Below are 50,944 nucleotides of genomic sequence, written 5' to 3' on the forward strand. Positions count from 1 at the left end.
TGTAGCGACTGTCAAGACTGCGCATCGCTGCATTACGCCCGTCGGATGCGCTGTATTGATTGGTGTAGTAATACACTTTGGCGCGGAAAGTCTGCGTATCCGTATTAATAAAGTTATAGCCCGCCTCGGTGCCATCAATATACCAGGCCTGGCCGTTGTAACCGATATACGGCAGGGCCCAATAATCGGCATGACGGGTTTTATATGCCGTGCCGTATGAACCTCCCTGGACACCAAGAGAAAAATCCGCGCTGTGCGCCGTATCTATTGCAGACAGCAGAATAAACGGCACAAGTGCCAGGGATTTGCGCATGCAATTTCCTTTCCGGGTGAACGCCGCTTTATGCTGCATGAGGCGATTCATCATTGAGTTCTGTCCAGTTGTTGCTTCCAGCGCTGGAACCAGGAGTGCCTGACGGGATGAACTAAGGCGTGCAGCGCGCGCGCGTAATCCAGCATCAGGCCCGGCGTCCAGGCCATGGTGGTAGCGCGTTTGCGCAGCTGGGCGGCAATCCATAATTCGGGCATGAAAAAGAGTCTGATGAAGTGCAGCCACCCCAGTCGGTGGGAAAGCACGCCGTCCAGCGCCGCCTCGAGCCCGTAGGCCACGCTGCTGGAACAGTTGCGCCACGTCAGGTTGTACGTGTTGACTTCCCGATAGCGGGTCCAGAAGCGCTGCAATGCCTGAGCGTTGTAATGCTGAAAAACAATTTTCCGGTCGGAATCGCACCAGGCCGCCGCCTCGCTTTGGTAGCTCTTTTGAAATTCACCCTGCACATTGTTTTCCTGAATCGCTTTTAAGGTCTGAAAAAATTCTGATGGCGAACGGTCAATTTCGACGGCGGGATACAGGCTGATGTAGATGTCAGGCGACATTTCAAGCGCAGCGTGCCCGGTTGAAATCACGCCGTCGACGTCCACCGCGGCGATATAGCGATTAATGACCGGTCTTGGAATTGGCGAATTTTCAGAAGAGCCTTCCGGAGTCCAGATGTGAATAATCAGCGGCCCCGTGGCGTGAAGTGGATTTACTGACTCCGCAATTGGCGAATGCGCGTCGGACTCCATGATGTTGAAGAACGTCGAACCCTCACGTAAGCGCAAAGCACGGACAGCCAGCCGAACACACTGCACGCCACCGAGGATCATGATCACGCCGAGAAGCTGCGAAATGGTGCCGTGGTGGTGAGTGGGATAGGGCAAAAAGAGAAACAGCGCAAAAGCCAGCTGTGCCAGCCCTCCCATGAATACACGGCGCCAGCGGTGGTAGCGCACCACCCAGGCAGAGGCCATGACGAAAAGCCCGGTGATGAAAAATGCAAAACCAAACAAAATGGCCAGCAACAGATTGCTGCTTTCACGTCCGGAGAGAATGAGCACCGCGATGAAGAAAAATATGCCGCCTTTGAAATAAAAGACTGATTTCTGTGCGCCTTTGGCGCTGCCGGCGAAGAAAAGGGTGACAAGGCTTTCAATCAACAGCAGGAGGCCAAAAACATGAAAAGGGAAGTAGCGCATGCCTTCCACACCATCCAGGAAAATCGAGAAACCGAGCCCTGACCAAAGCACGCCTGTTACCCCGAGTATCGGGGCCGACTTGCGTACAAAAGCCACGCCCATCAATAAAAGTGCAATCTGCAACATGGATTACGCCCCCTTGATGACCCGAGCGGATTCGGTGCCCTGAAATTCACCGACCCAATAGCCTATGAGCGCCACGCCATTCGGCTGTTGCAGCGCAATCAGTTTTGTTTCCTGCAGATGTAATTTATTTGACGGAGAAAGCGTCAGTAAAAAACGAAAAGATCCCTTAATCGCCCGGCCGCTTTGCGCTAGCGCCCAGCGATCACGCATTTTTTGTTGATCGTCGGGAGACATGTAAGTGAACAGTTCATCAATATGGCGAATACTGGAGAGCTGTTGGGTCAACGCAGAAGGTGAATTGTCGTCCCAGGTCAGGCGTCCGCTGGTGAAATCCAGATAATACGATGACGCGGGAGTCGCCTCCTGATGATGCTTGAGCATATAGACAAAATTCAGCAGCAGCGCTGTGCCTGACAGATAACACTGGGCCAGCAAAAGGGGCTCGCCAGGGCGTAAACCCGGGACAAAAAGCGGGCCGTTACGCTGCCAGGAGTAATAAATAACGATGATGCAAAAGCTGAGAAATGAAATTGCGCCGAGCTGATTGCCGATTATTACGGGTATCAGGATCATGAGTACAACCGGAATACAGGCCAGGCCAAACAGGAATACCTCACCCTGGGATTCATCAACGGGCTGGTGGAAGACATACACTGCACTGATACATAACAGCACCCACAACACGCCGCCCGTGAGCCATTGGTGAGGTACGGCAGTCTTCTGTCGCCAAAACAACCCCATCACGATGGTCGTCAGCAAAATGGTGCCGACCACGTTGGCGGACCACCAAATCCACAACGTCGACACGAAATCAACGTCGTGACGCAGGACGACCCATCCCCCGCCCAGTGCGGCGGCAACGGCGCTAGTGAGCACGGTCGCCACCAGCCACACGATGAGGCTGTAGAGCATGTCGTGGGAGCGGGTGAAATGGCGGACGCACCAGGCAATCGCAAAATCGTTGGATAACGAAATCACCGAATGTACCAGGGAGGTTTCAAGCGAATGGCGCAGGGTCACATCAAGAAGCGTTCGCACCAGAAACAGCCCGAGGAATAACCAAAGCCAGTTGCGGCGTGACGTCAGCAGGAAAGCGCTGACCGCCAGGCCCGCAGGGAACCAGACAAACGAGACCCGGCTAGCCGGGTCATCGAGAAACAGCGATATATATCCGAGAAAATAATAGAGCACGCACCACAGCAATAACTGCATAATGAATTTGGGTGAAAGCACGATGACCTCGCAATGCATATCAGTGGCACTGGCGTGACACTTAACAGCATAGAACAAGTTTTTTTGTTGTAGGTGCCACTTTCTAACTTTTGCCCAGCGCATTTATGCCTATGAATTGAATAGCATTCACATCAGTGGCGCGGAAAGGGATATCAGTCTTTCATATGGCGATAAAAGATATCAGAAGATTTAGCATCAATTATTTTATGGTCGCTATTTCTGAGTAAGACATAGGTACCGTCCATATAGCTCCAGAATGTCCCTGGTTTCGGCGCGGGTAAATGCCTTATACGCCAGGAAGTGATGTTGTAGTCTTTAGTGAAATTGATGTCCGGCGCTTTGTCACCAATGCTGTATTCATGGTAATTCGATCTGAATGTATGCTCGTCGAAGTTATGGTCATTAGCAAAGGCAATGCAGGGTAAGGCGATCACAAAATACATCAAATACTTCAAAATAAACCTCGACATTAATAATGGAAAACAGGAAGGGTAAATATCAAATACACCCAAAAATAATGGAGGTATATTGCCTTTGCTAACGTAAACTCTTCATCAACCATCATCGGCTTTATTTCGGCAATACGTGCAGCGTGCTGAAAAATAGACAAATAACACCGAATTGCAGCAGCTTTCAGCCAGTAGGGGGAGAAATCCCCCAGGCCTTATGCGATGCTTACATGCAGAATTAAGCGCTCAACAAGAGAATATTCATGACGAGTAAAATCACGCTAGCCATGTTCGCATTCGCCGCGAACTCGATCCTGTGCCGGATTGCGCTCAAAGATGTGCATGTTGATCCCCTGACTTTTAGCAGCCTGCGCCTGCTGAGCGGTGCCATCGTGCTGTTTGTCCTGCTGCAGAAACCGTTCCTGAATCGCCGGATTGAGTGGAAAGTGAAAAATGCGCTTATGCTGGCCGTTTATGCCATCGCCTTTTCCATCGCTTATGTTCATCTCGGTACCGCCGAAGGAGCGCTGCTGCTGTTTGGCACGGTGCAGTTGGTGATGACGGGCTGGGGGATATATCGGGGTGAAAAGTTAACCTGGCTGAAAAGTGCCGGGATTGCGCTGGCAGCAGTGGGGATTTGCTGGCTGCTGCTGCCCGGGGCGAACAGTCCAGCGTACGTTCCGGCGGCAACTATGATGCTGGCCGGGGTTGGCTGGGCGGCCTATAGCATCGCAGGGAAAAGCGTTCATAACGCCACGGCGGCGACGGCGGGTAGCTTTATATTGGCCTTTCCCGTGGCCCTGTTGCTGTCGCTGACCCTCAATCCAGCGGTGCACGCGGACACGCATGGCGTGCTGCTGGCGCTGATATCAGGAGGAATGACGTCTGGCGCGGCCTATGCGCTGTGGTACGCCATCGTGCCGACGTTGACCTCTTCGACGGCCAGCACCGTTCAGCTGAGTGTGCCGTGCATTTCGGCCCTTGGCGGTGTGGCGTTTCTCGGCGAACACCTGACACTTCAGCTGGTGGTGTCAACGGTGACGGTGATTGCGGGGATTACGATGACGATTTATGCCGATAAACAGGTGCGGGGAAAAGTGGCCTCGCCGTAAGGCATACGGGTCAGGTAGTGTCGGTGTGATACGGTTTCAACGGGTTATGAATAATTAGGGGTATAATTGTTCAACTCAGTGATACGAAACCGGACAGCCATGAAAGACGACATCAATCAGGACATTACTTTTCGCAAGCTCAGCGTCTTTATGATGTTTATGAATAAAGGCAACATCGCCCGCACAGCGGAAGCGCTGGGGCTGAGCAGCGTCAGCGTGCACCGCGCGCTGCACACCCTTGAAGAGGGCGTTGGCTGTCCGCTGTTTGTCCATAAAGGCCGTAATCTGGTGCCGCTGCCAGCGGCATGGACGCTGCTGGAATACTGTCAGGACGTGATAAGCCTGATGAGCAAAGGGCTGGAGCAGACGCGGAAAGTGGCGGGCGTCGGTAGCGGACGTTTGCGTATCGGCACGCTCTATTCGCTGACCCTGGAAACGGTGCCGAAAATCATCATGGGCATGAAGCTGCGTCGTCCGTCGCTGGAACTGGATTTGACCATGGGCTCGAATCAGATGCTGCTGGATATGCTCGAAGATGACGCCCTCGACGCTATCCTGATTTCGACCAACGAAGGCGAATTCGCCGGGTCGAAATTCGATGTTATCCCGCTATTTCACGACGATATTTTTCTCGCCGCACCCGCCAGCGTCGCGCTGGACACCTCTCAGGATGCCGATCTGCGTGATTACGCCGACCGGAAATTCGTCTCGCTGGCGGAAGGATTCGCCACCTACGCCGGTTTTCAGGAAGCGTTCAGTATCGCCAGCTTTCAACCAGAAATTGTGACCCGGGTGAATGATATTTTCTCGATGATCAGTCTGGTGCAGGCAGGTGTGGGATTTGCCCTGATCCCAGGGCGAATGAAGAAAGTGTATGAGAACGATGTGCAGTTGCTGAAGTTGGCGGAACCGTATCAGATGCGCCAACTGATTTCGATTGTCTATTCGCATCATCGCGAGCGCGATAAGGACCTGCTGGCGCTGGCGGCGGAAGGGCGCATGTATGCCCGAAGCATCAGCGGCTAAGGCGTTTCAGCAGGTGCTGCGCAACCTCAATGCTGTTACGTTCCAGGCAAATCGCTTCACCTTGCCAGCCTGAAAGATGCGTCAGTCCGGTCAATACGCTGCCCGGCGGCATTTCAATGGCGAGTCGGGCGTCACGCTGATTGGCGGACACCATCGCGTCTTGCCACTGTACGGTTCGCGCCATGTTATAGGCCAAATCGTCGGCGATTTTCAGGGGCTCCCACAGCACGCGGCCCGTAGAGCCACTCAGATATGCACGCTGCGGGCGTGACAATGTCACGGATTCAAAGGCGTGAGCCAGCTTTTCAGCGGGTTTATCCAGTAGCGCGCAGTGCGACGGCACGCTGACTGCAAGGCGGGTTGCCTTACTGGCCCCGGCTTCCAGCGCGTTGTGCGCCACAATCGCCATCTCTTCATCACTTCCGGCAATCACAATCTGCGTTTCGGCATTCAGATTGGCGATGTACGTCTGTGTGCCCGCCATCAGCTTTTCGACGCGGGAAAGGGTCAGGCCGACAATCGCCGTCAGGCCGTAGCCGCGCGGATACGCCTGCTCCATCAAATCACCACGCAGCGCCACCAGGCGCAGCGCATCATCAAAGGCCAGCGCACCGGCCATCACCGCCGCAGGATAGGCCCCAATCGACAGGCCGCTGACGATATCGGGTTTGACGTCATGACGCATTAATTCACGCGCCCATGCCACGCCGACTATCAGTAAACACAGCTGCACCGCACGGGTGTGCTGTAACGCATCGGCGCTGTCCAGAGTGTCAGTTTCATCGCCGAGCACGTCACGCACTTCAGACAGAATGGCGTCGCCGTCGGGCAGATTTTGCAGCATACCGGGGCGCTGAGTGCCCTGGCCGGGGAAGGTAAAGAGGATTTTCATTATGGCTCCCTGTGCCACGGCGTCGCGGTCAGTTGCGGGCCGGAGGCGGTTTTGAGCAATACGCGTCCTTCGCGTAGCCATTCGTTTAACGCGAACGCGCCGAAGGGCGTTTCAACCTGGGTGTCAGCCCGGCACGGCAATTTTTCCACCTGCGCCTGCCACTGGCATAACTCATCGTGAGTCAGCGGTTGCGGCGCGCGGATGATCAAATCGAGATCGCTCTCGGCGTGCAGGACGGGAATTTCGGTGGCGAGCGCATAACCGGTGCTGCCGGTAATACCCCAGTGCCACGGCCACGCAAAGGTGGTCAGTAAAATAGCCGCCTGAACAGGCGGCTGAGAGACAAACGGGGAGTGCAGCAGACGTTCGCGATCGGCGAGCATTTCGGGCGTGACGACGCGCGAAACGGTCTCTGCTTTCACCCAACCGGCGGCGCGTTGTTCGCGCTTGATGCCGCGCACGCCCACCGGGATATCAGCGTCGTCATTCACATCGCGCCGGACCACCACCGGTAGGCCGGTGTGCCATTGGCTGGCGACCCACGCCTCCTGAATGTTCAGTAAAGCGTCGGTGTTGCTGAGCCACAGCAAATCGTGGGGGCGCGATGTGAAAGTCATATTACATGCCTGAAGTTAAGGTAATGAACAGTGGTAACGACAGGATACACAGAACGGAGCTCAACAGCAGCACGGCTTCTGCATCTGGAGACTGAACGCCAAAGCGGTTACCGAATACTACGCCGAAGAAGCCCGCAGACAGCGCGATCATCAGGATAGCGGTGATTGCCACGGAGCCGTGCAGACCGAACGCCAGAACGATACCCCAGGCGATGAACGGCTGAATCAGCAGTTTGGTGATAGTGGCAATACCCACGACCGCATTCAGTTTCAGTTTACGCGCAGACAGGATAACACCGGTCAGGAACAGGGCTGCGGCAGTCGCAGACAGGCCCAGTGGTTTAATCGCAGACAGAACCAGGTCCGGCATTTTGATGCCAATCGCCGACAGAATCACACCCAGCAGCGGGCCCATAACGATAGGTTTTTTCAGCGAACGCCACATCAACACGGGAAGCATTGCCAGGGTAGAACCGCTGTTTTCGCCCGCTGCCAGCGCTTTTTCGCGCTCAAGGATAAGCAGGCAGAACGGGGTCATCAGCACGGAACCGCAGGCGATAGAGACCGCAACGGACAGGGACGTGGCAGATCCTTCACCCAGAACGCTGCCCAGAATTGGCAGGCCCAGCGCCGCATAGTTCGGCAGGGCAACGGTCAGCGTCAGCACCGCAGCATCCTGCGGAGACTTTTTGAAGACCTTGGTTGCGAGGAAGTAGATAGCCGCGTAAGTAATCCACATTGCGCCAGTCAGGACCACAATCAGGGGAGACTGAGCGGCAATACCCGACCACGGCGTCTGCACGGTTGCGCTAAACAGCGCCGCAGGCAGGGCGAAATCCATAACAAAGATATTCAGCAGCGACACATTTTTGTTGTCGACCATTTTAGCTTTGCCGGCCCAGAAGCCCAGCAGCATGATAAGGAAGATCGGAGCAAGGGCATGAACAATTACGTAAGTCATAGAATTAACCACCTGTAGATAAAAAAAGAGTCTACGTGCCATCCTTCAGGCTGCCATTGCACAGCGTGAACGAAGGTGCGTATTGAACATTTGCGATGTTTATAATTTTCTAAAAACGGCTGTACCGTGGGCGCTATGTTGCGCCCGACGGCGACCGCTTTCGGCAGGTCTTTTTTTACGTACTTCTTACTACAACGGCTCGTTACCAGCTGGCGCGCATTCGTTCGCGTACCAGAGCCGAGCTACGGCGATTCTCCGCGCCGAGGCGGTTTTTCAAACTTGGATCCTGACGTGCGTCGCGAACAGACTGTTGCAGGATGATTAACACCTGCGCCAGGTCGGCATCGCTTGGCGCGTCCGGGTTGCTGATGTTCAGCAAATCAGACAGCAGACCCAGCGTCGCATAGTTGCTCACGTCGTAGGCCATTGGCGGAATGGTTGCCGCCAGTTTTTCCAGCGCTTCAACGGTGCGCAGGGTGATACGTGCGGCGGAGTCTTTACCCATCGCATGCACCAGAACGCCCTGGTCGTTAAAGGCAATCAGACGGTTGGCCTGATAACCGTGCGCCAGGAAAGCACCGGACATCGCTTTACCGACGATAAGGCCGATAACCGGATGGCCCGCCAGACGCGCTTTCGCATAAGCGCCTGCGGCACCGGCCAGCGCCTGGTGAATGCCGAAGGCTTCTTCACGGCGGCCATAGGCCTGGCTCGGCACGTCGATTACCGCAATAATCGGGCGCTTCACGTCGCTGTTGGCATCGGCATCAATGGTTTCGTTGACCACTTTTGCCAGCGTCCAGCCTTCCAGCAGACCCACTTCACCTTTTACGGCGCGCGGATAATGGTTGTTTGCATCCGGGACCACGGCGATAAAACGCACGTTTTCACCGTTGAGTTCACCGTCAGCCACCTGAACAGAAGGGCACAGGCCGCTCATACGTGGGGCATTAGGGGCCAGTTTTTCCAGCCAGACTGCACCCCGGCTATTGGACTGAGTCATCATTTCACCTCCTGGGCAAAGAGCTGTTTAATCTGGTCGGTATCGGCCTGCTGACGCGTATCAAACTGGGTCAGGCGAGCCAGATATTCGGCATATTTATCACTGCGGTTTTGGGCCGGAACGCCTTTGGCGATAGCGTCGTTCATCGCCGTTTTCACCGCGTTGATGCCGTCACCGACCAGCGCATCAACCAGACCGCTCTCGGCGCGAATTTCGCCGCCGGTCATGCTCCAGATAAATGGACGGTCGCGGGAGTCGTACTCGTCAATCCCGGCTTCCTGCTCGATAACCTGCGGGCCGTTCAGGCCGAGACGCGCTTCACGGGTCACAATCAGGTAGCTGCACAGCGCGGCGGCGATGGACATCCCGCCGAAGCAGCCGACGGTGCCAGCTATAATGCCGACGACCGGGGTATAGCGGCGAAGGTCAACGATCGCGGCGTGGATATCGGCGATAGCCGCCAGGCCAAGGTTGGCTTCCTGCAAACGAACGCCACCGGTTTCGAGGCACAGCACGGCCTGAGTCGGGATGCCGTTACGGTTATCTTCTGCTGCCAGTTCAAGTGCCGCGGCCATTTTGGCGCCGGACACTTCGCCCATGCTGCCGCCCTGGAAGGTGCCTTCGATGGCAATCACCACAGCAGACTGGCCATTGATGGTGCCGCGTGCGACGACCATGCCGTCATCAGACTGCGGTACCACGCCCTGCTGTGGGAGCCATGGCGACATAATGCCTTCGAACGGGTCGAGCAGTTCGCGGTAGCTGCCGTCGTCCAGCAGCGCATGGGCGCGTTCACGGGCCCGTAATTCAATAAAGCTGCGGTCGTTACGCATGGCTCACCTCTTCAAAAACCTGTTCGATACGAATACGCGCCACGCCGGGTGTCGCGCCGAAATCGTGGATCACCAGCTTGCCCGCAGGCAGACCGTTAATCAGGTTCAGACGGTCGAACAGCGCATTCCAGCGGCTGGTGCTGTTGTCCACTGAAGTAGTGATATCAATGCTGAGGGTTTCCCCGGCGGCTGCGGTGAACAGCACTTCCATATCACCGGAACCAACGACCCCTGCGAGAGCTTTGCCACTGAAGGTGCGGCTGGCAGGGAATGACAATGTAATGTGTTCCATAACATCCTCTTTAAATTGAGCAAGACGCGGGCTGGCTGACCCTGTCGAGAAACAGCGTGGCGGCGAGCAAATCGGCGGCACCACCGGGTGAGGCGTTGAGCGCCAGCATTTGCGCATCAAGACGGGCGAGAGCCTCGCGGCCGGCCTGTTGAGCGCAGCCCCCGGCGGTGAGTACCGCACGTGCGCCGTTTTGCATGGCGTTCAGGCCGGTCATTCCGGCGCGAGACAGCACGCAAGTGTCGCTAAGCGAGGTCATGACCGCCATCAGCGCATCGAGACGGGCTTCGCTTTCGCAGGCTCCGTTCGCGCGACTGCGTAACAGCTGCGGTAATGCCAGCGTCATCACGTGGGGGAAGGCCTGTTGCGCTTCTTCACGTGCGCCGGGCACCTGATAACGGTGCGTGGCCTTCAACCCTTTGCTGAAGACTTTCGGCGCGGCGCTGTCTGGTAGGCGGGCAAGTCCGGCGGCGGTATCCGCAATCTGCTGCGCGCTGGTACTTTCGCCCTGCATCGCGGCGGCGCTGACTAACAGGCCCAGTGCCCAGATAGCGCCGCGGTGGGTATTAACGCCATCGGTGGCGGCCATCATCTGCCGTTCGCCTTCGCGTCCCAGACGGCCGACGGTTTCGCGCAGGGCGATGTCGGCGGGGCGCAGCCAGCTTTGCTGGGCCAGTTGCAGAAACGTGGGGGTCAGGCTGTGCGCAGAGCGCTCCATCAACGCCAAAGACAAATCGTGATGGGCACCGTTACCCCGGCTGTCCACCAGACCCGGCTTCGGGCTTAATCGCGCTTCGTCGATCAGGCAGTCGCGGGCGAGTGTCGCTAGTCGCTGGGCCTGAACCTCTGCATGAGTCTGTGACAGCTGTTTCATTACCAGCTCCGGAATTTCGCAGGTGGGTTGTAAAGACCGTCAGACCATTCCACCAGATCCGCTACGCTGCCAGCAGCGAGCAGGGAACGGGAAGCATCACTACGGCGAATGCCCATGTCTTCCGGATACACCACTTTGCCGCTCTTACGCAGTTCGGCGACGCGTTTAGCGTCAACGCCGAGGCCGATATCGGTGATCCCGGCGACCGCTGCAACCATTGCCCGGCGCTCTTCCATGCTTTCGCCACGATAGAGATAGGCAATGCCTTCTTCGGTCAGCACGTGGGTCACGTCGTCGCCGTAAATCATCACCGGTGCCAGCGGCATGCCGGAGGATTGCGCCACGTCAACCGCATCGAGTTTTTCCACGAAGGAGGGTTTTGCACCCGCCTGGAAGGTTTCGACCATTTGCACGACCAGTTTTTTACCGCGCACCATCGGATCGGGATCGGTTTTCATGTTCATCCAGGCCGGTGTCGCATGACGGCGACCGTGCGGGTCATGGCCCATATTTGGTGCACCGCCAAAACCGGACAGACGACCGCGGGTAACGGTAGAGGAGTTCGCCAGACCATCAATCTGCAGGGTGGAGCCGATAAACATATCCACCGCGTACTGACCTGCCAGCTGACAGAAGGCACGGTTGGAGCGCATTGAGCCGTCGGCGCCGGTGAAGAACACGTCCGGACGGGCGCGGATATACTCTTCCATACCCAGTTCACCGCCAAAGCAGTGCACGCTTTCCACCCAGCCGCTTTCAATCGCCGGGATCAGCGTCGGATGCGGGTTGAGAGTCCAGTGCTTACAAATTTTGCCTTTCAGACCGAGCTGTTCGCCGTAGGTCGGCAGAAGTAGTTCGATAGCGGCGGTATTAAAGCCGATCCCGTGGTTCAGGGACTGCACCTGGTGTTCCGCATAGATGCCTTTAATCGCCATCATGCCCATCAGGATATGTTCCTGCTTGATGAGGCGCGGGTCGCGGGTAAACAACGGTTCGATAAAGAACGGCTTATCGGCGACGACAACGTAGTCAATCCATGAGCCTGGAATGTCGACGCGCGGCAGGTCACATTCGTCGTCGACCAGTTCGTTAACCTGGGCGATAACAATGCCGTCGCGGAAGGCCGCGGCTTCAACCAGCGCTGGCGTATCTTCGGTGCTTGGCCCGGTATAAAGGTTACCTTTACGATCAGCTTTAAAACCGGCGATCAGCGCAACGTTCGGGCACAGGTCGACGTAAAGACGGGAGTAGAGTTCGATGTACGTATGGATTGCGCCGATTTCGAGTTGACCATCCTGCAGCAACTGCGAAATGCGCAGGCTCTGAGGACCGGAGAAGGAGAAGTCGAGCTTGCGGGCGATGCCTTTTTCGAAGATATCAAGGTGTTCGCTACGTCCTACGCTCGGCATAATCATATGCAGGTCGTGGACTTTCGCCGGGTTAACTTCGGCGAGCATACGCGAGAGGAAATCGGCTTGCTTCTGGTTGTTACCTTCCAGCACTACACGGTCGCCGGGGGCAATCAGTTTTTCCAGCGCATCCACCAGACTCTCGGTGGGAATTACCTTGCCCTGCACCGGGAGGGACGCTACACGCCGTGCTTTTTCGCTACGACGCGTGCTCCAGTTCCGGGCCGGAGTTTGGCCAGTATTCATAATTAACCTCCTGATTCAGCAAATCATTTTTGCCTGGATTTATGCTGCAGTAAGTCTGCTCCGTTAGGAGTAGAGCATCAATTAAGCTGGACTGCGGATTGTTAGCCTAAGAGTAATAATTTCCTGGGTAATTATGTGATGACGATCGAAGCAGGAAGGTTGAGTGTAGACTACGGGGGAGAATGCAGGACGGGCCCCAATCAAAGCTGACAGGTGCCCGGTCTGGAAAAAAAAGAGGATAGGTGACTACAGAAAAAGCATGGACAGAGGAAAGATTATTTCTTTTTGCTGAGCATCGATTTCAAATCAGCAAACGGATTGTACGTCGCCGCATCGACATCGTTTTGCGCGTCTTCGCCTGCCACAACGCGGGTGCCGTACTGGTCCGCTTCGGTGTATTTTGAGTGCTCGTGGTCATGACAATACAGACACAACAACTCCCAGTTACTGCCGTCTGGCGGGTTATTGGTGTGGTCATGATCGATATGGTGGACCGTTAATTCGCGCAGGTTGGAATACACAAACTCCCGCGAGCAGCGTCCGCATACCCATGGATAGATTTTTAGCGCTTTCTCGCGGTAACCGCTTTCCAGTCGCGAGTAGTTTTTTGGGATAAGAGCCATGGCCGTTGTTACCTGTTAAAAATCGAAAATTTTACGTCAGTGCGCCCAATGTACCCGAAGGCGAAATGAAAAGGGAATGGATGTTTATTTTTAAGGATAATTCATTCCGCCCTGAGCCTGTTGAGGAAACTCAGTAGGGTTTGATTGAACAGCGCGGGTCGTTGCAAAGGCGCGAAATGGCTGACGCCGGGCAGAATCGTCAGCGTTGCGCCGGGAACAGTGTTCGCCAGATACACCGCGTGTTCGGGTTTAATAAATTCATCGTACTCGCCCAGCACAATCTCGACCGGCACGTGGATGGCGCGTAAATCATCGGCGGAATAGTTAGGCTGGGTGCGCATCATTTCACTGACCGAGGCCACAAAATCGTCGAATTCTTCCGGCGTGGCCGACAGCGCGGCGTAGTCCTGGCGGTGGCGGGAAAAACAACGGTCAATCACCAGGCCGGGCTGCATCTCTTTGGTTCCGGAAGGGTCCATATTACAGGCGAAGAAAAACACGCCAGCCGAGCGTGCGGGGTGCAAAGACGCCAGAACCAGCGCGGTGCAGGCACCGTCGCTCCAGCCTGCAAAATAAGCCTGTTTTAGCTTCAATGCGTCCATTACCGCCAGCACGTCCGACGCCATCAGATGATATGAATAGGGTTGGTTATCGCGGGTGCTGCGACCGTGCCCGCGGCTGTCGATAAGCACTGCCGTGTATCCTGCGTCAATCAGCGCCGGAACCTGATAGCCCCAATTCCCGGCATGGCCCAGACCGCCGTGCAGCAGAATAACCGCAGGGCCATCGCCGCAGGTGGCGTACCCGATTTGCGCCCCGTCATGCTCCAGCCAGCTTTCGACAGCGGTTGACGGCAGCGGCGGTGCGCCGGACGCGTGAAACTGGCTAAGATCGAGATCTTCAATCGACATGGCAATGACTCCAGCAACATTCTGTCGTCAAATTATAGCGATTTTCTTTTTCAGAATGGGCTGGGGTGATGGGCGTCGATCGGTTCTTCGGTGATGGGATGCACGAAATGCAGTTCGCTGGCGTGCAGCATCAGGCGCGGCGTTTGTTCGCAGCCTGGCGGCAGAAGCCCGCCGTACAGGTCACAACCCAGAATAGGGTGGCCTAGCAGCTGGCTGTGAATGCGCAGTTGATGGGTGCGCCCGGTTTCCGGCGTCAGCTGGACGCGCGTCACCGGCACAGAGGTCCCGTCTGCCTGCGCATAATGTAAACGCTCAATAACCCGATAGCGTGAACGCGCGGGCTTGCCAGTGATGGCGCAAATCGACATCAGCGGGAACAGCGCCGGATCTTTGGCAATCGCCGCGTCTATTACCCCTTCATCGTCGGGCAGATGTCCACACAGCAGGGCGCTGTACACTTTGGTCACGGCGCGCTGGCTGAACTGATGGCAAAGTGCGGCATTGATAGCCTTACTGCGCGCTACCACCATCAGGCCAGAGGTGCCGAAATCCAGGCGATGGACCAGAGTGCAGCCGGAAAAAAGCTGGACCAGCCGATGATGCACCGAATCGAGATTCTGCGGGTTTTTCCCCGACAGGCTGAGCAGTCCCGTGGGTTTATTGATAAGCACCAGATGCGCATCCTGCCAGAGGATTTCTATCTGGTCATGACACGGCGGAGCAATAAAAGTATCAATTATTGAAGACATCGGGCGGCCAGGATGAAGAGTGGAAGCGGATGATAGCGAATTTTCAGGCGACTGACGAATTTGGCCGTTGCCGGGCCAGACTCAGCGCCTTCCGTCTGGTATCGCCCGCGAAAATACGGGTATAATCACCTAAATTATTCAACCGGTTCAGATACGAAGATGACAAAACTCACCTTACAAGAGCAGATGTTAAAAGCGGGATTAGTGTCCAGCAAAAAAATGGCCAAGGTCCAGCGCACGGCTAAAAAATCACGCGTTCAGGCTCGTGAGGCAAGAGAGGCCGTAGAAGAGAATAAAAAAGCGCAGCTTGAGCGTGATAAAGAGCTCAGTGAGCAGCAAAAACAAGCAACGCTTTCGAAAGAATATAAAGCGCAGGTGAAGCAACTGATTGAAATGAATAAAATTACGATTGCCAGAGGCAATATTGATTTTAACTTCACCGATAACAATTTAATCAAGAAAGTTGTAGTGGATAAGCTGACGCAGTCACAGTTGATCAGCGGTCGTCTGGCGATTGCGCGTCTGGTTGTCGATAAAAACGGTGATAGCACTTACGCCATTATCCCCGCGAGCGTGGCCGATAAAATTGCACAGCGTGACGCTGACAGCATCGTTCTGAACAGTGCGTTGAGTCAGGAAGAGCAGGATGAAGACGATCCGTATGCTGATTTCAAAGTGCCTGATGATTTGATGTGGTAACGCACCGCTAACCGACTTTAACTCCCGAGGACGATTAATGAACACCGAGATTCCATTGAAATTTTATGACATCGTGGACGAGTATTCGACCGAAAGCGCCGAGCCGGTGAGCGACGCCGAACGTGATTCTCTGGCGCACTATTTCCAGCTGCTGGTCACCCGTTTAATGAATAACGAAGAAATCAGCGAAGAAGCGCAGCAGGATATGGCTCAGGAAGCCGGGATCAACGCCAAGCGTATTGATGATATCGCGACATTCCTGAATACATGGGGCAACGAGTAATTCCTGTCGGTAATTAGCCCAGGATGACCGGTGATATGTGACTAAAAACCACCAGTGGGGTTTTGACGTCACATATTCACTAACTGCATGTATTACACGCCTCTTTTCACGTTAATCAGCCCATCCGCATCTGCTATTTCTTACTCAAATCACTCAGCAGTACCGCAATATTTTGCCCGCCCTGGGTATTTTCCAGCCCGATTTTAACGATGATGGTCAGCGGCACTGAGAGCAGCATGCCGACCGGACCAAGCAGCCAGCCCCAGAATATCAACGACAGGAACACTACCAGCGTGGAAAGGCCCAGCCCACGGCCCATAATGCGTGGTTCAAGAATGTTGCCAAACACCATATTGATCGCCAGATAGCCCGCAAGCACCACCAGCGCATCGTAGATGTTGCCGAAAACCAGCACCTGCAATATCGGTGGGACGGCAGCCAACACCGAGCCGATGTTGGGAATATAGTTCAGCGCAAACGCCAGCATTCCCCAGATAAACGCAAAGCGCACGTCGAGGGCGGCGAGCATGCCCCAGGCGACCAGCCCGGTTACCAGACTGATAGCGGTTTTCAGCACCAGATAGTGGCTCACGCTGTCGATAGCTTTCTGAATCGCCGCCATGCCTTCCACCGGACGCATCATCATCTGCTGCAGTTTAGCCGGGAGCTGCGGCACTTCAAACAGCATAAACACCACCGTCAGAAGCAGCAGGAAAATGGAGGACATGGCGTTAGTGAGTTGCGTCAGCAGGCCGGTGACCAGCGTCATCGCCGCATTCGGGTCGATATATTTCCCCAACGCATTAACGGATACATCAATACCAAAGCGCTGTAGCCACGGTTGTAGGTTTTCCATCGGTACAACCAGAGACGAACGATATTGCGGCAGTGTGCGGGCAAGTTCGTTGAGCGACGTGCCCAGATAGGAGAGCAGCAAAACCGCTACCATAATGATGAAGGTGATGAGCAGGGTAACGGCCAGTCCACGGGGAACGCGCCAGCGGACCAGCAGCTGCACCACCGGATTGAGCACCACGGCGATAAACAGTGACAGAATAAAAGGCACCACAATATCAGCGGCGAAGCGAATACCAGCGAGGATAATCACCAGCATTCCGAGCATGATGACTATCTTTAATCCATTAAGTGTAATACCCGACTTTGCCATAACATTCCTTGATAAACGTGATAAAGAACATCATAAAGCGGCGTTAGGTAAGAATAAACTCATTAATACAGAATTTGCCGGGTAAAGAATTGAAAAGACTTTGAGTTTAATTTTTCACTATGCCAGAATTACGCTGTGTTTAACTACTGAGGACAATTTTCATCCGCAAAGACGAGAAGCAATCCCGCGGATAATTGTAATTTTATGGACATGTCGTTCAGAACCTGTACTTCCTTGCAATCTGTCATTATCCCCACGCTTTCCTTGCTTTCTGCCGAGCAGCACTGGCGCTCTGCGCTATAGTCTTTTCCTTCCTTTAAGCTAAAACTTAATCATTTTTACGGTTTGCACCTCTTTGCAAACTGCAACGGATTATATTCTCAGGCAGGAGAAGAACCATGTTTTACTGGATATTGTTAGGTCTGGCGATCGTTGCTGAAATTACAGGTACCTTGTCGATGAAATGGGCAAGCGTCAGCGATGGTCATGCCGGTTATATTTTAATGCTCGGCATGATTGCCCTTTCTTATATATTCCTTTCCTTCGCGGTTAAAAAAATCGCGCTCGGCGTGGCTTACGCCCTGTGGGAAGGCGTCGGTATTTTATTGATTACGCTGTTTAGCGTACTGTTATTTGATGAAAGCCTGACGCTGATGAAAGGCGCAGGGCTGGCCACGCTGGTGATGGGTATTGTGCTGATTAAGTCCGGTACCCGTAAAGTCAAAAACAACTCTGCGAAGGTGAACCATGCCGCAGTTTGAGTGGATACACGGCGGGTGGCTGGCAGGGGCGATTGTGTTGGAAATCATCGCCAATATATTCCTTAAGTTCTCGGACGGTTTCCGCCGAAAAATATACGGCATATTGTCGCTGGTGGCGGTACTGGCCGCATTTAGCGCATTGTCGCAGGCGGTTAAAGGCATCGATCTTTCGGTGGCGTACGCAATTTGGGGCGGATTTGGTGTGGTTGCCACGCTGGCAGCGGGCTGGATCCTGTTTGGACAGCGCCTTAATTACAAAGGATGGATAGGTTTGATCTTGTTAATCGCCGGAATGGTGATGATTAAACTCGCATGATGTTGGCAGGGTGCGAACAGTAACAGGGTATTTTGTTCAGTGAACTGATGCCGATAACGTCGCTGCTGCAGTTACGTCAGCAGCGACAGTGTTAGTTACTGGCCAGCCAGTGCTTCAAGTTTGTCCCGAAAGCCGGTCACTGAAATCGCGCGGTTATCTGCCCGCCAGCGGTCTTTCGCCGCCGGTGCTGAGCTTTGAACGCCAATCAGCTGCCAGCCGTCATCGGTTTTTAGCATCAGCGGTGAGCCGCTATCGCCAGGCAAGGTATCGCACTGATGCGACAGCACGGTGCTTTGCGCCCAACCGGTCACCAGACAGTTATTGTGCGTGTACAGCGAATCGAGATGATCGAGCGGATAACCAGATTGCGTCACCTGGCGGTTAGCGGATTTGAGCGCGGCGGTCAACGCATTCTTATCACCGGCGAACAGCGGCAACGGTGTGATACCCGAAGGCGGATAGCGCAGTACAATCAGGCCAAAATCCCAGGGCGCGGCAGACGACGGAACAATCCAGCCGTCACCATCCGGCTTCAGGCGTTTGCCGAGCGACGGCTCGACGCGGCCTTCAATCCCATGGATTTCATAACGCCAGAGACCTTTTTGCGATACAAAGCGCAGGGCGACGGGTTTATCGAGTTTACCTCGCGGCGGCGTCAACAGGCAGTGTCCTGCGGTCAGCGCCAGATGCGGAGAAATTAAGGTCGCGGTGCAAAGATTGCCGCTGGCAGTTTCCAGCTGGCCGATAGCATCCCACGGGGATTGCGTAGGATTGGTGACCTTGACGCGGTCATCATGACCAAAGAAAAGCGTCTTAAGATCGGAGGCACTGATGCCGGTGTCGTCGCTGTCATCGTCAGCGTGGGTCAGGGGAGAAAAAAGACAAACGGCTCCCAGTAAAACCACTATGGATCTGTGCATAACACTCTCTGAGGGGCGATTATGATTATAAAAAGGGTAACCCAATGAGATTACTATAGACGGGATGAATGAAAAGTGGGAGTAAAATCAGCGTGCTACACTCAGTACAAAAAAAACCGGGTGGCAACCAGGGCACAAACAATCAGTAATAAGAGGATGAGCTCGAATCGATAACGGCGCAGCATCATTGCTCTCCAGAAAAAAACGGCGCTGAAACAGCGCCGATTTAGTTTACAAGACCGTACGACCGGTTGCGAAATTACGCAGCTGGCTGTGCAGCTGGTTTAGCAGCCTGGTGCTTGGTGTGTTTCACGTGTTTTTTAGCAGCCTGCGCTTTCTGCGCTACAGCAGGTTTGGTTGCTGCTTTTTTGTGGTGTTTTTTAGCGGCCTGCGCTTTCTGCGCTACAGCGGGTTTGGTCGCTGCTTTTTTGTGGTGTTTTTTAGCGGCCTGCGCTTTCTGCGCTACAGCAGGTTTAGCTGCTGCTTTTTTGTGGTGCTTTTTAGCGGCCTGAGCTTTCTGCTCTGCAGCGGGTTTTGCAGCGGCTTTCTTGTGTTTCTTGTGGTGAGTGGTTTTAGCCGGAGCAGCATGAGTTGCAGCAGGCGCAGCAGCCGGAGCGGTAGCAGCGGTGTCAGCAGCGAAAGCAGCAGAAGACAGACCCATAGCAGCGGCAACAACCAGAGCTAATACTTTTTTCATTCTGAAATCCTCGAATTTGGTTTCTATGTTCAACCCCACTGCGGGGCCGTTGAATAGACTATATGCTTGTCTTTTCGAGGTTTCCGTGAGTGATTGGTATCGGCGTGTAACCATATGTACACTTCCAGTTGGTGCTTTATCACTCTTTAAAAATCAGTAAGATACGATGAAGGCTGTTCCCCGAGCCCTAGAAATTCCCGCAATGATGTAAATTTCCGGGTAGGTAGCGCTGCAGGAAACCTCTTAGGGCCGCCAAAACCCGCATTTAAAGTTCACCATTCACCATTTGGTACCCGTAACATAGCGGGCTAATTATTTTTTTGGAGTGAGTTGTGATTGGGAATTCTTCCGTCCTGTGGGGCGGTGTTCTACTTCTAGTGTTTGCGATGCTGTGGTTGCACTACGATAGCGGCAGGCTGAAGCGGGAAATGCGGCGCTCGCGTAAAGGGCGGGAGCAGCGCGAGGACGAACTTAAATTATTGCAGCAAGAGTGGGATGAGTTTCTTGTCGCAGAAAAAAATGAGCTTGATCAGCTGAGAATTGCAATGCACCCCAAATATGGGCGAGTGGTTCACACCAGGCTGAGCAGGCTAGCCGGAATGCTGACTCACTGACAAAAAAAGCGTGTGGCGGGCTGCGCCACACTCTCTCCCAGCAACTTACAAATAACGCGCGGTTAAATGCTCGCGGAAATAGCGGCTATTCAGGTCTTCGCCGGTGGCGTGGGTGATAAGCTCCGAGGTGCTGAAGCGGCTGCCGTGCTGCCAGACATTTTGCTGTAACCAACCGAACAGCGGGCTGAAGTTACCGTCATTCAGGTTCTGATCGACGTCCGGTAGCGCTTTGCGGGCGGCCTGGAACAGCTGCGCGGCGTACATGGCGCCCAGCGTATAAGACGGGAAGTAACCAAAACCGCCGTCGGTCCAGTGAATATCCTGCATACAGCCATTGCGGTAGTTGCCTTCAGTCGACAGCCCCAGATACTGCTGCATTTTTTCATCCCACAGCGCCGGAATGTCATCGACTTCAATCTGGCCATCAATCAGCGCCCGTTCGATTTCATAACGCAGGATCACATGCGCTGGATAGCTGACTTCATCGGCGTCCACACGAATGAATCCGCGTTCGACGGTCTGACTCCATGCAATGAAATTATCCAGACTGAACGCCGGCTGGCTGCCGAAATGCTGCTGGATTTTCGGCAGCAGATGCTTAAGGAACGCGGCACTACGGCCGAGTTGCATTTCAAAGAACAGGCTCTGTGATTCATGCACGCCCATTGATCGCGCATGAGCAATCGGTTGTCCGGCCCAATGACGCGGCAGGTTTTGTTCATAACGCGCATGCCCGGTTTCGTGAATAACGCCAAAAAGGGCGCTGAGCAGATCGTTTTCGTCGTAGCGGGTGGTGATGCGCACATCTTCCGGTACGCCGCCGCAGAACGGATGGGTACTGACATCAAGGCGACCGCCGTTAAAATCAAAACCGAGCAGGGTCATAGTTTCCAGCCCGAGCTGGCGCTGTGCTTCGGTCGGGAACGGGCCTTGTGGATTGATGAGTTTGCGGCTGGCCTGCTTGTCGACCACGGTTTGCAGTAAATCGGGCAGCCAGCTTTTCAGGTCAGCGAACAGCACATCGAGGCGGCTACTGGTCATGCCTGGTTCGTAGAGGTCAAGCAGGGCGTCGTAGCGCGAACCGCCACTGGCCTCAGCGCGGATGTTGGCCTCTTCACGACTCAGTCGTACCACTTCTTTCAGATTCGGGGCGAAGCCTTGCCAGTCATTGTTTTTACGCTGAGTACGCCAGGCGTGCTCGCAACGGTTGCCCGCCAGCGATTTCGCTTCGACCAGGCTTTCGGGTAACAGTGCAGCCTGATGGTAGGTGCGCGCCATTTCGTTCAGATTCGCGCGTTCGTCATCGCTGAGGTTTTCCTGCTGAGCAGCTTCCAGGTAGTTCGCCACATTTTTGTCGGTCAGGATCTGATGCTGCAACACGCCTAATTCAGCCAGCGCTTCGCCGCGAGCCTGGCTTCCGCCCGGTGGCATCATGGCGGCCATATCCCAGCCGGCTATAGAAGAAAGGTGCGAAAAACGCGATAAACGCTGGAAAACGCGGGTGAGCTGTTGGTAGTTATTGTTTGCCATTTTGCCTTAATTCCCATTGAGTGACGTCGAAATGCGCGTGAGGTCAAAAATACGACGAAAGTATGAGGCGGAATGTAAATTATACGCCAGGCAAATCAGTATCACAGGTCATCAGTGTGCGGCAAATCATGAATCCATTCATCTGGATTTTCATCGCACTGCTGTCAGTTGACGCAGTGCGAGACAGGGTAGGCTTAACCACCTTTTTAGGTCAGTGGTGAAGCTACCCACCCGCGGTGGGCGTTCAAATTAGTGCAGGCGTTTGTGCAGGCAACTGCCGGTTATCAGCGCCAGAACCAGCATTGCTGCGATAAATCCTCCCACGCCGTTCCATCCCCAGTTATGCCAGAACACCCCGCCGAGTGTCCCTGCGATGCTGGAACCCAGATAGTAGCTAAACAGATACAGCGACGAAGCCTGGCCGCGTGCGCGGCGGGCACGAGGCCCAATCCAGCTGCTGGCGACGGAGTGCGCGGCGAAGAAGCCCGCGGAGAACAGCAGCATACCGAAGAAGATAATCCACAGTGATGAGAACAGCGTCAGCAGCAGGCCGCACAGCATCACGCCGGTAAAGGCAATCATCACCGGGCCGCGCCCGAAGCGTTGCGTCATGGCGCCCGCTTTTGGGGAACTCCAGGTACCGGTGAGGTAAGCCACGGACAGCAAGCCAACAACCGCCTGGCTCAATGACCACGGCGACATCATCAGGCGATAGCCGATGTAGTTGAACAGTGTCACAAACGCCCCCATCAGCAGAAAGCCTTCCGCGAACAGTAGCGGCAGGCCCTTATCACGCCAGTGAATACGAAAGTTGATGAACAGTGATTTTGGGCGCAGCGATGCGGGTTTAAAGTGACGTGAATCAGGCAGAATGCGCCAGAACATCAGCGCCGCCGCGAGAGCGAAACAGCCGATCATCGCCACTGCTACTCGCCAGCCGAAGAAATCGGTTATCACCCCAGTCAGCAAACGTCCGCTCATGCCGCCAATCGAGTTTCCGCTGATGTACAGCCCCATCGAAAAGGCGACAAAACTCGGATGAATTTCTTCGCTCAAATAGGTCATGCCGACAGCCGCCACGCCGCTTAACGACAGGCCAATCAGCGCACGCATGATAAGGATCCCGTGCCAGCTGGTCATCATCGTTGACAATAGCGTACAGCAGGAGGCCAGCAGCAGAGCGGTGACCATAACCTGTTTACGACCGATGGCATCCGACAGCGGCCCGGTAAACAGCAGGCCGACGGCCAGTAAACCGGTCGACACCGACAGGGAAATACTGGCGCTGGCAGGCGATACGCCAAACTCATGCGACAACACCGGGAGAATAGGCTGAACGCAATAGAGCAGGGCGAACGTGGCGAGTCCAGCGGAGAAAAGCGCCAGCGTGACGCGAATGAATTGTGGGGTTCCACGTTGGATAAACTGGCCCGGCGCAGGAAGACGGATATCATTGACATCACGGGCCGGGGCGGTGTCAACGGTGGAGGTACGGCTCAAAGCAAGATCCTTGCGTGAAAGCACTTCATCCTTCGCGCTGCTTCTTTGTGGGCTTCACCCTCAGACCCTCGGTCACATAGTTCGCTTGTTCCCAGGGATCTTCGGACTTTCAGCCGCGATGCAGCACGAATGATTTTGTGCACTGAATTTGTCTCATTGGCACAGAGTAGGAAAATGTAAATATTCTGTCTAATATATTAATAATCTCAAATGATACTTTTAACATATGAATATAGAGCTGCGACACCTGCGCTACTTTGTAGCGGTAGCCGAAGAACTGCATTTTGGCCGCGCTGCCGCTCGGCTGAACATCTCCCAGCCACCGTTAAGCCAGCAAATTCAGATCCTTGAACAGCAGATTGGTGCCCGGTTGTTTGCCCGCACCAACCGCAGCGTGAGCCTGACGCCCGCCGGGAAGCTGTTTCTGGCTGACAGTCGGCAAATCCTGATTCAGGTTGAAGACGCCGCAGCCCGGGCCGCCCGCCTGCATCAGGGGGAAACCGGAGAGCTGCGCATTGGATTTACCTCATCGGCGCCGTTTATTAAGGCCGTGTCGGATACGCTGTCGCGTTTTCGGCGTCAGTATCCCGACGTTCATATCCAGACGCGGGAAAGTAATACCCGCGAGCAAATTGCGCCGCTGAGCGAAGGGGCGCTGGATTTGGGCCTGATGCGTAAAACGCAGCTGCCGGATACCCTCGAGTGGCAGGTTATTTTGCGAGAACCGCTAATGGCGATGTTTCACCGGGATCATCCGCTGGCAAGCCGCGAATCCGTATCACTGGCAGAACTGGTGCTGGAGCCGCTGGTGTTTTTCGATCCGCACGTCGGCACTGGCCTGTATGACGATATTCTCGGCCTGCTCAGGCGTTTCGGTACCCCCGCCATTACTCAGGAAGTGGGCGAGGCGATGACCATTATTGGGCTGGTCTCCGCCGGGCTGGGTGCGTCGATTCTTCCGGCCTCTTTTAAGAAGGTTCAGCTTAATGAGATGCGCTGGTTGCCGATAAGTGATGCGGACGCGGTGTCGGAAATGTGGCTGGTGTGGTCCAGGCATCATGACCAAACCCAGGCGGCGCTTCGCTTCCGCGAGCAGCTGCTGGCAGCCGCAATGGTCGACTTTTTTGCCGAAAATACACGAAAAAATGTGCGGTAAATCACAAGCCTAAGTAAAAATTTGACGATTCAGGTCGAAGTGCTTCAACATAGCAAAAGTTTATTTCGAAGCGCGAAAATAAGGGAGTCTTCGGTGGTAGCAGAAAGTCAGCCTGGGCATATTGATCAGATTAAGCAGACCAACGCAGGGGCGGTATACCGCCTGATTGATCAGCTCGGCCCGGTGTCGCGTATCGACCTTTCTCGACTTGCGCAACTTGCGCCTGCCAGTATCACTAAGATTGTTCGCGAAATGCTCGAAGCGCATCTGGTGCAGGAAACTGAAATTCAGGACCCGGGGAGCCGTGGGCGTCCGGCGGTAGGCCTGATGGTGGAAACCGAAGCCTGGCACTATCTGTCACTGCGTATCAGCCGGGGAGAAATTAACCTCGCCCTGCGTGATTTGAGCAGCAAGCTGGTGGTAGAAGAAGAACAAACGCTACCGCTGGTGGATGACAAACCGTTTCTCGACCGGGTTATCGAACATATCGATCACTTTTTCATTCGGCATCAGCAAAAGCTCGAGCGCTTAACCTCTATCGCGATAACCCTTCCCGGTATTATTGATACCGAAAATGGCATCATTCACCGGATGCCGTTTTACGATGACGTAAAAGACGTGGCACTCGGTGAAGCGCTTGAGTCTCGCACCGGCGTGCCGGTCTATTTGCAACACGATATCAGCGCGTGGACCATGGCGGAGGCGCTGTTCGGTGCGTCTCGCGGCGCGCGCGACGTTATTCAGGTGGTTATCGATCATAACGTCGGGGCGGGGGTTATCACCGACGGACGCTTACTGCACGCGGGCAGCAGCAGTCTGGTGGAAATAGGCCATACCCAGGTCGACCCGTACGGCAAGCTTTGTTATTGCGGAAATCACGGTTGTCTGGAAACCATCGCCAGTGTGGAAAGCGTGTTGGAACTGGCGCAAATTCGGATGAAACAGTCGATTAGTTCAATGCTGCATCAGCAGCCGCTGACTGTTGAATGGCTGTGTCAGGCAGCAGTGCAGGGTGATTTATTAGCTAAGGATATCATTAGCGGCGTAGGGACCCACGTCGGACGCATTCTCGCCATCATGGTGAATTTATTTAACCCGCAAAAAATTCTTATCGGTTCGCCGTTCAACCAGGCTTCCAGCATTCTGTTCCCCGCCATCAGCGCCTGCATCCATCAGCAGTCTCTGCCCGCTTACAGTCGACATATCAGCGTCGAGAGCACGCAGTTCCGCAACCGTGGAACCATGACCGGCGCCGCGCTGGTTAAAGACGCGCTTTATAACGGGTCTCTGCTGATCAGACTGTTACAAGGTTAACAAATTTTAATTGTTAAGCTAAAAATTGCGCTAACGCAAGCTGGCTTTTCGCCCAATCCCTTACACTCCCTCCGTTCTTGAATTATCACCCTGATTTATATTTTCACCGTCAAAGCTGTGGAGTGAAACATGCTTAAGCGTTTCTTTATTACTGGTACGGATACCTCTGTTGGAAAGACGGTGGTATCACGCGCGTTGCTGCAGGCGTTGACCGCCAATGGCAAAAGCGTGGCAGGGTACAAACCTGTCGCCAAAGGCAGCAAGGAAACGCCTGAAGGACTGCGCAACAAAGATGCGCTGGTACTACAAAGTGTTTCCACCCCGGAACTTCCCTATAGCGCTATTAATCCTATCGCCCTGAGCGAAGAGGAAAGCAGCGTGGCGCACAGTCGCCCGATCAACTACACCTTATTGTCCAAAGGTCTGGATGACCTGAGTCAGCGTGTCGATCACGTGGTGGTCGAAGGCACAGGTGGCTGGCGTAGTCTGATGAACGATTTGCGCCCGCTCTCTGAATGGGTCGTACAGGAACAATTACCGGTTGTTATGGTGGTAGGTATCCAGGAAGGCTGCATCAATCATGCATTGCTGACCGCCCAGGCAATTGCGAACGATGGTCTGCCGTTAATCGGTTGGGTCGCTAACCGCATCAACCCGGGGCTGGCACACTACGCCGAAATCATCGACGTGCTGAGCAAAAAACTGCCAGCGCCATTGGTGGCTGAGCTTCCGTATCTGCCACGCGCTGAACAGCGTGAACTGAGCCACTACGTCGATTTAACCCTGTTCGGCGACATGCTGGCGGTAGATAGAGTCCTGGCGTAACGTCCGCGACAGCACCGACGCCACCACGCAGGAAATCAGTAAGCCGGGCAGCAGTGCATACTGCCCGGTCATTTCACAGATCATCAATGTCGACATAATGGGTGCATGCGTTGTAGCCGCCAACAGTGTGGCCATTCCCGTCAACCCCATCAGCACCGCCATTTCATTGCCGTCCGGCAGCCATAGCCCCCAGAATCGGGCATACAACATGCCAATCGCCATACCGACAAACAGCGTTGGCGTGAATACGCCGCCCGGCGCACCGGAGCCGCTGCTCGACAGCACTGCCAGCAATTTACACAAAAACACGCCCGCCACTGCGCCAAATAGCGGCGGCGCCAGCAGATAGCTTTGCACCACACTGTAGCCATTGCCCCAGACCGCAGGCGTTAATAACGACAGCAACCCGACGATAAATCCGCCCAGCGCCAACTGCCATGGCGGAGACAGTTTGAGCCGTAAAAACAGCGAATGGGTGAAACCCATCAGCCAGATAAACACTGGCCCGCACAGCCCGGCGAGCAGCCCGGTCGCCAGCATCATGCCGTAAGTGCCCGCACTGTGTGGGGCGTCGACGTGAACCACATACAGCAACGCCGGGCCACCGCTCAGCAGATTGGTTATCAGCAGGGCAATCACCGCCGCGACCACTACCGGCCCGAGCGAGGCCAGCATTAACGTGCCGAACAAGATTTCTGCGATAAACAGGCTGCCCGCCAATGGCGCGTGATAAGCGCTGGCCATCCCGGCGGCGGCTCCGCAGGCAATCCACAGTTTCCATTCGTCTTTGGGCGTAAAACGTTTAGCAAAGAAAGAGGCGGCGAGAGCAGCGAGCAGGATCATCGCACCTTCGCGGCCAATGGCGCTGCCGCTAACCACAACCAGCAACGACGCAAGAGATTTCACCAGACTCGCGCCGTAATCGAACTGTCCGTCGCCGGTTTCCAGTGCTTCCATGTAATCCGTTGGGGCATGCGGTCGCTGGCGAGTGTAACGCTGCCAGCCCCACAGCAGTAGCCCGGCAGCGAGTCCACCGAGCGCAGGCGTCAACAGCCGTCGCCACCAGGGCAAGCTGCCAGCGGCGTACACCAGGCTTTTGCTGTCGTCGCTCAAAAACAGCCACTCGAGCAGATACATGGCGTGACGAAACAGCGCCACGGCAAGGGCGGCAAGAATGCCGACTATCGTCGCAATGAGCAGGCGGCGAAACATAGCCTGAATGTCAGGATAAGCATGAAGACGATGCATCTTTTTTCACGGTTGATCAGAGTGATACCGTATTGTGCGAGGAAATCGGGAGCTTGGCAAAAAACAAACGCAGAAATCCCCCTCGGGTGAGGGGGAAATCGGTTAATCTGCGGAATGGATATTCAGCGCACGGCGCGTACGGCCAGAGCTGAGATAGTCGGCAATGTAATCCTGGGAGATTTCACCGTTGTAGCGGCCGTCTTCATCGACGATAGGCATCCAGCTGGTGTTGCTTTCATATAGCTTAGAAAGCACCACGCGCAGGTTGTCCTCGGCTTTACCGGTGACGCGGAACGGGTGCAGCAGATCCGCGCAGCTGCCGGAGGCGTTACGCGCTTCCCGACGCTTCACAAAGCCCAGCGGTTTGCCGTCGTTATCCACCACCGTAATCGCACGAATGTCGTTGTCGTCCATGGTCGAGAAGGCTTCCGGCAGGGCGGTATCGCGTTTCACGGTGATGGTTGGCTGCTGGTCGGTAACGTCACCGGCTGATACTAACAGCAGGCGTTTCAACGTGCGGTCCTGACCGACAAACGAACCGACAAACTCATTCGCCGGTTTCGCCAGCAGTTCGTCGGGGCTGGCGCACTGTACGATGCGGCCCTGACGGAACACTGCAATACGGTCGCCGAGTTTCAGTGCTTCATCAATGTCGTGGCTGACCAGCATCACCGTTTTTTTCAGCTGGCGCTGCATCTCGAGGAACTGGTTCTGGATCACTTCACGGTTAATCGGGTCGACGGCGCCGAACGGTTCATCCATCAGTAGCACTGGTGGATCCGCTGCCAGCGCACGGATAACCCCGATACGCTGCTGCTGTCCGCCGGACATCTCTTTCGGATAGCGGCTCAGGAATTTTTTGGGGTCCATCGCCACCATATCCATCAGCTCTTCGGCGCGCGCTTTGTAGCGGGCTTTATCCCAACCCAGCATCCGCGGCACGACGGTGATGTTTTCCTCAATGGTCATGTTCGGGAACAGACCAATCTGCTGGATAACGTAGCCGATATTACGACGCAGGTTGACGGTGTCCATGTCGCTGGTGTCCTGGCCGTTAATCAGGATTTTCCCGCTGCTCGCCGGGATCAGGCGGTTAATCATTTTAAGCGTCGTGGTTTTCCCGCAGCCGGACGGCCCCAGCAGGACGCACATTTCACCTTCCGGCACGTTGAGGTTGACGTTATCGACGGCGTTAAAGCTCTGGCCGTTCTTTTGCGTAAATTGTTTGGTCAGATTTTCTAACTTTATCATTATCGAATCCCCTTTGGTGTCAGGACAATCTGCAGTCGGTGCAGCAACCAGTCGAGCACAATAGCCAGCAGGCAAATCATTAACGCCCCGGCAATTAACATACGAATATCGCTCCCGCCAATGCCGTTCAGCAGCAGCAGGCCGAGACCGCCCGCGCCGATGACCGCGGCTATCGCCATGACGCCGATGTTCATCACCACCGCAGTACGGATGCCGCCGAAAATCACTGGCAGCGCCATCGGGATTTCCACCCAGCGCAGACGTTGCCAGAAGGTCATGCCAATCCCTCGGCCAGCTTCACGCAGCCCCGGCGGCAGATTATCAAGCGCGGTATGGGTGTTACGTACAATCGGCAGCAGTGAGTAAAGGAATACCGCGGTGATGGCGGGCAGGGCACCAATACCCTGACCGATCAGCGAAAACAGCGGGATCATCAGACCAAACAGCGCAATCGACGGGATGGTGAGCAAAATGGTGGTCAGGCCCAGAATCGGCGTTGCCAGCCATTTGTGGCGCACAATCAGAATACCTAGCGGCACGCCGATGATGATTGCCAGCCCAACGGCGAGCAGAACCAGCCACAGATGCTGCCAGGTCAGCGTCGCCAGATAACTCCAGTTATCAATCATGTAGTGAATCGTATCCATGACGCCTCCTTATTCCAGGCCTTTGCTGTGCAGGAAGTCCCGCGCAACCTGTTGTGGCGACTGGTGATCGATATCTACGCGCTTGTTCAGCTCGGTGATCACCTCATTATTCAGCAGACCGGAAAGCGTGTTCATCGCTTCTTCAAGCCCCGGGTTGGCTTCCAGCGTGTCCTTACGCACCACCGGCGTCACGGCGTAGCTTGGGAAGAAACCTTTGTCATCCTTCAGCACTTTGAGATCGAAGCCTTTCACGCGGCCATCAGTGGTGTAAATCAGACCGGCATCGACGAACCCGTCGCGCACGGCGTTATACACCAGGCCTGGGTCCATCTGACGGATTTGCGGACGGTCGAGCGGCATGTTGTAGGCTTGCTGCAACGGTTTCATCCCATCGCTGCGCCCGGCGAACTCCAGATCCAGACCCAGCAGCCAGTTGTGTTTTGGGTCGGTCTGACGAATGTGTTCAATCTTCGCCACCATTTCCGACATGGTGTTGATGTTTTCCGCTTCGGCGCGTTTACGCTGCATCGCAAAGGCGTAGGTGTTGTTCATGTCTGCCGGTTTAAGCCAAATCAGGCCGAGCTTTTCATCGAGGCGTTTTACAGTGTTGTAAGACTCCTGGGGAGACATGCGCTTATTGATGTGGTTGAAGATGATGAGTGAGGTGCCGGTGTATTCCCAGGTCATGTCAATTTGCTTGTTGATCATGGCGTTGCGGGAAATTACGGTCGCAATGTTGGTTTGCGGCTGAACCTGGAAACCTTTCTTACGCAGATACTGCACGGTCATGGCGGACAAAATATGCTGTTCGGTAAAGCTTTTGGTCGCCAGAATGATCGGGGCCGCGTGGGCCTGCCCGGCAACCATCGCCAGCGCAGCGGCGGCGACAAACAGACGTTTCAATCGTCTCATGTAATGCTCCTGATTATTGTTATTCGGCGGTATGCGGGCTGAGTAAGCGTCCCAGACCCGCCAACAGCGTGTCGAGGATCAGGGCGAAAAGGGCCGTCGCGACCGCGCCGAGGATAAGCGTCGGGAAGTCGTTCAGGTAAATGCCCGGGAAGATAAGCTCGCCGTAGCTGCTGGCGCCAATCAGGAATGCCAGCGGCGCGGTACCGACGTTAATCGCGGTGGCAATGCGAATACCTGAGAGCATCACCGGCCAGGCGTTAGGAATTTCCACCTGCCACAAACGCTGCATTTTGGTCATGCCGATACCGTTCGCTGCTTCCAGCAGAGAGCCCGGCACTGAACACAAGCCTGCGTAGGTGTTACGCACAATCGGCAGCAGTGACGCCAGAAACAGCGCCACAATCGCGGGCTTATCGCCGATGCCGACAACCACCATCGCTAACGCCAGCACCGCGAGTGGCGGCAAGGTGTTACCGATGTTGAAAATCTGCATCACGTATTCGGCGATACCGCGTGCGGCAGGACGGCTCAGAAGAATTCCGCTGGGAATACCGACCAGGAGCGCGAAGAACATTGAGGAGAACACCAGGGTCAGGTGCTGTTGTCCGAGATAGACTAAATCAACCTGACGAGAGCGGATTGTCTCAAGGCCGATTCCCCACGTGAGTAATGCCAGGACCGCGATAATCGCGCCTATAAACAACAGCGCGCGGGTCAGTAAAGAGTTGTGCATTGCAGTGTGTCTCCCTGTGTGCATGCGTTATCGCAACGACGTTGCTTGTTGTTATGCCATGTTCCGGCAGGGTTTAAGACCTATAGCAAGTGCTTGGGAAGGATTCCAGAAGAGGGGCGAATTAAGTGACGGGGTCAGGTTTTGTAAACAAGGTGTTACGCCTTATGACATAAAGGCTGAGTGGCAAAAGACCAGAATAGTCTTAAAGCTTAGCGGCAAAAGTGACGTTGTCACAAGAGGTGGTTTTGCAGGTGACTGAAATTTAAGTTAAGTCACCCGCCGGGCGGCGGGTGATAGCGGATTAACGATAAAGTTTTTTATCGGCAACCGGCGACAGCAATTCGGTCTGCCAGAAGGCCAGCGTCTGCTGTGCCAGCTCGCCGAGCGAGCGGTAGAAAGGATGCCCGGCATGGGCAACAAACTCTTCAAGGAAACGACCTGACCACGGCAACAGGTGCCAGCTCAACAGCTGCTGCCACTCTTCGTCGCGGTTGTTCTCTTTGAGCCAGGCGGCCAGCATCAGCAGAGTACCGAAATGATCTTCCGGCTCATTCTGCTGCGCTTCAAAGGCGATTCCGTTTTCACGCATCCACTGGCGTAGAGCGAGGGTTGAGTCACCAAACAGGACGTTTTCGCGATCCAGCCAGACCGAACCCCACGGCGGTGCGGGTAGTGCGTAGGGGCCGACGAAAAGACGTTGAAATGCTTCGCTGAGTGGCTCCTCTGACTCGGCCTGAAAACTGTCGACCAGCTCTGGTTTGAAAGGAATCGATTCCGGCCACTGCTGCGCCCAGCTTCCGTCACGGAAGGCGGCGATCAGTGGGGCGATGTTTTCGCTCTGCGGGTCATAATAAAACAGTCCACCCAGCACGCGGCCAGTGATGGCGATGGCTTCAACGAAGCGCGGTTGATTCATAACATTTTCCTTGCTGCGGCGGGGAATGCTCCCCGCCGGTGGACTTCACTTATTAAACATATAACGGCGTTTTCCCACGCCGTCACGCAGAAGGACTATACCTTCTCGATCTGCACCAGATTAGTATGCTGCGGGTTGCCTTTCGCCAGAGGCGACGGACGATGTGTGGTCAGCGTGTTGATGCATGACCCATGATCGATTCGGTCCCCGTTCATACTGGCATCATGCCACGCGCCCTGGCCCATTGCGCTCACACCCGGCATGATGCGCGGGGTGACTTTCGCCTCAATACGCAACTCGCCACGATCGTTAAAGACCCGCACCATATCACCGCTACGAATGCCGCGTTTGGCTGCGTCCGCTGGGTTGAGCCACACTTCCTGACGACAGGCGGCTTTCAGCACGTCGACGTTACCATAGCTGGAGTGCGTGCGGGCTTTATAATGGAAGCCAAACAGCTGCAGCGGGAAGGTATCGCGCTGTGGGGCATCCCAGCCGTCAAACGTTGACGCGTACACCGGCAGCGGGCTGATAGTGTCGTCTTTTTCCAGCTCCCAGCTTTCGGCGATGCTGGCCAGCTGTGCAGAGTAAATTTCAATTTTACCCGACGGCGTTTTCAGCGGGTTGGCGTCCGGGTCTTTACGGAAATCCTTATAAGCCACGAAATGGCCGTTAGGGTCTTTGCGTTTGTAAATTCCCATCGCTTTCAGCGCTTCATAAGAAGGGAGTTCCGGGTCTTTGGCGAGCATTTTGGCGTACAGGAATTGCAGCCATTCCGCCTGCGTACGGCCTTCGGTAAATTTCTGATGCACGTCAGCGCCGAGGCGTTTTGCCACTTCGCTCATGATCCAGTAAATCGGTTTGCGTTCGAATTTCGCATTTGTAGCAGGCTGGATGAAAATCAGATAACCCATATTACCCGCGTAATCGTTAGGAATGATATCTTCCTGCTCCACGGTCATCAGGTCCGGCAGCAGCAGGTCAGCGTATTTTGCCGAGGCGGTCATAAAGTTTTCGATGACCACAATCATTTCGCATTTTTTATCATCCTGAAGAATGTCGTGGGTGCGATTAATCTGCGAATGCTGGTTGATTATTGTGTTACCAGCGTAGTTCCAGATGAACTTAATGGGCACATCCAGTTTATCTTTACCGCGCACCCCGTCACGGATGGCGGTCATTTCGGTGCCACGTTCAATGGCATCGGTCCAGGTGAAACAGGAGATTGCGGTTTTCACCGGGTTTTGCAGCACCGGCATACGTTCAATTGTGATGGTGTAGGTCGATTCACGCGCGCCACTGTTACCACCGTTAATGCCCACGTTGCCCGTCAGTATCGGCAGCATGGCGATAGCGCGCGCCGTCAGTTCACCATTGGCCTGGCGTTGTGGGCCCCAGCCCTGGCAGATATACGCAGGTTTGGCAGTGCCGATTTCACGCGCCAGTTTGATGATTTTATCCGCTGGGATCCCGGTAATACGTGAGGCCCATTCCGGTGTTTTAGCGGTAGCGTCGTCGCCTTGACCGAGAATATACGCCTTGTAATGCCCATTGGCGGGCGCGCCTTCCGGCAGCGTTTTTTCATCATAGCCGACGCAGTATTTGTCGAGGAACGGCTGGTCGACGAGATTTTCGGCAATCAACACCCAGGCGATGCCCGCCACTAGCGCGGCGTCTGTACCTGGGCGAATCGGCACCCATTCGTCTTCGCGCCCGGCGGCGGTGTCGGTATAACGCGGATCGATGACGATCATTCTGGCGTTAGAACGCTCGCGGGCCTGCTCCAGATACCAGGTAATGCCGCCGCCGCTCATGCGGGTTTCTGCCGGGTTGTTACCGAACATCACCACCAGCTGACTGTTCTCGATATCGGAGGTGCTGTTGCCCTCATTCGATCCATAGGTGTAGGGCATGGCACAGGCAATCTGTGCGGTACTGTATGTACCATAATGACTGAGAAAACCGCCGTAGCAGTTCATCAGACGTGCCACCAAAGAGGCATACGGCGAAGAGCGTGTGATATTGCCGCCAACAATCCCGGAGGTGTAGTTAATGTAAACGGCTTCGTTGCCGTACTCTTTCACTATCTGTTTTAGGCTGTCGGTCAACATATCGAGCGCTTCAGGCCAACTGATACGTTCGAACTTGCCTTCACCACGTTTGCCGACGCGCTTCATCGGGTAATTCAGGCGTTCCGGGTGATTGATACGGCGGCGAATAGAGCGCCCGCGCAGACAGGCGCGCACCTGATGATCACCGTAGATATCATGGCCGGTATTGTCGGTTTCGACCCAGTATACTTCATCGTCGCGCACGTGCAGACGCAGGGCGCAGCGACTACCGCAGTTTACCGAACAGGCGCCCCAGACTACTTTGTCATCAGGCTGTGTGGCCTGTTGAACGGCGGCGGCTGCATTTTTCAGGGTAAAGGGAAGTGAAATTCCACTGGCGGCGAGGGCCATAGAGCCAATAGCAGTGGATTTGATCAGGCTGCGGCGGCTGATCCCGCCGGGGTGTACATGCTGTTCACTATCAGACATCGCTCACTCCATTTTTTATTTATGCACCGGACGCGCAGGCCGACTTTTGATGGAGGGATGTTACTTACTTAGAGGTATAGAGATATTATCCCCGGTCAATCTAGGGATAATATCTTTCGTTTGAAGGCGAAGACTACTGCTGATCGTTGCCGTTGCGGGTGTAGAGAATTTTGAAGGTGTCGTTGGCGCAATGCCCGACCACCTGTGCATCCGGCCTGTCTGCCTGGTCGTTCGGCACAATATTCAGCGTAAACCCGGATTCCGGCACGCCGTTGGTCACTATTTTCTGCTGGATGTCATCCTTAACTCGCTCGCAGGACTCCGGGGCAGCAGCGAAAGCAGGCATCGCGCCAGCCAGTAACAGTGCAAATAGCCAGTGAGTCTTTTTCATACGCATCTCCTTGTCGCTATGGTGAGATAAAAGCATAGCACTCGTCGTGTAAGTAGCTGTCTTTGAAGTTAAGTTTCTGAAATTTCTGAGAGTAGGGAGAAATCACCAAAATCTCACCAATCCTGTTCCTCAATATCACACCACCAAACGGACCCAATCGTTACGCTGGCGGCTAGTTAAATTTAATAATAAACAAGTTAAATGATTTTCATTTAGATAATGGCACATAGGGTTTAATGTTTTATTAAGGTTTGCCTCACACTCAAAAAAATATATCCCAACAGGTTGCGATTTTTATGAGTATTAATATTAAACCTACTAACTCAACAATCTTATTGGCTTTTCTAAGTTGCCTGATACCTTTTACGCCAGAGATTGGTCTGTCTTTATTACATGGATATACCGTTCGAGTGATCGAGCACTCACAGGCCCTATTACTCTTACTGGGTGCCATGCTCACCTTCAGTTACATGAAACCTTTTCAACTCACCGAGGGGGCTCGGAAGTTCTGGTTGTGGACTGTGTTGTGGTGGGTTGTGCTATTGGGTAGAAGTACCAGTTGGGGGCGAGATTATTTCCCTGATTTACCAAAAGCAATATTTCGAAGCATTTCAGTGGTCCTCATTGCCGGTCTTGTCTTTTCATTCTTGCTTTCATCGCAATTACGTAAAGCGATCGCTGTTCGGCTTAAAACGTGGCGTATTCCCTTGTGGACCTGCTTGCTCGTCGTCACTCTGTTTTTACTGGCAGATACGGTAGAGCACCACCGTCTTTTATCACCGATTTTCCTACATGACTCAAACTACCAGGATCTTATTGAAGAGTTGTTTGAAACACCACTCATCTTTGGTTTGCTGTTGATTGCATTGGATTTTATGAGGCAGGATATGCGGTTAGGGATCTCAAAAAATACCCTTCTGTTAGGACTAAACACAACAGTCAGCTAATCATGTCATCTTTTCCTTCAAAATGTTCGTTTCGCCAGTTGACGTAATGTATTTTCCCTAACTTGAATTTGTTGGACTGAAAGATTGTAAGTGCATGAAATTCATTTGTTTTTCTTGTTGCGATGCTGCTGTAGTGTAAATCGCTGTATATTGCTAATATGATTGAGAAAATTCTACCGTGAAGGACAGTCTGTGAAGAAACTGCTGTTTATGGTGCCGCTTATCAGCGTGCTCACCGCCTGCGATGACGCCTCAACACCGGCTGCCTTTACGCCGGAAATGGCGAGTTTTTCCAATGAGTTTGATTTCGATCCGTTGCGGGGGCCAGTTAAAGACTTCAGCCAGACACTGATGAACGAGAAGGGCGAAGTAACTAAACGCGTCAGCGCCAGACTCTCGCAGGAAGGCTGTTTTGATTTGATTGAACTGCACGATCTGGAGAATAACTCCGGGGCGACGCTGGTACTCGACGCGAACTATTATGTCGACGGCACCACCCAGCAAAAACGTATTTTGCTGCAAGGGAAATGCCAGTTAGCGGGAATGCCTGCTGCCGGAATGAGCTGGGACACCGACGATAACGGTTTTGTGGTAGCTGCACACGGAAAAACATTAAGCGTGGATTATCACTACGATAGCGAAGGTTATCCGTTAGGGAAAACCTCAACCAGTGGCAATGAAACGCTGAAAATAGTGGCGACGCCACCGAAAGATGCCCGTAAGAAACTTGATTACACGGCGGTCAGCATACTGAATGACAAAACCATCGGCAATGTGGTGCAAACCTGTGATTACGACCGACACGACAACCCGCTGAGCTGCGAGTTGCAGATTGTAGATGACAGCGCAACGCCGCCAGTGACCCGGCGCTACACCATCAAAAATACCATCGAGTACTACTGAGCCGTCGGCTTAAGCAGTGTGTGCGTTTTGTGTTTTGGCAGATACTGATGCTGGAACAGACACATACGAATGGTATTGCGGTATTCGCCGTTAATGAAGAACTCATGGATGAGTTCGCCTTCCACCTGGAATCCGAGTTTGCGATAAATGTGGATTGCCTTTTCGTTTTCGGTATCGACAATCAAATACAGCTTGTACAGGTTCAGCACCATAAAGCCGTAGTCCATCGCCAGCATCGCTGCTTTTGACGCCAGCCCTTTGCCCTGATAGTCCGGGGAAATAATAATCTGAAATTCTGCGCGGCGGTGAACGTGGTTGATTTCCACTAATTCAACGAGGCCAGCCTTCTCTCCGTCGCATTCGATAACAAAGCGACGCTCGCTCTGATCGTGAATATGTTTGTCGTACAGGTCAGAAAGCTCAACGAAGGCTTCGTATGGCTCTTCGAACCAGTAACGCATAACGCTGGCGTTATTATCCAGCTGGTGAACAAAGCGCAGATCCTCGCGTTCCAGAGGGCGCAGCTTAACGGCATAAGCATCGGCCATGTGATTTCCTTGATTTGGGTAAGCGTGTCAAACGGGGAAGAAGGGCGCCTGCAGGCGCCCAACGGTGCTACGGAGTAAGCGGTCGACCGGTCGTTCTGTCGAGGCAACGCAGGGTGTTTGGTTCCCAGTACGCATTCAGATTGGCGCTTTTATCGCATTTATCACGCGTATCAAAAGCGACATCTGTTTTATCCCACTCTTTTTCAACGCGGGTGTTCACTTTCTGTCGAAGCGACCGGGTATCGTTCCATTGTTCCTTGTCCATCGCCGCATCTTGTTTGCTCTGCGCGCTGTCACCGGATTCAATGATGAGTTTGCTGGTTTGCGCAGATGCACTCGCGGTATAAACGATGGCACCCAGCGTCAGCATCGCCGTCAGGCACAGGCGTTTGCTAAAAGTCACTTTCATTGCTGTTTCCTTAAGGGTGTTAAAAACGGTAATCCCACACGCAAAGTTTACACCAACTCCCGCGCAGGGAATACCCGGCCTGGTTGTCGCTCAGGAAACGTTTCTCAGCAGGCGTCGCTAAGCGTGGTTTTATAAATGCGCACCGCCTCGTTCACATCCTGGGTTTTGACGGAATTGATTTTCAGTCCGTTGACATAGATGTCGTAGCCGTCCTGACTCAGGCGGAAAATAATGGTATCGCCGCGAAAGCGAATAACTTTGTCTTTCACGCCAATGCCCTGACGGCGCAACACCATCTTCGCCATTCTGTCGATACTCATTGTACTGCACCTCAATGGCCATAGGGCTTATTCGGAGAAAAGAGATTCTCCCTTTACTAAGGTTAATTTATCCTTAAGAACTTTGCTGACAACCATCAGGAATAATCGTTCATGTTAAAAACAAGTTTGCTGTTTTTTGCCACTGCGCTGTGTGAAATCATCGGCTGCTACTTACCCTGGCTGTGGCTGAAACGCGGGGCGACGATGTGGCTCTTGGTACCCGCAGGAATATCGCTGGCGCTGTTTGTCTGGCTTTTAACGCTGCATCCGGCGGCGAGCGGGCGAGTATACGCCGCCTATGGCGGAGTGTATGTCTGTACCGCGCTGCTGTGGTTACGCTACGTCGATGGCGTACGCCTGAGCGTATACGACTGGGTTGGAGCCGCCGTGGCGCTGGGCGGCATGTTAATCATTGTCGCGGGCTGGAGCCGTGCTTAATCCTGGTTGCAATGCCGATCGTCAGGTGATCCTCGTCTGGGTATTTTCCTGAATGTTTCTAAAATGTGATCGTTGTGAATTTTCTTGCTGACACTTCTTGTATGGTAGCTGCCGGATTTAACCTCTAACGGCCCGCGCCGGGTATCACGGCGCGGGCGGAAGACTGACCGGGAGTGTTTTATGGCAACTGAAATAGTGGAACAGGCGGCCCTGGCAAAGCCCGCAAGAATAAAAACGATTCAGACGGTAACGCTGGCGCTGCTGTTTATCGCCGGGATCGTCAACTTCCTCGATCGTTCCTCACTGAGTGTCGCGGGCGAAGCGATCCGCGGCGAACTGGGCCTGTCGGCCACCGAGTTTGGTGTTCTGCTCTCGGCGTTTTCCCTTTCTTATGGTTTATCGCAACTGCCTGCGGGCATTTTACTCGACCGGTTCGGGCCGCGACTGGTGCTGGGCGCGGGGCTGATTTTCTGGTCGGCGATGCAGGCGTTGACCGGAGTAGTGAACTCGTTCAGCCACTTTATCTTTCTGCGGATAGGCCTTGGGATTGGCGAAGCGCCGTTTATGCCTGCGGGCGTGAAATCGATAAGCGACTGGTACGTGCAGAAAGAACGCGGCACGGCGCTGGGGATTTTTAACTCATCCACGGTGATTGGTCAGGCCCTCGCACCGCCTGCACTGGTGGTAATGCAGCTCGCGTGGGGCTGGCGCACCATGTTTGTGGTGATTGGCCTGGCAGGGGTTCTGGTCGGAATTTGCTGGTACGCGTGGTATCGCAATCGCGCGCAGTTCGCCCTGAACAATACCGAACGCGAATATCTCTCTGCGCCGGTCACACCGCGGCCAAAACTGGCGTTCAGCGAATGGTTGGCGCTGTTTAAACGCCGCACCACGTGGGGCATGATCTTAGGTTTCTCCGGCGTGAACTATACCGGCTGGCTGTACATCGCCTGGTTGCCGGGTTATTTGCAGGCGCAGCAGGGCTTTAGTCTCGCGAAAACTGGCTGGGTGGCAGCGATCCCGTTTCTGGCCGCAGCGGTCGGGATGTGGACTAACGGCTTTGTGGTCGATGCGCTGGCGCGTCGTGGATACGATCTGGCGAAAACGCGTAAAACAGCCATTGTGCTAGGTCTTACTCTGTCGGCGCTCGGTACGCTGCTGGTGGTGCAATCCTCAACGCCGACTCAGGCGGTGGCGTTTATTTCGATGGCGTTGTTCTGCGTACACTTTGCCGGAACCTCTGCGTGGGGGTTGGTGCAGGTAATGGTGGCGGAAACCAAAGTCGCCTCCGTGGCCGCCATTCAAAACTTCGGCAGTTTCGTTTTTGCCTCGTTTGCCCCGATTGTCACCGGCTGGGTGGTCGACACCACGCACTCCTTTAACCTTGCGCTGGTGATTGCCGCCTGCGTTACCTTTACCGGAGCGCTGTGCTACTTCTTCATCGTAAAAGACCGCATCGAATAATCCCTTAATCTTGCCCGGCTGTGTAAAAACGCATCCGGGCTTTCTTGATTTATCCACGCCTTTTTTTGTGATCTGCTGAACTCTTTTTGATCAATATACTTGTATGGTAGTTGTTGTGAGCGCTAAATGACGCCATCAACGAGGAGCCGTAAGGATCAAAAATGAAGATTGTTGCCGCAGACGTATTTGTTACCTGCCCAGGGCGTAATTTTGTCACGTTAAAAATCACCACCGAAGAGGGCCTGACCGGGCTGGGCGATGCCACGCTGAATGGGCGCGAGCTGTCCGTGGTCTCGTACCTGAAAGATCATCTCTGCCCGCAGCTGATTGGCCGTGATGCCCACCGAATCGAAGACATCTGGCAGTTCTTTTATAAAGGCGCGTACTGGCGACGCGGCCCGGTCACAATGTCAGCCATTTCTGCGGTCGACATGGCGCTATGGGATATCAAAGCCAAGGCCGCCGATATGCCGCTGTATCAGCTGCTCGGCGGCGCGTCCCGCGAAGGGGTGATGGTTTACTGCCACACCACCGGACACACCATTGATGATGTCCTCGACGACTATGCGCGTCACAAAGAGATGGGCTTCAAAGCCATTCGCGTTCAGTGCGGCGTGCCGGGAATGAAAACCACCTACGGCATGGCGAAAGGCACAGGCCAGGCTTACGAGCCTGCCACCAAAGGCCAGTGGCCGGATGAACAGCTGTGGTCCACCGAAAAATACCTCGATTTCACCCCAAAACTGTTCGATGCGGTACGCGAGAAATTCGGCTTCAACGAACATTTGTTGCACGACATGCACCACCGTCTGACGCCGATTGAAGCCGCGCGCTTTGGCAAAAGCATTGAACAGTACCGCATGTTCTGGATGGAAGACCCGACACCTGCAGAAAACCAGGCGTGCTTCCGTCTGATTCGCCAGCACACCGTCACGCCGATTGCGGTAGGTGAAGTGTTTAACAGTATCTGGGACTGCAAACAGCTGATTGAAGAACAACTCATCGACTACATCCGCACCACCATTACCCACGCGGGTGGCATCACCGGTATGCGACGCATCGCTGATTTTGCCTCGCTGTATCAGGTGCGCACCGGTTCGCACGGTCCGTCCGATTTGTCGCCGATTTGCATGGCGGCGGCGCTGCATTTCGATCTGTGGGTGCCGAATTTTGGCGTTCAGGAATACATGGGATATTCCGAGCAAATGCTCGAGGTGTTCCCGCATAACTGGACTTTCGACAACGGCTATATGCATCCGGGTGAGAAACCGGGCCTCGGCATCGAGTTTGATGAAAAACTCGCGGCGAAATATCCCTACGATCCGGCCTGTCTACCGGTCGCGCGCCTGGAAGACGGCACTCTGTGGAACTGGTAAGGAGCGGAAGCATGAAAAGTATCGTTATTCGTCAACCGAACGCGTTAGTGATTGAAGAACGCGACATACCGCAGCCCGCCACGGGCGAAGTGCGGGTGAAGGTCAAACTGGCCGGGATTTGCGGCTCGGACAGCCATATTTATCGCGGCCACAATCCTTTTGCTAAATATCCACGGGTTATTGGCCATGAATTTTTCGGCGTGATTGACGCCGTGGGAGAGGGGGTTAATCCGGCCCGCCTCGGCGAGCGCGTCAGTGTCGACCCGGTGATCAGCTGCGGACAGTGCTACCCGTGCTCGGTTGGCAAACCTAATGTCTGCACCTCTCTGGTGGTGCTCGGCGTCCACCGTGACGGCGGCTTCAGTGAATATGCGGCTGTGCCTGCTCATAACGCCTGGCGTATACCCGACAGCATCGAAGACAAACACGCGGTGATGGTTGAGCCATTCACCATCGCGGCGAACGTGACTGGCCAGGCGAAACCGACAGAGCAGGATGTGGCCCTGATTTACGGCGCAGGTCCAATGGGACTGGTGACGGTGCAGGCGCTGAAAGGCGTATATCGTGTCAAACAGGTGATCGTTGTCGATCATATTCCTGAGCGTCTGGTGATGGCCGAACGTAGCGGCGCGGACCTGACCATCAATAATAGCGCGCAGTCATTGCAGGCGGTGTTGGACGAAAAAGGCATCAAGCCGACGCTGATTGTCGACGCGGCCTGTCATCCGTCCATTTTGCAGGAAGCGGTCAATCTGGCATCTCCGGCAGCGCGCATTGTGCTGATGGGCTTCTCAAACGAGCCGTCGTCCGTCGCACAGCAGGGCATCACCGGCAAAGAGCTGACGCTGTACTCCTCGCGTCTGAACGCCAACAAATTCTCAGTGGTTATCGACTGGATGGAAAAGGGGCTGATAGATCCGGACAAGCTGATTACCCACGTCATGGATTATCGGCATGTCAGCGATGCCATTGAACGGTTCGAGAAAGACAGGCAGCACTGCTGCAAGGTCCTGTTGACCTTCACAGAATAATCACGATAGCGAGTATGTGGTCCGCACCTTCAGAGATAACGACTATGACGCAACATCAACCTGTACGAAGCACCAAAGACCTGATCCGCGCAGCGGTATCGGGTTGGCTAGGTACCGCGCTGGAATTCATGGATTTCAAGTGTTATACAGATTAACTTACTGAATATTAAAATAATTAAACAGCCATTGAAATTGCGTGGGGCACCGATGGGGCAAACTCACTCAATTTTGAGTTTAGAAGAGCCACCTGGGCATCATTATTTTCTGACATCCATTTACCGTAAACCTGGAATACCATCTGCGCATCAGCATGCCCCATTTGTGACGCAATGAATGCTGGGTTGGCACCGGCCGTCAATGACCAGCAAGCGTAAGTGTGCCTGGACTGATATGACTTCCTGTGTCTTATGCCTGCGCGTTTTACTGCTGTGTCCCATGTTTGTCTGACAGAATCGACAGTGAAGTGATCGCCGCATACTCCGGTTCGGGAGGTAACAGAAGGAAGAAACACAAAGGTGCATTTGTGCTTTTCCTTTTTACCATATTCCCGCAGGTGAACATCCAGCACGTGCTCCTTTCCAAGTCGTGATATCTCCAGTTGACTTTTGAGCGCCTCTATTGCCGGTTTAATGAGGTGTATAACCCTGTTGGTTCCAGCCTGGGTCTTTGGAACCGTAAATTTATCCTTCGCCAAGTTTCTCCTGATCATCATCGTCCCACTTTTCAGGTCGATATCCTCCCAGCCTAAAGAGCACAACTCCCCAGGTCTAAGTCCTGTATAGACAGAAAGCGCCCACAGATTTTTAGCCTGCTGGCTACGGCATGCATCGATGAGCCTGACGAACTCCTCCCTTGAAAGCGGGTCAGGAACAACTCGCGACTCCCTGAGCGGTGATATGCCTTTGAACGGATTATCATCGATATAGCCATTCTCCATGCCAAACTGAAATACTGCGTACAGGTTGGTCATGTAGTTGTTCACTGTCACCGCCGAACGTCCTGGCGCGGTCACAATATACTGAGTTTTTGGCAGTTGATAACCGGTCAGCAATTCTTTCCTTACCTCCAGAATCCTTTCCTTGCTTATGGATGATGCGATCGTCTTATCCCCTAGGATGAGAAGGACGTTTTTCACAATCGTCCGGTATGTCTTTATTGATGTTAAAGCGACATCTGTCTCTTTCAGCGACAGATATTTCTCCGCAAGTTCTCCTATAGTTAGCGCCTTGCTCACCTCCCCAAATCGCTGAAGATTAGAGGAGTTGGGGAACTGTGATGCATAGTTGAAAGTTCCGGTCTTTACTGCGTAAACAATGCTTGTTCGCAACTCTCCGGCTATCTTCCTGTTCTTTGCGGTGTCAGGTACACCAAGACTTTCCCTTACCCTGACACCGTTATAGATGAACCACAGGCGCAGTGAGCCCCCGTGATTCTCGACCCCGGTTGGATATTTAGACATGCCTTTTCCTCGCTGTTAAAGGTAGGGCTATTTAAGCAGATTTCTGACGTGGGATCGCCGGGCGTTGTCTCTCAACCCAGTTATCAACTTCGTGGCGGTTGTAGAGGATGGGGGAATTGTCGAATGGCTGGCAGTTTCCGGTGTAGTGACGATACTCCCGGCCTTCCATCCATGACGTAGTTCGGGCTGACTTTATGGCATTCTTTGTCAGGCCAGTGATCGTCATCAGCACTTCTTCGGAAACCCATTTGTTGGGTACCAACTGGATAATGTCGCTCATGGGTGTCTCCAGGGAAATATTCAATTCAGGGTCAATCCGATCCCAGCCATTCCGCTCGATATTGGCCTGCAGTCGACGCTCTGCAACATCTTCAACGCTGCGGCCGGTTAACTCTGCCACCCGGGTGTTGTCGTGGCGCCAGAGCAGTTCAAGTTCGTCGCGCGTCCAGCCAGGAATGAGTCCGCCACCGTGTTTCTTCACAAGCTTATTTCGCTTTCCCCGGACCGAAGCAATGCTCCGCTGGGTTGCCTCTGCTATTTCTTCACATGAAAAATGACCAAACATAAATTCCTCTGCTTTTGTCCAGGGGCGGCCACGACGTAAATCAATCAGGTCAACGCCGGTTGCTGCAGCTTTGCTGTAGATGGAGCCGTATGACCGCTCCAGCTTCTCAGCGATGAGGTGAATGGGCATGGTCCCGCCCACCTCCCGGAGAAAGTCGGTTTCCCATGACTGCCAGCGTTCACATCTCATTGCGCCTCCTTCAAACGGTAAATCCGGCCGCCAATTGTTCCGTTACCCCAGACCTCTACGGCCAGATGCTGTTCAATCTGCTGGAGGGTTGCAGGGGTGAGCTGAGTTATGCGAATCTCTCCGCTCAACCTCGGGTGCAAAACTGATTGTTAATGAGCAGGCGACTTACTGTCCGCCGCTGGCTAACTTCGCTCAGCTGTCGATGTTTCGTTTTGATGGGCTAACAATAGCAATGGGTATTGTCTATATCAATACGTATTGATATTAAATAATAGCAATTGGTATTATGTGCATGATAGATAAACGAATTTTTTTTGTAAAAGTTGCGTGCTATGCTCAAAAAAACATCATTGAGGGCGTGGGAATGGCGATTGAGAATAAGTTTTTCGCGGAGTTGCACCCGCAGATAGTCGAGGTTTTGGGGCTGGCTGTTATGCAGCTGCTGGTTGAGAGGCGTGAAGTGTCGCGTGAATCAATATCAGAGATGATTCAGGTATTGTGGCAGGAAGTCGATGTGGATTTGGCGGTTGAACTGGCGCTTGATGTGCTGTCGTTATCGAAAGAGTAGGGCATGAAAAACCCGGCAAATGCCGGGTCGCACTCTTAGTCGGCCCAGCCAGATTTCGTATTAATGGCGGACTCGGACATTGTGTATTTCTCAACCGTATCATTCTTGAAGAGGATGGTGAGCTCTTTCTTCGTGCCGTTGGTCCCGTTGTGGAATAGGCCATAGAATGGAATGAAAGTAGTGCCATCTACCTTCACTTTGGCAAACGCATACTTCCAGATCTCATTACCGCCATCTGTGTAGGAGACGTTATCAGGAGAACCAAAGAATGTTTTCACTTCGGTTTTTGTGGTTTTGCCTTCCTGAATTTTGGACTGAACGCTGGTTTCAGTTTCTTTGCTGAGCTGCTTGTTTCCAGAGGAAGCGCACCCTGCCAAAGTGGCTGCGATCATTGCAGCGAGAATTACCTTTTTCATTATATGTTTCCTTTTGATTGCAATCGGAAACATCCTAACACATTGATGTGGGCATGAAAAACCCGGCGCGGTGGCCGGGTTGGTAGATCAGTTTATGAATTTTAAAGATGCGCCAGCAGCCTCAAACATATGGTCAAAGTACCTAGCCATATCTTGTTCGCTTAATAAATTAAAAACATTATCTGCATAACCTTCAACTAAATTCAGTTGCCTTTGACCAGACTTTTCTTCCGAAATTGAATTGACGGCGTAAACCACGAATGATTTAATTTTTCCTTCAAATACTGATTTTGCTTTTGATATTGTTATAGCCTTGAGTGCAGAGTCCCCCATTTTTTGCTTAACACTATCCCCGCGTAAATCTAAAGTTTCTGTCAGATGGTATGCGCCATTTTTCAAAAGCAACTCAGCATAAATACCTTCGTCTTCTGCAATTGGGAAATTAGAAACGACCCTATGATTCCATAAATCCGCATGGTTTTTACCCAAAATGCCGACTCTGCTAAATTCTTGTTTTAACTGAGTAATTATGCGTTTGTTTTGCTTGGATCGCTCTGATGAAAAAGATGGTTGGACATAATCCATCATGAGCTGATCAACTTTTTTGTCATATAAAATCGGATCTCGTATAACAAACATACCAGGCTCTGAAAGTTGAATGCTACCATTGCTGCATAATTTAAATAAAGATTTAAAATCTGGAGTCATGCTATACAGCCATTCAATTTCTGCAGTAAAATCTTCTATCGTAGAAAGGCTAAATCTATCGCTTACAGCTTTTAGCTTTTGTTCTGTTTTTAGCAATCTAACATCTAGACCATGCTCAGTTTGAATAAGTAGCCCTACATTGATAGATTCTGCGCGTAGTGGGTCAGAGATCAATTTTATTATACTAAAATAGAATTTATTCATGATTTGACCTCTGTCTCTACTATATCAAGTCTATCCTGCTTTTCATTGCTATCCCACCATGCCAAAAGGGCGTCACGACGAAGTGCAGGCATCCAAGGCTCTGGCATAGCGTTCAAAATACCGTTTATCACTGAAATGTCCATAGAGCTTAGCTTCGAAAGAAGATTTGTCGCACTTTTCTGATAGGCTGAATCGTTGCCAATCACTGTCTTGATAATTGGCCAGACCAAACCAGTTTTGGATTCTGCAGGCACCAGTAGTGTGCCCGTCCTGTTTGGCCAGCCCATAACTAAGCTGGACATACTGAAATCAAATGCTTGGATTGCAACAGTTTGTTGTCGGTTTTGAACATAAAGATAATTGTTAATGTGTCTATCTACATTGTAGATGAACTGATCAAATGCATAGATGGACCATAGTTGCTTTCGCATGTGAAAATCAGAGTCATTCAGCAATTTTCGCCATTGAGGAATGCCTAATGATCCTCGATAAGCAGCGAGGTCAATTCGTGAGCCGAAGACGGACTGATTGTTTTCGGGATCCAACAAAATTCTGCAGGTTGGAGAGGGCAAACCGCATGCTTCAGCTAATTTACTGCAGAACCACTCAGCAGCCGGAATCAATTCGGGTGAATGGATATTAAGGTTGGAAACTTGCCCGTCTTCAATTCGTTTTATGGCATATTCCAAGCCATCGTCTGCTTTGGCAAAACTGCGCAAGTGGCCAGTCGTGCCATTTGGAGGCGTCCATTCAACTATTTCTAGACCAAATAATGGCTGAATTTCAGTTGGTGAAGATTGATCATCTTCTAAAGGATTATTAGTTTGCAACTTAGGCCCTTATTTATCCCTGATACCAATCAATTACATTCAACATGAACCGATTTTCTAAGAAATGAACTTAACCATGCTTCCTGTATGTCTGCGGCATGCTGCCTATCACCTTGCCGAAGACGAAAATTTTGTTCATCTCTTCCTTCTCGATCGGCTCCCACGGCCGATAGGTCTGGTTATCTGAGATGACCAGCAGCTTGTCCTTCATCTTCTGAAGTCGCTTCACATGTGATGTGTCGTCGTAGATGAACGCGTAAATCCCGTCACCGTCGAAGTGCTGAACGCTGATATCAACGAACAGCAAATCACCCGGTTCAATGGTTCCGGACATACTGTCGCCACGGACGTTTATAATTCGAACCTGTTCAGCCTGGCGGCCATTAAACATGCGACGTGCGTCATCCACTGAATATTCCACAGAACGTAGAACCTCCACGAATTCGCTGTTGATCACGCCCGGGCCTGCACTCACACAGAAATCTAGCACTTCAATGCGGAAGGTGTCGTTAGGGGATGATTTCGTCACAATGGCAGGTAGCTGGCCATCATTACGCATCGCGCCTTCACCAGTTGATAACCATTCTGAGCGAACCCCAAGAGCATTGGCTATTTCAACAATCTTTGTTGATCCGCGCGCGTTGCCGCTGGTTAATCGCCATATAGTTGGCTGCGCGACACCTGACGCCCTCGCAAGCGCCCCTTGGGACATTCCTGAAGCTGCCATCGCCTGATTCAAGCGGTCAGCAAGAGTTTCTTTTTTCATAAGTTTTAATTTATACGCTTGCGTATTGATGGTCAAAACACGTTTAGCTATTGCCAATATCAATACTCATTGCTATTATCAAGTCACACCAATACTCATAGGAATTGGAAATGACAAACAAAATTATCCAGCGCGCGATTGATATCGCTGGCAGTCAAAAAAAATTAGCCGACCGCTGCGGCGTGGCGCAGCCAACTGTTTGGCGATGGCTTCATGGGGGTGGCATCGATGCCCGCTACGTTATGAAAATCGTATCGGCGACAGAAGGCCAGATTAAGGCGGCTGACATTCGACCTGACTTAGCGTCGTTACTTCAGTCGCAACATTCAGCCGCTTAACGGCGGCAGTTTCCACAAGGACTTCACATGCAATCACTTGCGTTTCAACACAATACCGGATTCGTTTCGACAACGATGATAAATCGAGATCAACTCAAAAATGATGCTGACCATGATGCCATTCGCGATGCGGTTCGTTCCTGGGCGGCATCCGCTGGTCAGGACGTTGTCTCGGCCCACATCGTCGAAGAATGGCGCCAGCAAGGCGGGGAGGGTATCGAGTTTTCGGATGACCACAGCCGTGCTCGACAGAAACTTTTCCGCTTCCTGGATAACCGTTTCGATTCAGAGCAATACCGCGACAACGTGCGCCAGATGGCACCGGCTAACCGGGCGAGAACGGGCGAGCAATTCGATGTACGGTTATATCCTCGCTCGCAATGGTAATCAGCCTGACACGCTCTACCGGGTGAACGCTGGCACGTATATCTATGATATGACGGCAGCGCAGTTAGCCGACCTGTTGCAGGCGGTGCAGGTGATTCTCGATGACCACTTGCTCGATGGTGGCAGTCAGGATCTGTGGGCGTTTGACTATGTAGCCGAGGAATGAGCCGAGATGATGCCAGCAATCTGACAATGACAGAGTTTGCTCTGCTCATTGCTGCAAAATACCCAGAACAGAAGGGGCTTACTCAGGAAGAGTATGCAGATGTATCGGATGATTTCCTTGCCAGACAGGCTGCCAGAAGGGCTGCCGCTAAGAATAGATAGCCCACTCAGGTGGGGGTTAGAGAGGAATAAGAATGTTATCAAAATGGGTATCTGATCGAGCAAGGAAACGATTCCAGTACAGGGAAATCCCCAAATTACCAACGAATATCAAAGGGCAAGTGATGAAACGCGTGAAAGTAGAATTTTCATCTGACGGCATTGTTATCAAACATACTTCGTTCCAGGTCGTGCAGGGGGATCGCGTACTGGTTGAGGATTCCATATCCGGTAAGATTTCGGATGTATTCGTCCGCAACTATGATGTAAATGCCGATGGTGGCCCTGTGTCTGTTCTGTTCGCGAAAGGCGGCATTCCCGGCTTAAATGTGAACGCCACTCTATCCTGAGTCGTTGATCCTTGCCTTAGCTTCATTCGTCGAAATAACATGCTATCTGGTTAACAAAGGAGATAAGCATGTTTGTAGCAGAAGGATTGAAAGGCGACCCGGAAAACAAAGGCTGGGTCTTGGGCTGGGGCGTTGTGCGCACTTCGCCCTGGCACCTTGTTGGTGTATATGCCACAAAGGACGTCGCAGAAACGAAAGCGGCTAATTTGGGCGTTGGTTACGATGCCGTTTATGGCAGTCATCGTATCGATAGTGATGACTTTGTGACGGGAACAAGATTCATCGAGTAGCGGTACAAGCCCACTCAGGTGGGCTTTGTCGTTGGTTCACGCCGCGTCGCTATGAATAGATATGAGGCGGCATGAGTAAACATGATGTTGACCGGCTAACACCAGTGGTATTACACTGACTCCATATAACCACAGTTATCGGAGGGAGCATGAAAGCCACAGTACGCCGTTACTTACGCGCTGCCGGAAGCGTTCTTGATATAGCTCCGTCGACAGATTACACCAAAATCACCAAAACACAGGGCGACTATCAGGCACTGAAAAGTGACTTTCGCCGCATTGGTGGTGATTTTGGTCGTGCCATAGCAGCTGCGAATGCATCCAAAGTCCAAACAGCAAAATAACCAAACAGTTGTTGCGAAAGCAGACCGCATAGAGAAAGAGTTGGCAGCCAACCCGGAACTGGTGAATGCACTTCTCGAAAGCGGTCATTTTCAGGCAATGGTGCGTCATGAGACCTCATTCTCAGGTCCATTACCGCCTCCTGAAATTATTCGTGATTACGATCAGATCTTACCTGGTGGTGCGGAGCGTATCTTTGCCATGGCCGAGAAAGAGCAGGCACATCGGCATGAGATGGACTCAACTGCTGTAAATGGCGCAATCCGTAAGGATAAGCGAGGTCAGTGGATGGGATTCTCAATTGCTTTCATTATCCTTGCTATCGCGTCAGTTTTTGCATGGAGAGGAAATACGACCTTCGCAGGGTCGCTGATAGCAATCGACCTGTTAGGATTGGTTTCTATATTTGTGCTTGGTCGGCGAAGAGCTAAATCTGACGAATGACAACAGGCCCGCCACTCGGCGGGTTTTTGCTATCTT

62 protein-coding genes and 2 pseudogenes are annotated in these 50,944 nt (G+C 53.3%); 26 read left to right on the plus strand and 38 right to left on the minus strand.

All coding sequences use genetic code 11. The annotated features are described in order from the left end of the window. The 4 genes and pseudogenes from MUU51_RS00425 to MUU51_RS22145 form a co-directional block, all read right to left on the minus strand. Positions 1-313 (minus strand): annotated as a pseudogene (locus MUU51_RS00425) (MipA/OmpV family protein); the annotation flags it as partial. 50 nt (positions 314-363) lie between these two features. After that, the gene (locus MUU51_RS00430; RefSeq protein ID WP_159768096.1) at positions 364-1,644 is read right to left on the minus strand and encodes an HdeD family acid-resistance protein; all 1,281 of its coding nucleotides are present in this window, start codon (positions 1,642-1,644) and stop codon (positions 364-366) included. 3 nt (positions 1,645-1,647) lie between these two features. Further along, on the minus strand, positions 1,648-2,856 hold the full coding sequence (locus MUU51_RS00435) for an MASE1 domain-containing protein (RefSeq protein ID WP_258966870.1): 1,209 nt from the start codon (positions 2,854-2,856) through the stop codon (positions 1,648-1,650). A gap of 173 nt (positions 2,857-3,029) precedes the next feature. Further along, positions 3,030-3,347 carry an RcnB family protein gene (locus MUU51_RS22145; protein ID WP_374684776.1) on the minus strand — a complete coding sequence of 106 codons (318 nt, stop codon included), beginning with the start codon at positions 3,345-3,347 and terminating at the stop codon, positions 3,030-3,032. A 242-nt stretch (positions 3,348-3,589) separates the two neighbouring features. Between MUU51_RS22145 and MUU51_RS00440 the strand changes: the two genes are divergently transcribed. After that, positions 3,590-4,438, plus strand: coding sequence for a DMT family transporter (locus MUU51_RS00440; RefSeq protein ID WP_258966871.1), 849 nt, complete (start codon positions 3,590-3,592; stop codon positions 4,436-4,438). Between the two features lie 99 nt (positions 4,439-4,537). Beyond that, positions 4,538-5,464: a LysR family transcriptional regulator gene (locus MUU51_RS00445; protein WP_159768108.1), complete on the plus strand. Its 927-nt coding sequence runs from the start codon at positions 4,538-4,540 to the stop codon at positions 5,462-5,464. Here the strand turns inward: MUU51_RS00445 and mdcH are convergent. From mdcH to MUU51_RS00500, 11 genes are all read right to left on the minus strand, one after another. Continuing rightward, positions 5,454-6,356, minus strand: a complete 903-nt coding sequence (mdcH, locus tag MUU51_RS00450; protein ID WP_159768111.1) for a malonate decarboxylase subunit epsilon — start codon at positions 6,354-6,356, stop codon at positions 5,454-5,456. The two genes, MUU51_RS00445 and mdcH, sit on opposite strands and share 11 nt — an antisense overlap. Then, positions 6,356-6,973, minus strand: a complete 618-nt coding sequence (locus tag MUU51_RS00455; RefSeq protein WP_159768114.1) for a malonate decarboxylase holo-ACP synthase — start codon at positions 6,971-6,973, stop codon at positions 6,356-6,358. The genes mdcH and MUU51_RS00455 overlap by 1 nt, the downstream gene beginning before the upstream one ends. A gap of 1 nt (position 6,974) precedes the next feature. Next, a complete protein-coding gene (locus MUU51_RS00460; protein WP_159768117.1) occupies positions 6,975-7,934 on the minus strand; it encodes an AEC family transporter in 960 nt (319 codons plus the stop codon). Positions 7,935-8,136: 202 nt separating this feature from the next. Continuing rightward, a complete protein-coding gene (gene mdcE, locus MUU51_RS00465) occupies positions 8,137-8,937 on the minus strand; it encodes a biotin-independent malonate decarboxylase subunit gamma (RefSeq protein WP_159768768.1) in 801 nt (266 codons plus the stop codon). Next, positions 8,937-9,770, minus strand: coding sequence for a biotin-independent malonate decarboxylase subunit beta (locus MUU51_RS00470; RefSeq protein ID WP_159768120.1), 834 nt, complete (start codon positions 9,768-9,770; stop codon positions 8,937-8,939). Before MUU51_RS00470 ends, mdcE begins: the two co-directional genes overlap by 1 nt. Then, the gene (gene mdcC, locus MUU51_RS00475; protein WP_159756350.1) at positions 9,763-10,062 is read right to left on the minus strand and encodes a malonate decarboxylase acyl carrier protein; all 300 of its coding nucleotides are present in this window, start codon (positions 10,060-10,062) and stop codon (positions 9,763-9,765) included. The genes MUU51_RS00470 and mdcC overlap by 8 nt, the downstream gene beginning before the upstream one ends. Before the next feature lie 10 nt (positions 10,063-10,072). Next, positions 10,073-10,933, minus strand: a complete 861-nt coding sequence (locus MUU51_RS00480) for a triphosphoribosyl-dephospho-CoA synthase (protein WP_159768123.1) — start codon at positions 10,931-10,933, stop codon at positions 10,073-10,075. Beyond that, positions 10,933-12,588 (minus strand): malonate decarboxylase subunit alpha, encoded by a 1,656-nt coding sequence (gene mdcA / locus MUU51_RS00485; RefSeq protein WP_258966872.1) that lies wholly within the window; start codon positions 12,586-12,588, stop codon positions 10,933-10,935. The genes MUU51_RS00480 and mdcA overlap by 1 nt, the downstream gene beginning before the upstream one ends. Before the next feature lie 275 nt (positions 12,589-12,863). Beyond that, entirely contained in the window at positions 12,864-13,211 is a 348-nt protein-coding gene (gene yajD / locus MUU51_RS00490) for an HNH nuclease YajD (protein WP_159768129.1), read from the minus strand. 101 nt (positions 13,212-13,312) lie between these two features. Continuing rightward, positions 13,313-14,122 carry an alpha/beta fold hydrolase gene (locus tag MUU51_RS00495; protein WP_258966873.1) on the minus strand — a complete coding sequence of 270 codons (810 nt, stop codon included), beginning with the start codon at positions 14,120-14,122 and terminating at the stop codon, positions 13,313-13,315. Between the two features lie 50 nt (positions 14,123-14,172). Continuing rightward, positions 14,173-14,871 (minus strand): RluA family pseudouridine synthase, encoded by a 699-nt coding sequence (locus MUU51_RS00500; protein WP_159768135.1) that lies wholly within the window; start codon positions 14,869-14,871, stop codon positions 14,173-14,175. Between the two features lie 159 nt (positions 14,872-15,030). Here MUU51_RS00500 and MUU51_RS00505 point away from each other — a divergent pair, with 159 nt between their 5' ends. Beyond that, complete coding sequence (locus tag MUU51_RS00505; RefSeq protein ID WP_258966892.1) at positions 15,031-15,570, plus strand: DUF2058 domain-containing protein; 540 nt, start codon at positions 15,031-15,033, stop codon at positions 15,568-15,570. A gap of 37 nt (positions 15,571-15,607) precedes the next feature. Further along, positions 15,608-15,853, plus strand: a complete 246-nt coding sequence (locus tag MUU51_RS00510; protein ID WP_159768141.1) for a YmjA family protein — start codon at positions 15,608-15,610, stop codon at positions 15,851-15,853. Positions 15,854-15,986: 133 nt separating this feature from the next. Here MUU51_RS00510 and MUU51_RS00515 read toward each other — a convergent pair whose 3' ends face one another. Next, complete coding sequence (locus tag MUU51_RS00515; RefSeq protein ID WP_159768144.1) at positions 15,987-17,021, minus strand: AI-2E family transporter; 1,035 nt, start codon at positions 17,019-17,021, stop codon at positions 15,987-15,989. A gap of 210 nt (positions 17,022-17,231) precedes the next feature. Here MUU51_RS00515 and MUU51_RS22265 point away from each other — a divergent pair, with 210 nt between their 5' ends. From MUU51_RS22265 to mdtI, 3 genes are all read left to right on the plus strand, one after another. After that, on the plus strand, positions 17,232-17,324 hold the full coding sequence (locus MUU51_RS22265) for a protein YdgV (RefSeq protein WP_509908842.1): 93 nt from the start codon (positions 17,232-17,234) through the stop codon (positions 17,322-17,324). A 95-nt stretch (positions 17,325-17,419) separates the two neighbouring features. Next, complete coding sequence (mdtJ, locus tag MUU51_RS00520; RefSeq protein ID WP_159768147.1) at positions 17,420-17,782, plus strand: multidrug/spermidine efflux SMR transporter subunit MdtJ; 363 nt, start codon at positions 17,420-17,422, stop codon at positions 17,780-17,782. Continuing rightward, complete coding sequence (gene mdtI, locus MUU51_RS00525; RefSeq protein ID WP_258966874.1) at positions 17,769-18,098, plus strand: multidrug/spermidine efflux SMR transporter subunit MdtI; 330 nt, start codon at positions 17,769-17,771, stop codon at positions 18,096-18,098. The genes mdtJ and mdtI overlap by 14 nt, the downstream gene beginning before the upstream one ends. 95 nt (positions 18,099-18,193) lie before the next feature. Here the strand turns inward: mdtI and MUU51_RS00530 are convergent, their stop codons facing one another. The 4 genes from MUU51_RS00530 to MUU51_RS00540 all read right to left on the minus strand — a co-directional run bounded on the left by MUU51_RS00530 (position 18,194) and on the right by MUU51_RS00540 (position 21,859). Further along, positions 18,194-19,018: a trypsin-like serine peptidase gene (locus tag MUU51_RS00530; protein WP_258966875.1), complete on the minus strand. Its 825-nt coding sequence runs from the start codon at positions 19,016-19,018 to the stop codon at positions 18,194-18,196. Between the two features lie 101 nt (positions 19,019-19,119). Further along, positions 19,120-19,206, minus strand: a complete 87-nt coding sequence (gene ydgU / locus MUU51_RS22270) for a small membrane protein YdgU (protein ID WP_509908843.1) — start codon at positions 19,204-19,206, stop codon at positions 19,120-19,122. Between the two features lie 71 nt (positions 19,207-19,277). Continuing rightward, a complete protein-coding gene (asr, locus tag MUU51_RS00535; protein ID WP_159768771.1) occupies positions 19,278-19,715 on the minus strand; it encodes an acid resistance repetitive basic protein Asr in 438 nt (145 codons plus the stop codon). Between the two features lie 659 nt (positions 19,716-20,374). Further along, positions 20,375-21,859 (minus strand): carboxypeptidase M32, encoded by a 1,485-nt coding sequence (locus MUU51_RS00540; RefSeq protein ID WP_159768156.1) that lies wholly within the window; start codon positions 21,857-21,859, stop codon positions 20,375-20,377. Between the two features lie 128 nt (positions 21,860-21,987). On the opposite strand from MUU51_RS00540, the gene MUU51_RS22150 reads away from it, so the two are divergent. Next, positions 21,988-22,080, plus strand: a complete 93-nt coding sequence (locus MUU51_RS22150; RefSeq protein ID WP_374684777.1) for a KPN_01571 family protein — start codon at positions 21,988-21,990, stop codon at positions 22,078-22,080. Positions 22,081-22,108: 28 nt separating this feature from the next. On the opposite strand, the gene ynfM is transcribed toward MUU51_RS22150, so the two are convergent. Then, positions 22,109-23,359 carry a multidrug efflux MFS transporter YnfM/SxtP(Kp) gene (gene ynfM, locus MUU51_RS00545; protein WP_159768159.1) on the minus strand — a complete coding sequence of 417 codons (1,251 nt, stop codon included), beginning with the start codon at positions 23,357-23,359 and terminating at the stop codon, positions 22,109-22,111. Between the two features lie 226 nt (positions 23,360-23,585). Here ynfM and ynfL point away from each other — a divergent pair, with 226 nt between their 5' ends. The 3 genes from ynfL to bioD all read left to right on the plus strand — a co-directional run bounded on the left by ynfL (position 23,586) and on the right by bioD (position 26,654). After that, on the plus strand, positions 23,586-24,515 hold the full coding sequence (gene ynfL, locus MUU51_RS00550; protein WP_159768162.1) for a multidrug efflux transcriptional activator YnfL/SxtR(Kp): 930 nt from the start codon (positions 23,586-23,588) through the stop codon (positions 24,513-24,515). A gap of 93 nt (positions 24,516-24,608) precedes the next feature. Further along, positions 24,609-25,829, plus strand: coding sequence for a sugar metabolism global transcriptional regulator Mlc (gene mlc / locus MUU51_RS00555; RefSeq protein WP_133461668.1), 1,221 nt, complete (start codon positions 24,609-24,611; stop codon positions 25,827-25,829). A 129-nt stretch (positions 25,830-25,958) separates the two neighbouring features. Further along, positions 25,959-26,654 carry a dethiobiotin synthase gene (bioD, locus tag MUU51_RS00560; protein WP_159768165.1) on the plus strand — a complete coding sequence of 232 codons (696 nt, stop codon included), beginning with the start codon at positions 25,959-25,961 and terminating at the stop codon, positions 26,652-26,654. Here bioD and clcB read toward each other — a convergent pair. The 8 genes from clcB to MUU51_RS00600 form a co-directional block, all read right to left on the minus strand. Continuing rightward, positions 26,607-27,902: a voltage-gated ClC-type chloride channel ClcB gene (clcB, locus tag MUU51_RS00565; RefSeq protein ID WP_258966876.1), complete on the minus strand. Its 1,296-nt coding sequence runs from the start codon at positions 27,900-27,902 to the stop codon at positions 26,607-26,609. The two genes, bioD and clcB, sit on opposite strands and share 48 nt — an antisense overlap. A 102-nt stretch (positions 27,903-28,004) precedes the next feature. Then, positions 28,005-29,153: an osmoprotectant ABC transporter ATP-binding protein OsmV gene (osmV, locus tag MUU51_RS00570; protein ID WP_159768171.1), complete on the minus strand. Its 1,149-nt coding sequence runs from the start codon at positions 29,151-29,153 to the stop codon at positions 28,005-28,007. Then, on the minus strand, positions 29,153-29,800 hold the full coding sequence (gene osmW / locus MUU51_RS00575; RefSeq protein WP_159756415.1) for an osmoprotectant ABC transporter permease OsmW: 648 nt from the start codon (positions 29,798-29,800) through the stop codon (positions 29,153-29,155). Before osmW ends, osmV begins: the two co-directional genes overlap by 1 nt. 9 nt (positions 29,801-29,809) lie before the next feature. Continuing rightward, on the minus strand, positions 29,810-30,712 hold the full coding sequence (gene osmX, locus MUU51_RS00580) for an osmoprotectant ABC transporter substrate-binding protein OsmX (protein ID WP_159768174.1): 903 nt from the start codon (positions 30,710-30,712) through the stop codon (positions 29,810-29,812). Between the two features lie 19 nt (positions 30,713-30,731). Further along, positions 30,732-31,445 carry an osmoprotectant ABC transporter permease OsmY gene (gene osmY, locus MUU51_RS00585; protein WP_159768177.1) on the minus strand — a complete coding sequence of 238 codons (714 nt, stop codon included), beginning with the start codon at positions 31,443-31,445 and terminating at the stop codon, positions 30,732-30,734. Between the two features lie 301 nt (positions 31,446-31,746). Beyond that, positions 31,747-32,361, minus strand: a complete 615-nt coding sequence (gene dmsD / locus MUU51_RS00590; RefSeq protein WP_258966877.1) for a Tat proofreading chaperone DmsD — start codon at positions 32,359-32,361, stop codon at positions 31,747-31,749. Positions 32,362-32,456: 95 nt separating this feature from the next. After that, positions 32,457-34,901 (minus strand): selenate/tellurate reductase subunit YnfE, encoded by a 2,445-nt coding sequence (gene ynfE, locus MUU51_RS00595; RefSeq protein WP_258966878.1) that lies wholly within the window; start codon positions 34,899-34,901, stop codon positions 32,457-32,459. Positions 34,902-35,034: 133 nt separating this feature from the next. Beyond that, a complete protein-coding gene (locus MUU51_RS00600; RefSeq protein ID WP_159756430.1) occupies positions 35,035-35,292 on the minus strand; it encodes a DUF1161 domain-containing protein in 258 nt (85 codons plus the stop codon). A 296-nt stretch (positions 35,293-35,588) separates the two neighbouring features. Between MUU51_RS00600 and MUU51_RS00605 the strand changes: the two genes are divergently transcribed. Beyond that, positions 35,589-36,239, plus strand: coding sequence for a hypothetical protein (locus MUU51_RS00605; protein ID WP_258966879.1), 651 nt, complete (start codon positions 35,589-35,591; stop codon positions 36,237-36,239). A 210-nt stretch (positions 36,240-36,449) separates the two neighbouring features. Then, entirely contained in the window at positions 36,450-37,142 is a 693-nt protein-coding gene (locus MUU51_RS00610) for a YnfC family lipoprotein (RefSeq protein WP_374684778.1), read from the plus strand. Here the strand turns inward: MUU51_RS00610 and speG are convergent. The 3 genes from speG to MUU51_RS00625 all read right to left on the minus strand — a co-directional run bounded on the left by speG (position 37,136) and on the right by MUU51_RS00625 (position 38,419). Continuing rightward, positions 37,136-37,690, minus strand: a complete 555-nt coding sequence (gene speG / locus MUU51_RS00615; protein ID WP_159768192.1) for a spermidine N1-acetyltransferase — start codon at positions 37,688-37,690, stop codon at positions 37,136-37,138. The genes MUU51_RS00610 and speG overlap by 7 nt on opposite strands. Before the next feature lie 67 nt (positions 37,691-37,757). After that, entirely contained in the window at positions 37,758-38,099 is a 342-nt protein-coding gene (locus tag MUU51_RS00620; RefSeq protein WP_159768195.1) for a DUF1283 family protein, read from the minus strand. Between the two features lie 104 nt (positions 38,100-38,203). Next, positions 38,204-38,419: a hypothetical protein gene (locus MUU51_RS00625; protein ID WP_159768198.1), complete on the minus strand. Its 216-nt coding sequence runs from the start codon at positions 38,417-38,419 to the stop codon at positions 38,204-38,206. Positions 38,420-38,530: 111 nt separating this feature from the next. Here MUU51_RS00625 and MUU51_RS00630 point away from each other — a divergent pair, with 111 nt between their 5' ends. The 4 genes from MUU51_RS00630 to MUU51_RS00645 all read left to right on the plus strand — a co-directional run bounded on the left by MUU51_RS00630 (position 38,531) and on the right by MUU51_RS00645 (position 42,728). Continuing rightward, positions 38,531-38,857, plus strand: a complete 327-nt coding sequence (locus tag MUU51_RS00630; protein WP_159768201.1) for a YnfA family protein — start codon at positions 38,531-38,533, stop codon at positions 38,855-38,857. Between the two features lie 180 nt (positions 38,858-39,037). Continuing rightward, positions 39,038-40,321: an MFS transporter gene (locus MUU51_RS00635; protein ID WP_258966880.1), complete on the plus strand. Its 1,284-nt coding sequence runs from the start codon at positions 39,038-39,040 to the stop codon at positions 40,319-40,321. Between the two features lie 161 nt (positions 40,322-40,482). Continuing rightward, positions 40,483-41,697, plus strand: a complete 1,215-nt coding sequence (gene manD, locus MUU51_RS00640; protein ID WP_159768207.1) for a D-mannonate dehydratase ManD — start codon at positions 40,483-40,485, stop codon at positions 41,695-41,697. Between the two features lie 11 nt (positions 41,698-41,708). Continuing rightward, positions 41,709-42,728, plus strand: a complete 1,020-nt coding sequence (locus MUU51_RS00645; RefSeq protein WP_258966881.1) for a Zn-dependent oxidoreductase — start codon at positions 41,709-41,711, stop codon at positions 42,726-42,728. Between the two features lie 175 nt (positions 42,729-42,903). Here MUU51_RS00645 and MUU51_RS00650 read toward each other — a convergent pair whose 3' ends face one another. Further along, positions 42,904-44,187, minus strand: coding sequence for a site-specific integrase (locus MUU51_RS00650; RefSeq protein ID WP_258966882.1), 1,284 nt, complete (start codon positions 44,185-44,187; stop codon positions 42,904-42,906). A 31-nt stretch (positions 44,188-44,218) separates the two neighbouring features. Continuing rightward, positions 44,219-44,467, minus strand: a complete 249-nt coding sequence (gene xisR, locus MUU51_RS00655) for an excisionase family protein (RefSeq protein ID WP_159768216.1) — start codon at positions 44,465-44,467, stop codon at positions 44,219-44,221. Between the two features lie 838 nt (positions 44,468-45,305). On the opposite strand from xisR, the gene MUU51_RS00660 reads away from it, so the two are divergent. Then, positions 45,306-45,509, plus strand: coding sequence for a hypothetical protein (locus tag MUU51_RS00660; protein ID WP_258966883.1), 204 nt, complete (start codon positions 45,306-45,308; stop codon positions 45,507-45,509). A 35-nt stretch (positions 45,510-45,544) separates the two neighbouring features. Here MUU51_RS00660 and MUU51_RS00665 read toward each other — a convergent pair whose 3' ends face one another. The 4 genes from MUU51_RS00665 to MUU51_RS00680 all read right to left on the minus strand — a co-directional run bounded on the left by MUU51_RS00665 (position 45,545) and on the right by MUU51_RS00680 (position 48,433). Further along, positions 45,545-45,925, minus strand: coding sequence for an SEN1984 family lipoprotein (locus tag MUU51_RS00665; protein ID WP_258966884.1), 381 nt, complete (start codon positions 45,923-45,925; stop codon positions 45,545-45,547). An 87-nt stretch (positions 45,926-46,012) separates the two neighbouring features. After that, positions 46,013-46,837 (minus strand): DUF3037 domain-containing protein, encoded by an 825-nt coding sequence (locus MUU51_RS00670; protein WP_258966885.1) that lies wholly within the window; start codon positions 46,835-46,837, stop codon positions 46,013-46,015. Further along, complete coding sequence (locus MUU51_RS00675) at positions 46,834-47,667, minus strand: HipA family kinase (RefSeq protein ID WP_258966886.1); 834 nt, start codon at positions 47,665-47,667, stop codon at positions 46,834-46,836. The genes MUU51_RS00670 and MUU51_RS00675 overlap by 4 nt, the downstream gene beginning before the upstream one ends. Positions 47,668-47,737: 70 nt before the next feature. Beyond that, positions 47,738-48,433: an XRE family transcriptional regulator gene (locus MUU51_RS00680; RefSeq protein ID WP_258966893.1), complete on the minus strand. Its 696-nt coding sequence runs from the start codon at positions 48,431-48,433 to the stop codon at positions 47,738-47,740. Positions 48,434-48,543: 110 nt separating this feature from the next. On the opposite strand from MUU51_RS00680, the gene MUU51_RS00685 reads away from it, so the two are divergent. The 8 genes and pseudogenes from MUU51_RS00685 (at position 48,544) to MUU51_RS00720 (ending at position 50,908) form a co-directional block, all read left to right on the plus strand. Further along, the gene (locus MUU51_RS00685; RefSeq protein ID WP_258966887.1) at positions 48,544-48,771 is read left to right on the plus strand and encodes a helix-turn-helix domain-containing protein; all 228 of its coding nucleotides are present in this window, start codon (positions 48,544-48,546) and stop codon (positions 48,769-48,771) included. Between the two features lie 75 nt (positions 48,772-48,846). After that, the gene (locus MUU51_RS00690; protein WP_374684779.1) at positions 48,847-49,158 is read left to right on the plus strand and encodes a toxin YdaT family protein; all 312 of its coding nucleotides are present in this window, start codon (positions 48,847-48,849) and stop codon (positions 49,156-49,158) included. Next, a pseudogene (locus MUU51_RS00695) lies at positions 49,097-49,321 on the plus strand (phage minor head protein); the annotation flags it as partial. The gene MUU51_RS00690 and the pseudogene MUU51_RS00695, both read left to right, overlap by 62 nt. Positions 49,322-49,350: 29 nt before the next feature. Next, positions 49,351-49,485 carry a hypothetical protein gene (locus tag MUU51_RS00700; RefSeq protein WP_309582911.1) on the plus strand — a complete coding sequence of 45 codons (135 nt, stop codon included), beginning with the start codon at positions 49,351-49,353 and terminating at the stop codon, positions 49,483-49,485. Positions 49,486-49,517: 32 nt separating this feature from the next. Then, positions 49,518-49,832 (plus strand): hypothetical protein, encoded by a 315-nt coding sequence (locus MUU51_RS00705; protein ID WP_258966888.1) that lies wholly within the window; start codon positions 49,518-49,520, stop codon positions 49,830-49,832. Between the two features lie 68 nt (positions 49,833-49,900). Continuing rightward, the gene (locus MUU51_RS00710) at positions 49,901-50,122 is read left to right on the plus strand and encodes a hypothetical protein (RefSeq protein WP_258966889.1); all 222 of its coding nucleotides are present in this window, start codon (positions 49,901-49,903) and stop codon (positions 50,120-50,122) included. 149 nt (positions 50,123-50,271) lie between these two features. Further along, positions 50,272-50,466, plus strand: a complete 195-nt coding sequence (locus MUU51_RS00715) for a hypothetical protein (RefSeq protein WP_258966890.1) — start codon at positions 50,272-50,274, stop codon at positions 50,464-50,466. Next, positions 50,438-50,908: a DUF2335 domain-containing protein gene (locus MUU51_RS00720; RefSeq protein ID WP_258966891.1), complete on the plus strand. Its 471-nt coding sequence runs from the start codon at positions 50,438-50,440 to the stop codon at positions 50,906-50,908. Before MUU51_RS00715 ends, MUU51_RS00720 begins: the two co-directional genes overlap by 29 nt. The last annotated feature ends 36 nt before the right edge of the window (positions 50,909-50,944 follow it).

It is taken from the genome of Scandinavium manionii, assembly GCF_024764775.1.
In the GTDB taxonomy this organism is placed as follows: domain Bacteria; phylum Pseudomonadota; class Gammaproteobacteria; order Enterobacterales; family Enterobacteriaceae; genus Scandinavium; species Scandinavium manionii.

What these genes read in the sequence shown, in the direction of transcription:
- MUU51_RS00430 (WP_159768096.1), bottom strand. Translation starts at nt 1,644, where the DNA reads ATGTTGCAGATTGCACTTTTATTGATGGGCGTGGCTTTTGTACGCAAG.
- MUU51_RS00435 (WP_258966870.1), bottom strand. Translation starts at nt 2,856, where the DNA reads ATGCAGTTATTGCTGTGGTGCGTGCTCTATTATTTTCTCGGATATATA.
- MUU51_RS22145 (WP_374684776.1), bottom strand. Translation starts at nt 3,347, where the DNA reads ATGTCGAGGTTTATTTTGAAGTATTTGATGTATTTTGTGATCGCCTTA.
- MUU51_RS00440 (WP_258966871.1), top strand. Translation starts at nt 3,590, where the DNA reads ATGACGAGTAAAATCACGCTAGCCATGTTCGCATTCGCCGCGAACTCG.
- MUU51_RS00445 (WP_159768108.1), top strand. Translation starts at nt 4,538, where the DNA reads ATGAAAGACGACATCAATCAGGACATTACTTTTCGCAAGCTCAGCGTC.
- mdcH (WP_159768111.1), bottom strand. Translation starts at nt 6,356, where the DNA reads ATGAAAATCCTCTTTACCTTCCCCGGCCAGGGCACTCAGCGCCCCGGT.
- MUU51_RS00455 (WP_159768114.1), bottom strand. Translation starts at nt 6,973, where the DNA reads ATGACTTTCACATCGCGCCCCCACGATTTGCTGTGGCTCAGCAACACC.
- MUU51_RS00460 (WP_159768117.1), bottom strand. Translation starts at nt 7,934, where the DNA reads ATGACTTACGTAATTGTTCATGCCCTTGCTCCGATCTTCCTTATCATG.
- mdcE (WP_159768768.1), bottom strand. Translation starts at nt 8,937, where the DNA reads ATGACTCAGTCCAATAGCCGGGGTGCAGTCTGGCTGGAAAAACTGGCC.
- MUU51_RS00470 (WP_159768120.1), bottom strand. Translation starts at nt 9,770, where the DNA reads ATGCGTAACGACCGCAGCTTTATTGAATTACGGGCCCGTGAACGCGCC.
- mdcC (WP_159756350.1), bottom strand. Translation starts at nt 10,062, where the DNA reads ATGGAACACATTACATTGTCATTCCCTGCCAGCCGCACCTTCAGTGGC.
- MUU51_RS00480 (WP_159768123.1), bottom strand. Translation starts at nt 10,933, where the DNA reads ATGAAACAGCTGTCACAGACTCATGCAGAGGTTCAGGCCCAGCGACTA.
- mdcA (WP_258966872.1), bottom strand. Translation starts at nt 12,588, where the DNA reads ATGAATACTGGCCAAACTCCGGCCCGGAACTGGAGCACGCGTCGTAGC.
- yajD (WP_159768129.1), bottom strand. Translation starts at nt 13,211, where the DNA reads ATGGCTCTTATCCCAAAAAACTACTCGCGACTGGAAAGCGGTTACCGC.
- MUU51_RS00495 (WP_258966873.1), bottom strand. Translation starts at nt 14,122, where the DNA reads ATGTCGATTGAAGATCTCGATCTTAGCCAGTTTCACGCGTCCGGCGCA.
- MUU51_RS00500 (WP_159768135.1), bottom strand. Translation starts at nt 14,871, where the DNA reads ATGTCTTCAATAATTGATACTTTTATTGCTCCGCCGTGTCATGACCAG.
- MUU51_RS00505 (WP_258966892.1), top strand. Translation starts at nt 15,031, where the DNA reads ATGACAAAACTCACCTTACAAGAGCAGATGTTAAAAGCGGGATTAGTG.
- MUU51_RS00510 (WP_159768141.1), top strand. Translation starts at nt 15,608, where the DNA reads ATGAACACCGAGATTCCATTGAAATTTTATGACATCGTGGACGAGTAT.
- MUU51_RS00515 (WP_159768144.1), bottom strand. Translation starts at nt 17,021, where the DNA reads ATGGCAAAGTCGGGTATTACACTTAATGGATTAAAGATAGTCATCATG.
- MUU51_RS22265 (WP_509908842.1), top strand. Translation starts at nt 17,232, where the DNA reads ATGTCGTTCAGAACCTGTACTTCCTTGCAATCTGTCATTATCCCCACG.
- mdtJ (WP_159768147.1), top strand. Translation starts at nt 17,420, where the DNA reads ATGTTTTACTGGATATTGTTAGGTCTGGCGATCGTTGCTGAAATTACA.
- mdtI (WP_258966874.1), top strand. Translation starts at nt 17,769, where the DNA reads ATGCCGCAGTTTGAGTGGATACACGGCGGGTGGCTGGCAGGGGCGATT.
- MUU51_RS00530 (WP_258966875.1), bottom strand. Translation starts at nt 19,018, where the DNA reads ATGCACAGATCCATAGTGGTTTTACTGGGAGCCGTTTGTCTTTTTTCT.
- ydgU (WP_509908843.1), bottom strand. Translation starts at nt 19,206, where the DNA reads ATGATGCTGCGCCGTTATCGATTCGAGCTCATCCTCTTATTACTGATT.
- asr (WP_159768771.1), bottom strand. Translation starts at nt 19,715, where the DNA reads ATGAAAAAAGTATTAGCTCTGGTTGTTGCCGCTGCTATGGGTCTGTCT.
- MUU51_RS00540 (WP_159768156.1), bottom strand. Translation starts at nt 21,859, where the DNA reads ATGGCAAACAATAACTACCAACAGCTCACCCGCGTTTTCCAGCGTTTA.
- MUU51_RS22150 (WP_374684777.1), top strand. Translation starts at nt 21,988, where the DNA reads ATGAATCCATTCATCTGGATTTTCATCGCACTGCTGTCAGTTGACGCA.
- ynfL (WP_159768162.1), top strand. Translation starts at nt 23,586, where the DNA reads ATGAATATAGAGCTGCGACACCTGCGCTACTTTGTAGCGGTAGCCGAA.
- bioD (WP_159768165.1), top strand. Translation starts at nt 25,959, where the DNA reads ATGCTTAAGCGTTTCTTTATTACTGGTACGGATACCTCTGTTGGAAAG.
- clcB (WP_258966876.1), bottom strand. Translation starts at nt 27,902, where the DNA reads ATGCATCGTCTTCATGCTTATCCTGACATTCAGGCTATGTTTCGCCGC.
- osmV (WP_159768171.1), bottom strand. Translation starts at nt 29,153, where the DNA reads ATGATAAAGTTAGAAAATCTGACCAAACAATTTACGCAAAAGAACGGC.
- osmW (WP_159756415.1), bottom strand. Translation starts at nt 29,800, where the DNA reads ATGGATACGATTCACTACATGATTGATAACTGGAGTTATCTGGCGACG.
- osmX (WP_159768174.1), bottom strand. Translation starts at nt 30,712, where the DNA reads ATGAGACGATTGAAACGTCTGTTTGTCGCCGCCGCTGCGCTGGCGATG.
- osmY (WP_159768177.1), bottom strand. Translation starts at nt 31,445, where the DNA reads ATGCACAACTCTTTACTGACCCGCGCGCTGTTGTTTATAGGCGCGATT.
- dmsD (WP_258966877.1), bottom strand. Translation starts at nt 32,361, where the DNA reads ATGAATCAACCGCGCTTCGTTGAAGCCATCGCCATCACTGGCCGCGTG.
- ynfE (WP_258966878.1), bottom strand. Translation starts at nt 34,901, where the DNA reads ATGTCTGATAGTGAACAGCATGTACACCCCGGCGGGATCAGCCGCCGC.
- MUU51_RS00600 (WP_159756430.1), bottom strand. Translation starts at nt 35,292, where the DNA reads ATGAAAAAGACTCACTGGCTATTTGCACTGTTACTGGCTGGCGCGATG.
- MUU51_RS00605 (WP_258966879.1), top strand. Translation starts at nt 35,589, where the DNA reads ATGAGTATTAATATTAAACCTACTAACTCAACAATCTTATTGGCTTTT.
- MUU51_RS00610 (WP_374684778.1), top strand. Translation starts at nt 36,450, where the DNA reads ATGGTGCCGCTTATCAGCGTGCTCACCGCCTGCGATGACGCCTCAACA.
- speG (WP_159768192.1), bottom strand. Translation starts at nt 37,690, where the DNA reads ATGGCCGATGCTTATGCCGTTAAGCTGCGCCCTCTGGAACGCGAGGAT.
- MUU51_RS00620 (WP_159768195.1), bottom strand. Translation starts at nt 38,099, where the DNA reads ATGAAAGTGACTTTTAGCAAACGCCTGTGCCTGACGGCGATGCTGACG.
- MUU51_RS00625 (WP_159768198.1), bottom strand. Translation starts at nt 38,419, where the DNA reads ATGAGTATCGACAGAATGGCGAAGATGGTGTTGCGCCGTCAGGGCATT.
- MUU51_RS00630 (WP_159768201.1), top strand. Translation starts at nt 38,531, where the DNA reads ATGTTAAAAACAAGTTTGCTGTTTTTTGCCACTGCGCTGTGTGAAATC.
- MUU51_RS00635 (WP_258966880.1), top strand. Translation starts at nt 39,038, where the DNA reads ATGGCAACTGAAATAGTGGAACAGGCGGCCCTGGCAAAGCCCGCAAGA.
- manD (WP_159768207.1), top strand. Translation starts at nt 40,483, where the DNA reads ATGAAGATTGTTGCCGCAGACGTATTTGTTACCTGCCCAGGGCGTAAT.
- MUU51_RS00645 (WP_258966881.1), top strand. Translation starts at nt 41,709, where the DNA reads ATGAAAAGTATCGTTATTCGTCAACCGAACGCGTTAGTGATTGAAGAA.
- MUU51_RS00650 (WP_258966882.1), bottom strand. Translation starts at nt 44,187, where the DNA reads ATGTCTAAATATCCAACCGGGGTCGAGAATCACGGGGGCTCACTGCGC.
- xisR (WP_159768216.1), bottom strand. Translation starts at nt 44,467, where the DNA reads ATGAGCGACATTATCCAGTTGGTACCCAACAAATGGGTTTCCGAAGAA.
- MUU51_RS00660 (WP_258966883.1), top strand. Translation starts at nt 45,306, where the DNA reads ATGGCGATTGAGAATAAGTTTTTCGCGGAGTTGCACCCGCAGATAGTC.
- MUU51_RS00665 (WP_258966884.1), bottom strand. Translation starts at nt 45,925, where the DNA reads ATGAAAAAGGTAATTCTCGCTGCAATGATCGCAGCCACTTTGGCAGGG.
- MUU51_RS00670 (WP_258966885.1), bottom strand. Translation starts at nt 46,837, where the DNA reads ATGAATAAATTCTATTTTAGTATAATAAAATTGATCTCTGACCCACTA.
- MUU51_RS00680 (WP_258966893.1), bottom strand. Translation starts at nt 48,433, where the DNA reads ATGAAAAAAGAAACTCTTGCTGACCGCTTGAATCAGGCGATGGCAGCT.
- MUU51_RS00685 (WP_258966887.1), top strand. Translation starts at nt 48,544, where the DNA reads ATGACAAACAAAATTATCCAGCGCGCGATTGATATCGCTGGCAGTCAA.
- MUU51_RS00690 (WP_374684779.1), top strand. Translation starts at nt 48,847, where the DNA reads ATGATAAATCGAGATCAACTCAAAAATGATGCTGACCATGATGCCATT.
- MUU51_RS00700 (WP_309582911.1), top strand. Translation starts at nt 49,351, where the DNA reads ATGACAGAGTTTGCTCTGCTCATTGCTGCAAAATACCCAGAACAGAAG.
- MUU51_RS00705 (WP_258966888.1), top strand. Translation starts at nt 49,518, where the DNA reads ATGTTATCAAAATGGGTATCTGATCGAGCAAGGAAACGATTCCAGTAC.
- MUU51_RS00710 (WP_258966889.1), top strand. Translation starts at nt 49,901, where the DNA reads ATGTTTGTAGCAGAAGGATTGAAAGGCGACCCGGAAAACAAAGGCTGG.
- MUU51_RS00715 (WP_258966890.1), top strand. Translation starts at nt 50,272, where the DNA reads ATGAAAGCCACAGTACGCCGTTACTTACGCGCTGCCGGAAGCGTTCTT.
- MUU51_RS00720 (WP_258966891.1), top strand. Translation starts at nt 50,438, where the DNA reads ATGCATCCAAAGTCCAAACAGCAAAATAACCAAACAGTTGTTGCGAAA.